Source organism: Secundilactobacillus sp. MJ173 (assembly GCF_059704265.1).
On record NZ_BAAKGN010000013.1, the window covers coordinates 1 to 57671 of the forward strand.

Annotated in this window: 55 protein-coding genes and 1 other annotated feature (1 of these 56 running past the window's edge); of the genes, 43 read left to right on the forward strand and 12 right to left on the reverse strand. The window is 44.5% G+C overall.

What is annotated here, in order from left to right; translation table 11 throughout:
* Positions 1–53: 53 nt before the first annotated feature.
* Positions 54–764, reverse strand: coding sequence for an HAD family hydrolase (locus tag AC6H04_RS01795; RefSeq protein ID WP_497570070.1), 711 nt, complete (start codon positions 762–764; stop codon positions 54–56).
* 235 nt (positions 765–999) lie between these two features.
* Here AC6H04_RS01795 and rpsB point away from each other — a divergent pair, with 235 nt between their 5' ends.
* The 24 genes from rpsB (at position 1000) to AC6H04_RS01915 (ending at position 28884) form a co-directional block, all read left to right on the forward strand.
* A complete protein-coding gene (gene rpsB / locus AC6H04_RS01800) occupies positions 1000–1761 on the forward strand; it encodes a 30S ribosomal protein S2 (protein WP_497570071.1) in 762 nt (253 codons plus the stop codon).
* 143 nt (positions 1762–1904) lie between these two features.
* A complete protein-coding gene (gene tsf, locus AC6H04_RS01805) occupies positions 1905–2789 on the forward strand; it encodes a translation elongation factor Ts (RefSeq protein ID WP_497570072.1) in 885 nt (294 codons plus the stop codon).
* Between the two features lie 126 nt (positions 2790–2915).
* Positions 2916–3638 carry a UMP kinase gene (gene pyrH, locus AC6H04_RS01810; protein WP_168924289.1) on the forward strand — a complete coding sequence of 241 codons (723 nt, stop codon included), beginning with the start codon at positions 2916–2918 and terminating at the stop codon, positions 3636–3638.
* A 38-nt stretch (positions 3639–3676) separates the two neighbouring features.
* Positions 3677–4198 carry a ribosome recycling factor gene (gene frr, locus AC6H04_RS01815; RefSeq protein WP_497570160.1) on the forward strand — a complete coding sequence of 174 codons (522 nt, stop codon included), beginning with the start codon at positions 3677–3679 and terminating at the stop codon, positions 4196–4198.
* Between the two features lie 27 nt (positions 4199–4225).
* Positions 4226–4636, forward strand: coding sequence for a hypothetical protein (locus AC6H04_RS01820; protein WP_497570073.1), 411 nt, complete (start codon positions 4226–4228; stop codon positions 4634–4636).
* Between the two features lie 141 nt (positions 4637–4777).
* Positions 4778–5518 carry an undecaprenyl pyrophosphate synthase gene (gene uppS / locus AC6H04_RS01825; protein WP_497570161.1) on the forward strand — a complete coding sequence of 247 codons (741 nt, stop codon included), beginning with the start codon at positions 4778–4780 and terminating at the stop codon, positions 5516–5518.
* Positions 5519–5541: 23 nt separating this feature from the next.
* A complete protein-coding gene (locus tag AC6H04_RS01830) occupies positions 5542–6330 on the forward strand; it encodes a phosphatidate cytidylyltransferase (RefSeq protein WP_497570074.1) in 789 nt (262 codons plus the stop codon).
* Between the two features lie 39 nt (positions 6331–6369).
* A complete protein-coding gene (rseP, locus tag AC6H04_RS01835; RefSeq protein WP_497570075.1) occupies positions 6370–7644 on the forward strand; it encodes an RIP metalloprotease RseP in 1275 nt (424 codons plus the stop codon).
* A 37-nt stretch (positions 7645–7681) separates the two neighbouring features.
* Positions 7682–9418: a proline--tRNA ligase gene (locus AC6H04_RS01840; protein ID WP_497570076.1), complete on the forward strand. Its 1737-nt coding sequence runs from the start codon at positions 7682–7684 to the stop codon at positions 9416–9418.
* 109 nt (positions 9419–9527) lie between these two features.
* On the forward strand, positions 9528–13856 hold the full coding sequence (locus tag AC6H04_RS01845; RefSeq protein WP_497570077.1) for a PolC-type DNA polymerase III: 4329 nt from the start codon (positions 9528–9530) through the stop codon (positions 13854–13856).
* Between the two features lie 149 nt (positions 13857–14005).
* The gene (gene rimP / locus AC6H04_RS01850) at positions 14006–14479 is read left to right on the forward strand and encodes a ribosome maturation factor RimP (RefSeq protein ID WP_098824929.1); all 474 of its coding nucleotides are present in this window, start codon (positions 14006–14008) and stop codon (positions 14477–14479) included.
* Between the two features lie 22 nt (positions 14480–14501).
* Positions 14502–15713 carry a transcription termination factor NusA gene (gene nusA, locus AC6H04_RS01855; RefSeq protein ID WP_497570078.1) on the forward strand — a complete coding sequence of 404 codons (1212 nt, stop codon included), beginning with the start codon at positions 14502–14504 and terminating at the stop codon, positions 15711–15713.
* A gap of 13 nt (positions 15714–15726) precedes the next feature.
* Positions 15727–16029 (forward strand): RNase P modulator RnpM, encoded by a 303-nt coding sequence (gene rnpM, locus AC6H04_RS01860; protein ID WP_497570079.1) that lies wholly within the window; start codon positions 15727–15729, stop codon positions 16027–16029.
* Positions 16016–16330: a L7Ae/L30e/S12e/Gadd45 family ribosomal protein gene (locus AC6H04_RS01865; RefSeq protein WP_497570080.1), complete on the forward strand. Its 315-nt coding sequence runs from the start codon at positions 16016–16018 to the stop codon at positions 16328–16330. Before rnpM ends, AC6H04_RS01865 begins: the two co-directional genes overlap by 14 nt.
* Positions 16331–16334: 4 nt before the next feature.
* Positions 16335–18845 carry a translation initiation factor IF-2 gene (gene infB, locus AC6H04_RS01870; protein WP_497570081.1) on the forward strand — a complete coding sequence of 837 codons (2511 nt, stop codon included), beginning with the start codon at positions 16335–16337 and terminating at the stop codon, positions 18843–18845.
* A gap of 23 nt (positions 18846–18868) precedes the next feature.
* Complete coding sequence (rbfA, locus tag AC6H04_RS01875; protein ID WP_497570082.1) at positions 18869–19228, forward strand: 30S ribosome-binding factor RbfA; 360 nt, start codon at positions 18869–18871, stop codon at positions 19226–19228.
* Between the two features lie 111 nt (positions 19229–19339).
* Complete coding sequence (gene truB / locus AC6H04_RS01880; protein WP_497570083.1) at positions 19340–20239, forward strand: tRNA pseudouridine(55) synthase TruB; 900 nt, start codon at positions 19340–19342, stop codon at positions 20237–20239.
* Positions 20240–20256: 17 nt separating this feature from the next.
* Positions 20257–21222, forward strand: a complete 966-nt coding sequence (gene ribF, locus AC6H04_RS01885; protein ID WP_497570084.1) for a riboflavin biosynthesis protein RibF — start codon at positions 20257–20259, stop codon at positions 21220–21222.
* 105 nt (positions 21223–21327) lie between these two features.
* On the forward strand, positions 21328–22371 hold the full coding sequence (gene hrcA, locus AC6H04_RS01890; protein ID WP_497570085.1) for a heat-inducible transcriptional repressor HrcA: 1044 nt from the start codon (positions 21328–21330) through the stop codon (positions 22369–22371).
* Positions 22372–22386: 15 nt separating this feature from the next.
* Complete coding sequence (grpE, locus tag AC6H04_RS01895) at positions 22387–23025, forward strand: nucleotide exchange factor GrpE (RefSeq protein ID WP_497570086.1); 639 nt, start codon at positions 22387–22389, stop codon at positions 23023–23025.
* Between the two features lie 48 nt (positions 23026–23073).
* Complete coding sequence (dnaK, locus tag AC6H04_RS01900; RefSeq protein WP_497570087.1) at positions 23074–24951, forward strand: molecular chaperone DnaK; 1878 nt, start codon at positions 23074–23076, stop codon at positions 24949–24951.
* 214 nt (positions 24952–25165) lie between these two features.
* Positions 25166–26323, forward strand: coding sequence for a molecular chaperone DnaJ (dnaJ, locus tag AC6H04_RS01905; protein WP_497570088.1), 1158 nt, complete (start codon positions 25166–25168; stop codon positions 26321–26323).
* A gap of 173 nt (positions 26324–26496) precedes the next feature.
* Entirely contained in the window at positions 26497–28335 is a 1839-nt protein-coding gene (gene lepA, locus AC6H04_RS01910; RefSeq protein ID WP_497570089.1) for a translation elongation factor 4, read from the forward strand.
* Positions 28336–28368: 33 nt separating this feature from the next.
* Positions 28369–28884 (forward strand): dihydrofolate reductase family protein, encoded by a 516-nt coding sequence (locus tag AC6H04_RS01915; RefSeq protein WP_497570090.1) that lies wholly within the window; start codon positions 28369–28371, stop codon positions 28882–28884.
* A 74-nt stretch (positions 28885–28958) separates the two neighbouring features.
* Here AC6H04_RS01915 and AC6H04_RS01920 read toward each other — a convergent pair whose 3' ends face one another.
* A complete protein-coding gene (locus tag AC6H04_RS01920; protein ID WP_497570091.1) occupies positions 28959–30164 on the reverse strand; it encodes a DNA/RNA non-specific endonuclease in 1206 nt (401 codons plus the stop codon).
* Positions 30165–30411: 247 nt separating this feature from the next.
* On the opposite strand from AC6H04_RS01920, the gene AC6H04_RS01925 reads away from it, so the two are divergent.
* Positions 30412–30735 carry a thioredoxin family protein gene (locus AC6H04_RS01925; RefSeq protein ID WP_497570092.1) on the forward strand — a complete coding sequence of 108 codons (324 nt, stop codon included), beginning with the start codon at positions 30412–30414 and terminating at the stop codon, positions 30733–30735.
* Positions 30736–30800: 65 nt separating this feature from the next.
* Here AC6H04_RS01925 and AC6H04_RS01930 read toward each other — a convergent pair whose 3' ends face one another.
* From AC6H04_RS01930 to AC6H04_RS01940, 3 genes are all read right to left on the reverse strand, one after another.
* Positions 30801–30989, reverse strand: coding sequence for a hypothetical protein (locus AC6H04_RS01930; RefSeq protein WP_497570093.1), 189 nt, complete (start codon positions 30987–30989; stop codon positions 30801–30803).
* 13 nt (positions 30990–31002) lie between these two features.
* A complete protein-coding gene (locus AC6H04_RS01935) occupies positions 31003–31884 on the reverse strand; it encodes a DegV family protein (protein WP_497570094.1) in 882 nt (293 codons plus the stop codon).
* A 96-nt stretch (positions 31885–31980) separates the two neighbouring features.
* On the reverse strand, positions 31981–32892 hold the full coding sequence (locus AC6H04_RS01940) for a magnesium transporter CorA family protein (RefSeq protein ID WP_497570095.1): 912 nt from the start codon (positions 32890–32892) through the stop codon (positions 31981–31983).
* 286 nt (positions 32893–33178) lie between these two features.
* Between AC6H04_RS01940 and AC6H04_RS01945 the strand changes: the two genes are divergently transcribed.
* The 8 genes from AC6H04_RS01945 to AC6H04_RS01980 all read left to right on the forward strand — a co-directional run bounded on the left by AC6H04_RS01945 (position 33179) and on the right by AC6H04_RS01980 (position 40715).
* The gene (locus AC6H04_RS01945; RefSeq protein ID WP_497570096.1) at positions 33179–33511 is read left to right on the forward strand and encodes a hypothetical protein; all 333 of its coding nucleotides are present in this window, start codon (positions 33179–33181) and stop codon (positions 33509–33511) included.
* A gap of 57 nt (positions 33512–33568) precedes the next feature.
* Complete coding sequence (gene prmA, locus AC6H04_RS01950) at positions 33569–34528, forward strand: 50S ribosomal protein L11 methyltransferase (RefSeq protein ID WP_497570097.1); 960 nt, start codon at positions 33569–33571, stop codon at positions 34526–34528.
* Complete coding sequence (locus AC6H04_RS01955; RefSeq protein WP_497570098.1) at positions 34528–35262, forward strand: 16S rRNA (uracil(1498)-N(3))-methyltransferase; 735 nt, start codon at positions 34528–34530, stop codon at positions 35260–35262. Before prmA ends, AC6H04_RS01955 begins: the two co-directional genes overlap by 1 nt.
* Before the next feature lie 71 nt (positions 35263–35333).
* Positions 35334–35660, forward strand: coding sequence for a hypothetical protein (locus AC6H04_RS01960; protein WP_497570099.1), 327 nt, complete (start codon positions 35334–35336; stop codon positions 35658–35660).
* A gap of 4 nt (positions 35661–35664) precedes the next feature.
* Positions 35665–37902, forward strand: a complete 2238-nt coding sequence (locus AC6H04_RS01965; RefSeq protein ID WP_497570100.1) for a RelA/SpoT family protein — start codon at positions 35665–35667, stop codon at positions 37900–37902.
* A 139-nt stretch (positions 37903–38041) separates the two neighbouring features.
* Positions 38042–38488, forward strand: a complete 447-nt coding sequence (gene dtd, locus AC6H04_RS01970) for a D-aminoacyl-tRNA deacylase (protein WP_497570101.1) — start codon at positions 38042–38044, stop codon at positions 38486–38488.
* Positions 38489–38740: 252 nt separating this feature from the next.
* Positions 38741–39919 (forward strand): RNA-guided endonuclease InsQ/TnpB family protein, encoded by a 1179-nt coding sequence (locus tag AC6H04_RS01975; protein WP_497570102.1) that lies wholly within the window; start codon positions 38741–38743, stop codon positions 39917–39919.
* A 151-nt stretch (positions 39920–40070) separates the two neighbouring features.
* The gene (locus tag AC6H04_RS01980; RefSeq protein ID WP_497570103.1) at positions 40071–40715 is read left to right on the forward strand and encodes an HAD-IA family hydrolase; all 645 of its coding nucleotides are present in this window, start codon (positions 40071–40073) and stop codon (positions 40713–40715) included.
* Here AC6H04_RS01980 and AC6H04_RS01985 read toward each other — a convergent pair.
* Both AC6H04_RS01985 and AC6H04_RS01990 read right to left on the reverse strand, forming a co-directional pair.
* Complete coding sequence (locus tag AC6H04_RS01985; protein WP_497570104.1) at positions 40709–41542, reverse strand: fructosamine kinase family protein; 834 nt, start codon at positions 41540–41542, stop codon at positions 40709–40711. The genes AC6H04_RS01980 and AC6H04_RS01985 overlap by 7 nt on opposite strands.
* Before the next feature lie 21 nt (positions 41543–41563).
* On the reverse strand, positions 41564–42412 hold the full coding sequence (locus AC6H04_RS01990) for an N-acetylmuramoyl-L-alanine amidase family protein (RefSeq protein ID WP_497570105.1): 849 nt from the start codon (positions 42410–42412) through the stop codon (positions 41564–41566).
* 366 nt (positions 42413–42778) lie between these two features.
* On the opposite strand from AC6H04_RS01990, the gene hisS reads away from it, so the two are divergent.
* Both hisS and aspS read left to right on the forward strand, forming a co-directional pair.
* Positions 42779–44065, forward strand: a complete 1287-nt coding sequence (gene hisS, locus AC6H04_RS01995; protein WP_497570106.1) for a histidine--tRNA ligase — start codon at positions 42779–42781, stop codon at positions 44063–44065.
* 12 nt (positions 44066–44077) lie between these two features.
* Positions 44078–45871, forward strand: coding sequence for an aspartate--tRNA ligase (gene aspS / locus AC6H04_RS02000; RefSeq protein WP_497570107.1), 1794 nt, complete (start codon positions 44078–44080; stop codon positions 45869–45871).
* Positions 45872–45943: 72 nt separating this feature from the next.
* Here aspS and AC6H04_RS02005 read toward each other — a convergent pair whose 3' ends face one another.
* Genes AC6H04_RS02005 through AC6H04_RS02015 form a run of 3 tightly spaced genes read right to left on the reverse strand, consistent with a single transcriptional unit; the run spans position 45944 to position 48903 of the window.
* Positions 45944–47236: an MFS transporter gene (locus AC6H04_RS02005; RefSeq protein WP_497570108.1), complete on the reverse strand. Its 1293-nt coding sequence runs from the start codon at positions 47234–47236 to the stop codon at positions 45944–45946.
* Between the two features lie 31 nt (positions 47237–47267).
* Positions 47268–48173, reverse strand: a complete 906-nt coding sequence (locus AC6H04_RS02010; RefSeq protein WP_497570109.1) for an isocitrate lyase/PEP mutase family protein — start codon at positions 48171–48173, stop codon at positions 47268–47270.
* Complete coding sequence (locus tag AC6H04_RS02015) at positions 48160–48903, reverse strand: isocitrate lyase/phosphoenolpyruvate mutase family protein (protein WP_497570110.1); 744 nt, start codon at positions 48901–48903, stop codon at positions 48160–48162. Before AC6H04_RS02015 ends, AC6H04_RS02010 begins: the two co-directional genes overlap by 14 nt.
* Positions 48904–48971: 68 nt before the next feature.
* Positions 48972–49204 (reverse strand) — a binding site (T-box leader).
* 158 nt (positions 49205–49362) lie between these two features.
* Between AC6H04_RS02015 and msrA the strand changes: the two genes are divergently transcribed.
* The 6 genes from msrA (at position 49363) to AC6H04_RS02045 (ending at position 55396) form a co-directional block, all read left to right on the forward strand.
* The gene (msrA, locus tag AC6H04_RS02020; RefSeq protein ID WP_497570111.1) at positions 49363–49911 is read left to right on the forward strand and encodes a peptide-methionine (S)-S-oxide reductase MsrA; all 549 of its coding nucleotides are present in this window, start codon (positions 49363–49365) and stop codon (positions 49909–49911) included.
* Positions 49912–50008: 97 nt separating this feature from the next.
* Complete coding sequence (locus AC6H04_RS02025; RefSeq protein WP_098824869.1) at positions 50009–50884, forward strand: YitT family protein; 876 nt, start codon at positions 50009–50011, stop codon at positions 50882–50884.
* A gap of 357 nt (positions 50885–51241) precedes the next feature.
* On the forward strand, positions 51242–52396 hold the full coding sequence (locus AC6H04_RS02030) for a CDP-glycerol glycerophosphotransferase family protein (RefSeq protein WP_497570112.1): 1155 nt from the start codon (positions 51242–51244) through the stop codon (positions 52394–52396).
* 23 nt (positions 52397–52419) lie between these two features.
* Complete coding sequence (locus AC6H04_RS02035; RefSeq protein WP_497570113.1) at positions 52420–53226, forward strand: ABC transporter permease; 807 nt, start codon at positions 52420–52422, stop codon at positions 53224–53226.
* Positions 53227–53249: 23 nt separating this feature from the next.
* Positions 53250–54476, forward strand: coding sequence for a CDP-glycerol glycerophosphotransferase family protein (locus tag AC6H04_RS02040; RefSeq protein ID WP_497570114.1), 1227 nt, complete (start codon positions 53250–53252; stop codon positions 54474–54476).
* Positions 54473–55396 carry a deoxyribonuclease IV gene (locus AC6H04_RS02045; RefSeq protein WP_497570115.1) on the forward strand — a complete coding sequence of 308 codons (924 nt, stop codon included), beginning with the start codon at positions 54473–54475 and terminating at the stop codon, positions 55394–55396. The genes AC6H04_RS02040 and AC6H04_RS02045 overlap by 4 nt, the downstream gene beginning before the upstream one ends.
* A gap of 72 nt (positions 55397–55468) precedes the next feature.
* Here the strand turns inward: AC6H04_RS02045 and AC6H04_RS02050 are convergent, their stop codons facing one another.
* Positions 55469–56308 carry a pyruvate, water dikinase regulatory protein gene (locus AC6H04_RS02050; protein WP_497570116.1) on the reverse strand — a complete coding sequence of 280 codons (840 nt, stop codon included), beginning with the start codon at positions 56306–56308 and terminating at the stop codon, positions 55469–55471.
* 207 nt (positions 56309–56515) lie between these two features.
* Here AC6H04_RS02050 and rpsU point away from each other — a divergent pair, with 207 nt between their 5' ends.
* Together rpsU and AC6H04_RS02060 are read left to right on the forward strand one after the other, a co-directional pair.
* Complete coding sequence (gene rpsU, locus AC6H04_RS02055; protein ID WP_497570117.1) at positions 56516–56701, forward strand: 30S ribosomal protein S21; 186 nt, start codon at positions 56516–56518, stop codon at positions 56699–56701.
* 79 nt (positions 56702–56780) lie between these two features.
* Positions 56781–57227 (forward strand): GatB/YqeY domain-containing protein, encoded by a 447-nt coding sequence (locus tag AC6H04_RS02060; RefSeq protein WP_497570118.1) that lies wholly within the window; start codon positions 56781–56783, stop codon positions 57225–57227.
* An 87-nt stretch (positions 57228–57314) separates the two neighbouring features.
* Here AC6H04_RS02060 and AC6H04_RS02065 read toward each other — a convergent pair whose 3' ends face one another.
* On the reverse strand, positions 57315–57671 hold the 3' portion of the coding sequence (locus tag AC6H04_RS02065; RefSeq protein WP_497570119.1) for a M20 family metallo-hydrolase. The gene runs 867 nt beyond the window's last position; 357 of the gene's 1224 nt are visible here — the last part of the coding sequence; its start codon lies off the right edge, out of view; its stop codon occupies positions 57315–57317.

Consider the following 57671-nt stretch of genomic DNA (forward strand, 5'->3'; position numbering starts at 1 on the left):
ACCAAATCAATGAGATTTGGTGGACTGCTTCGTTGACTAAGCTAGTTAATGAACTAGTAGTTGGTAACGGACATCGCTTGTAGCAGCTCTGCCAGTTCAGTGGGTGACTCAACCGTCTGATCAGGAATAAAGTCTGATTTTGGCATTTCTAAGTGCCGATGGTTAAACCAAAAGGCATGCCAACCAGCTTTTTTAGCGCCAACCATATCCTTTTCAAAATTATCACCAATGTAAACTACTTCATTCGCCTGCAAATTCAGCTGACGGCTAAAGTGGGTAAAAATTCTTGGATCTGGTTTTCGTAGGCCTACTTCATCAGAAATGACGACGTTTTCTTTCTTAACCCATTGCTGAAGATCAAGATGGGAAAACTTTTCAGATTGCGTGTTACCTTCACCGTTTGTGATCACACCTAATTCATAATGCTGTTTTAGGAGTGGCAGCTGTGCTTGAATATCTGAGAATATGGTAATCTTTTGGGCTTCTGCACGGTAACGGTCGCAAAAAGCCAGCCATACTGAATTTGTTAACGTTGGTAAATCATGTTGCGTTAGCACATCATTAAGACGACTAAAAACATGGTTCATAGTTAAGGTTTCTAACTTTGCGACTCGATCATTCATGTGTTTAAAGGCCTTGAAAAGGTCGGTTAACACGTGACCGGAAACCGCGGGGTCGTTCCAGACTGAAGCTAGCGCCTGCTGAAACGGTCGTTGTTGATCATAAAGTGTATCGTCAAGATCAAAAACGATAGCTTTGAGCATAATCGGTTCCTCCTCGAAGTTCTGCGAAGTGTAGTGTAACATGAATGTAACATTTAATTCAAATTTTTTTTACTTTTGACTGGCTAAGGGTTGCTATGAACGTTTAAAACGGGTATACTAATTTTCGGCTGATTGCCACAATTCACACTCTGAGTAATATATTAAGCAGTGCTCGCGAGAGTTCTTAGTATAGATGACCTCAGGGGAGGAAAAAAACTTTGATGGAGGCTATTTCATGGCTGTTATTACAATGAAACAATTACTTGAAGCAGGTGTCCACTTCGGTCACCAAACTCGTCGTTGGAACCCTAAGATGAAGGATTATATCTTCACTGAACGTAACGGGATCTACATTATTGACTTACAAAAGACGGTTAAGTTGATCGACACCGCCTACAACTTCGTTAAGGATGAAGCATCTAAGGGTGCTGTAGTGCTTTTCGTTGGTACTAAGAAGCAAGCCCAAGATTCTATTGAAGAAGAAGCTACCCGCGCTGGTCAATACTACGTTAACCACCGTTGGTTGGGTGGGACTTTAACCAACTGGAACACCATTCAAACTCGTATCAAGCGTTTGAAGGACCTTAAGAAGATGGCCGAAGATGGTACTTTTGATCGTTTGCCAAAGAAGGAAGTTTCTTTACTGAAGAAGCAAACTGATAAGTTGGAACGTTTCTTAGGCGGTATCGAAGATATGCCTAAGTTGCCTGACGTAATGTTTGTTGTTGATCCTCGTAAGGAACAAATTGCCGTTAAGGAAGCTCAAAAGCTGAACATTCCAATCGTCGCTATGGTTGATACTAACACCGACCCTGATGATATTGATGTTATCATTCCTTCTAACGATGATGCCATTCGTGCCGTTCGCTTGATTACAAGCAAGATGGCTGATGCCGTTATCGAAGGCCGTCAAGGTGAAGACGAAGCCGAAGCTGCTAAAGCAGAATCTAAAGATGCTGCTGACGGCAAGGATGCTTCAGAAAACGCTGCTGAATAGTTTACAACATTTAACATTTGTTAAAAGACCATCAGTGCTTAGGCTGGCTTGAAAATGTGGACCCGCGAGGCCTGATTATTTTCGGGCCAGCCTTTTGTGTTGGTGTTAAGTGACTCACTGCTATTTAATATTAAGGAGGCCATATGATGGCAAGCATTACTGCAAAAATGGTTAAAGAACTTCGTGATAAGACTAGCGTTGGTATGATGGACGCAAAGAAGGCGCTCGTTGCTACCGAAGGTGACATGGACAAGGCGGTTGATTTCCTTCGTGAAAAGGGAATTGCTAAAGCTGAAAAGAAGAGCGGCAACGTTGCTGCTAACGGTTTAGCTCATATTTCTGAAAATGGCAATGTTGCTGCAATCGTTGAAGTTAACTCTGAAACTGATTTCGTAGCTTCTAATGACCGGTTCAAGAACTTGGTTAAGACGATTACTGATTTAATCGCTGCTAACAAACCAGCTGATATGGACGCTGCTTTAGCTTTAAAGAACGATGATGGTCAAACGATCAAAGAAATGATCATTGAACAAACTCAAGTTACTTCAGAACATACAACTCTTCGTCGTTTCCAAGTTGTCGAAAAGAGCGACAGCGAAGTCTTTGGTGCTTACTTGCATAATGGCGGTCAAATTGGCTCATTAGTTGTTCTTGATGGTGCTGATGCTAGTGTTGCCAAGAACGTTGCAATGCATGTTGCAGCGGTTAACCCAGAGTTTACTTCACGTGAAGAAATCCCTGCAGAACGTTTGGATCACGAACGCGAAGTATTGAAGAAGGAAGCTTTGAACGAAGGCAAGCCTGAAAAGATCGTTGAAAAGATGGTCGAAGGTCGTTTACGTAAATTCTTGTCTGAAATCAGCCTTGCTGATCAAGAATTTGTTATGGATTCTGACCAAACTGTTAGTCAATACGTTGCCTCAAAGGGTGGCAAGTTGAAGAGCTTCGTTCGTTACGAAGTTGGTGAAGGTATCGAAGTTGAAACCAAGAACTTTGAAGATGAAGTAAATAGTCAAATTAACGGCTAAACTGACTTTAAAAGGGGGTGTACGTGTAGCGTACGCCCTTTTTTTATGGAATTAAACGGTGATACGACTGTTGGTTGATACCGGATTATGATAGAATTACAAAAGGAAACTAATAGGAGGCTCATGATGACGGATTTAAAGTATAAGCGTATCGTTTTGAAGCTGAGTGGTGAAGCCCTGGCTGGCGATCAAGGATTTGGTATCCACCCACCAGTAATCAAAACAGTGGCAAAAGAAGTTAAGGAAGTATTTGATTTGGGTCTTCAGATTGGGATCGTCGTTGGTGGCGGTAACATGTGGCGAGGCGAATCAGGTGCTCAGATGGGTATGGAACGAGCACAGGCCGATTATATCGGAATGCTTGCAACCATTATGAATGGGCTTGCTCTCCAAGATAACCTTGAAGACATTGGCGTACCCACACGAGTTCAAACTTCGATTGAAATGCGTGCCATTGCAGAGCCCTATATTCGGCGGAAAGCAATTCGTCATTTAGAGAAAGATCGCGTTGTTATTTTTGCCGGTGGAACTGGCAGTCCATACTTTTCAACCGATACGACCGCTGCTTTGAGAGCAGCTGAAATCAACGCTGACGCCATCTTAATGGCCAAAAACGGTGTGGACGGTGTGTACTCCGCTGACCCTAACGTTGATCAGAGCGCCGTTAAATTTGATCATTTGACCCACATGGATATTATTAATAAGGGTCTTCACGTGATGGATTCAACTGCTAGCACGTTGTCAATGGATAACGATATTCCATTGGTCGTGTTTAACTTGAATCATCCAGGAAACATTAAGAAGGTTGTTCTTGGTGAAAACATCGGGACAACGGTAAGGGGGAAATAATATTGGCAAACCCAATTATTGATGAAGCAAGAGATAAGATGAAAAAGGCTGAAGATGTCTTAAGCCGAGAATTTGGTACCATCCGTGCCGGTCGGGCTAACGCAAGTCTGTTAAGCCGTGTAACCGTCCAGTACTACGGTGTTGAGACACCTATCAATCAGGTGGCAGCAATCACCGTTCCAGAACCACGGGTGATCTTAGTAACACCCTTTGACAAGTCTTCACTTGAAGATGTTGAAAAGGGCATTTTGGAGTCAGACCTTGGTATTACGCCAGCTAATGATGGCTCGGCACTACGGTTAGTCGTTCCACAACTAACTGAAGAACGTCGTAAGGAATTGGCTAAACAGGTTAAGGCAGTTGCTGAACAGGGCAAAGTTGCTGTTCGTAATGTTCGTCGTGAAGCAATGGACGCTTTGAAAAAGGGACATAAGAACGGCGATTTCACTGATGATGATGTTCATGATCTTGAAAAACAAGTTCAAAAAGTGACCGACGAAGCTGTTAAGCAAATTGACAAGTTGACGGAAGACAAAGAACAAGAAATTATTTCTGGCTAGACTTGCTTAAACGAAAGGAAATTAAACATGGCAAATGACGATGAAACAGTTGAGATCACGCCTGGCACACCACAATTTGCCAAAATGGTTTTCAAACTGAACAATGCAGTTACCGATGAAAACTTAGCGGTACTCAATTATAACGGTAATGAGTTAACTCAAATTGACGAAGGTGTTTATGCACAACCAGCCTTCGTAAACGATGATTTTAATTTGTTCTTTGTAATCACTCAGTTGATTGAAGAAGATTGGATCGTTGCGTTCTCAAAGGCAACCATTGAAAACGAATCTGAGATCACCGATTTGAGTGAACCCATTCCAACGGGTGAAGGACTGAACATGCTTGGTGAAGTAAGCCCAGATGATGCCAACAATTTACTTCAGTATTTTAATACGTTATCTGATGCTAATCGTGGTGAATGGCGTTTACTTCAGTAGCTTATTTAGATTCTGTTAAATAATCGCTTTAAACAGAGTTGGGATAGTCGACAACTCTGTTTTTTGGTATGATTATAGTTTGAAAGCTAATTTGGAGGTGCCACTTTGTTTTCTTGGCTCAATAATAATAATCAGTCAGAGATGCCTGAAAAAATAGAACTGGATCCTAATAATATTCCCGCACATGTTGCCATTATTATGGATGGTAATGGCCGATGGGCGCAAAAACGTCATCTGCCGCGGATTGCTGGGCATAAGCAGGGGATGAATACGGTGAAGACCATCACTAAAGCTGCTAGTGATCTGGGGATTAAAGTGCTGACGCTTTACGCCTTTTCAACCGAAAATTGGAAACGGCCTACTGACGAAGTGAATTATCTCATGAAATTACCCGTGGACTTTTTTGATACGTTTGTGCCAGAATTGATTAGTAACAACGTGCGGGTCAACGTTATGGGGTACACGGACCAATTGCCTCAGAAGACGCAAAAGGCTGTTGCTGATGCTATCGAAGACACTAAAGATTGTGATGGCATGGTATTAAACTTTGCTTTGAATTATGGCAGTCGTGCTGAGATTACAACTGCCGTGCAAGAAATTGCGCAATCGGTTCAACAAGGACAGCTGAAGCCGGAAGATATTTCACCAGAAATGATCAGTGAACATTTGATGACAGCGTCGTTGGGTCAGTATCAGGATCCGGATGTGGTTATCAGAACCTCTGGCGAAGAACGGATTTCTAACTTTTTACTGTGGCAGATCGCGTATTCGGAGTTTGTCTTTATGGCACCGCACTGGCCTGAATTCACAGCCGAATTATTGACTCAAGCAGTTTATGAGTATCAGCATCGTAAACGTCGCTTTGGCGGATTAACGAAATAGGTGAGTTGAAAAGGAGTTTATAAATGAGACAAAGGGTTATTACAGCGGTAATTGCTTTAATTATCTTCATTCCGATTATTATCGCCGGGGGCGTTTGGGTCGATGTTGCGGCTTCCGTTCTTGGCTTGATTGCACTATCTGAAATATTGGTGATGCGGAAAAAATTAGTTGTTTCCTGGGAAGCAGTCTTATCTGGTATTACTGTGTTATTGATTGTTTTACCGGACTTTTGGCACAACCTTTTGCCAGGTAAGTTAGACCTAAGATTTGTCGTTTACTGCGTTGTCGTGTTACTTTTAATGTACACTGTTTTTTCGAAAAATCGTTTTTCTTTCGATGATGCTGCGGTGCTGACTACCGGTGCCATCTATATTGGGGTTGGTTTTCACTACTTTATTGTGGCGGATGTAGCCAGTTTAACGACGATTTTCTTCGCCTTGTTTACGGTTTGGATCACGGATAGCGGCGCGTATATGATTGGTCGAAAATTAGGTCGTCACAAACTGGCACCGCACATCAGTCCCAACAAAACCTGGGAAGGGTCAATCGGCGGGACGTTAGTTGCCACGATTGTAGTTGCAGTTTACGTTTATTTCTATCCACAAGGCGATTATAGTTGGCTAGTGACCGTATTGTTGACCGTTGTATTATCAGTTATTGGACAAATTGGTGATTTAGTCGAATCAGCACTAAAACGTTACTATGGTGTGAAAGATTCTGGCCGGATTCTACCTGGACACGGTGGTATCTTAGACCGTTTTGATAGTCTTTTGCTGGTGTTACCAGCTTTACATCTGTTAGGCTTTATTTAAACCAGCTGCAACTAGTCTATTACGAAAGGATCGACGTCTGTGATTACGACCATTATTACTTTCATCATCGTATTTGGCCTGATTGTTTTTATTCACGAATTTGGTCACTTTTTCTTCGCCAAACGGGCGGGAATCCTCGTGCGTGAATTTTCAATCGGAATGGGTCCCAAACTGTTTAATTATCGTACCACCGATACAACTTACACGATTCGGCTATTGCCAGTTGGCGGTTACGTTCGGATGGCAGGAGCTGAAGATGATGAAGACGAATTAAAACCCGGGACACCTGTGAGCCTGTATGTGGGTGATAATGATCGGGTGACCCGAATCAATACCAGTAAAAAATCAACCTTATTTAACGGAATTCCCATGGCGGTGACCGCCACTGATCTGGAAGATGAGCTTTGGATCGAAGGCTATGAAAACGGTGATGAGAGTGCGGTTAAACGTTACTACGTTGCCCATGATGCCACCATCATTGAAAGTGATGGCACTGAAGTGAGAATTGCACCGAAAGATGTTCAGTTCCAGTCTGCTAGTTTAGGCCATCGGTTGATGACTAACTTTGCTGGGCCAATGAATAACTTTATTTTGGCCATTATCGTTTATACGATTCTGACCTTTGTGGCCGGTGGTGTCACTAATAACAGTAACCGGGTGAGTCCTACCACTTCCGACGTCACGGTTGCTCGTTCAGCCGGGATCAAAAATGGCGATTATATTACGGAAGTGAACGGTAAAAAAGTCAACGATTGGAATCAAATCGCTGCTCAGATTCAAGATCGCGCACATAAACAGACGACGTTTAAGGTTAAGAGTGGCAATCAGACTAAAACCATCAAGATGGTGCCGGCCGCTAATAAGGCGAATAATAAAACCATTGGGGTTATTGGAATTACCCAGTATCATAATCATGATCTGGAGGCCATGCTGGTGTCGGGCTTTACCCAGACTTGGCAAATGACGGTACGCCTGTTAGCTGCAATCTGGTCAATGGTTTCCGGTCACTTTAGCCTGAATGATTTAGGTGGACCAGTGGCAATTTTCGCCACTACGTCAACTGCGGCTTCAGAGGGAGTTCTCGGAGTCCTCAGTTTTCTGGCCTTCTTATCATTGAACTTGGGAATTGTGAATTTATTGCCAATTCCAGCACTTGATGGTGGTAAAATATTACTTAATGTGATTGAAGGCATTCGGCGCAAACCGCTGTCAGAAAACGTTGAAACAGCAATTACCCTTGTTGGGGTAGTGTTCTTAGTTGTTTTAATGTTACTGGTAACGTGGAACGATATCGAACGCTACTTTATCAGATAAGTTAAATTAAATGGGTAAAAAAGGGGTTTAATTGAGTATGAAACAGTCAAAGTTACTGATTCCAACACTGAAAGAGGTGCCTAGTGATGCTGAAGCGCTAAGTCATCAAATGATGCTTAGAGCGGGTTACATTCGCCAGGTAACTGCAGGAATGTACGCTTATTTACCTTTGGCATTCCAAGTGCTGACGAATATTGAAACAATTATTCGCGAAGAAATGGAAAAAATCGATGCAGTTGAAATGGTTGTTCCAACTGTCTTGCCTGCACAACTTTGGAAGGATTCTGGCCGTTACGATACATACGGGCCAACGTTATTTAAGTTCAAGAATCGTCATGACACGGACTTTATCCTTGGACCAACGCATGAAGAAACCTTCACGACTCTCATTCGTGATAGCATCAAATCATATAAACGATTACCACTGACTTTGTACCAAATTCAAGCCAAGTATCGTGATGAAGAGCGTCCACGCTACGGTTTGTTACGTGGCCGGGAATTCATTATGAAGGATGCCTATTCATTTTCTACTAACTACGACGATTTAGACAAGGTTTACCGCCAAATGGAGGGTGCCTACAAGCGTGTCTTCGATCGAATCGGTTTGAAGTATCGAACCATTATCGGGGATGCTGGCGCCATGGGTGGTAAAGATTCTAAGGAATTCTCTGCCATCGCACCAATCGGTGAAGATACCATCGTCTACGTTGATGAGTCGGACTACGCCGCTAACATTGAAATGGCAACCAATTTATATACACCTAAAAAGTCACACGCTGCTCAAAAGGACCTGGAGAAGGTTGCTACGGGCGATGCTAAAACCATTGATGACGTGGCAGCTAAACTGGATCTTAATGCGGATGACTTAATTAAGAGCATGCTGTATATTGCTGATGAAAAGCCTGTAATGGCATTACTTCGCGGCGATGACGAATTAAACGAAACCAAGCTGAAAAACTTCTTGCACGCTGATTTCTTAGCACCAGCCACCAATGATGATGCTGAAAAGTACCTTGGTGCTTCGTTTGGCGCCTTAGGTCCAGTGGGTGTCGGTGAAGACGTGACCATTGTGGCTGACCGTTATGTTCAAGACATGGTCAATGCTGTGGTGGGTGCTGATGAAAATGGCTATCACTATGTTAACGCCAACGTTGATCGTGATTTCCGCGTGGATGAATTTACTGATATCCGCACTGTTAAAGAAGGCGACATCTCACCTGATGGCGCTGGTAAGCTGAAGTTTACTCGTGGTATTGAAATCGGGCATATCTTTAAGTTAGGTACTCGATATTCAGAATCTCTTGACGCCAAAGTGCTGGATGAAAATGGCCGTTCAGTACCCGTTATTATGGGTTCTTATGGGATTGGTGTTAGCCGTTTGCTATCAGCAATCAGTGAGCAGCAGTCTGACGAACATGGGTTGGTATGGCCACGCGCCATCGCGCCATACGACCTGCACGTGATTCCAGTTAACGTCAAGAATGACGATCAAGTTGAACTGGCTAATCAGTTAACGGATAGTTTGACCGAAGCGGGTTATCGGGTGCTGATCGACGACCGTAAAGAACGTGCTGGTGTTAAATTTGCCGATTCAGATTTAATTGGGTTACCAATTCGAATCACCGTTGGTAAAAAGGCCAGTGAAGGAATTGTGGAGATCAAGATTCGTAAAACCGGTGAAACAGTTGAAGTCAAAGCTGATGAAGTCGGCAATACGGTCGCAATTCTGTTAAAAGAAACTGAAACAGCAGATTCAGAATCTAACAACGATTAATAACTAGTGTGGGATGGGCTCGAGAAAACAAAACAACTTTTGTTTTGTCTCGAGCCCGTTTTACGTTAAAATAGTGGCACTAAGCAAAAAATGAAGGGGGCAGTTTGGTGTGGCCTTAGATCATCAGGCGTTATTTCAAAAACTATTACAGCAACTGCAATTATCAGATTTGGCAGGCCAGCCATTCTTTAAAGGGGCAGCACTGGAGAAACTCACCGTACATGAAAAATCCAAGCGGTGGCACTTTAACTTTAAACTACCAGCGATTTTACCTTTTGAAACATTCACCACGTTTCAGGGCCAGCTGGAAAAAGCGTTTCAGTCCATTGCCAAAGTTGATTTTGAGATTCATACCGATCAAACGGGGCTGGATAATCGGCTGATCGGCGACTATTGGAATTGGGTCGTTCAGCACAGTGGCGTAACGTCACCGTTAATCCAGGAACTTTGTCGCGACCAAGTACCAAAGGTTGAGGATGACCGGGTGATCTTCATGGCTGAAAACGAAGTCGTAAAGAACTTCCTGGTTGATCAAGCTTTAGGTCCAATTGAGGATAGCTACCAAGCAGTTGGCTTTCCTAAATTTGCTATCCATACCATGATTGATGAATCGGCTTCGCAGGCTAAAATTCAAGAATTTAAGCAGAAGAAAGCCCAATCAGATGCTGAACTGGCTCAAAAAGCGGTTGCCGCTATTAAAGTGGCCAATCAAAAGCGCGAAAAACAGGGTGTGGCTGCTGCTAGCGGGCCGGCTGTGATTGGTCGGAAAATCAAGATGGATGAAGAACCCATTCAGTTAGCATCGATTGAAGACGAAGAAAAGTCAGTGATCGTTCAAGGCTACGTCTTTAACAAGGAGATTCGTGACTTGCGTTCGGGACGTAAGTTAATGATTCTTGAAATCACCGATTACAGTTCTTCAATCGCGGTCAAGAAGTTCTCCCGTGACGAAAGTGACGAAGCCCAGTTTGAAGGCTTGAACGAAGGTGACTGGATCAGGGTTCGCGGTAGCGTTCAAGAAGATAACTTTATGCGTGATTTAGTGCTGAATGCCTATGATATCAACCAAGTGACGGTTCCTAGCCGGCAAGATAAGGCGCCTGAAGGTGAGAAGCGAGTGGAATTACACCTGCACACCAACATGAGTACCATGGACGCCACTAACTCAATCTCAGACTATGTTAAACAAGCCAAAAAATGGGGTCACAAAGCCATTGCTATTACTGATCATGCAGGGGTTCAAGGCTTTCCTGAGGCTTACCGTTCCGCTTCCGCCAACGATATTAAGATGATTTACGGTGTGGAGGCCAACCTGGTTGATGATGGTGTACCGATTGGTTATAACAGTGAGCACCGTGCTCTTGAAGGCGCGACGTATGTCATTTTTGACGTTGAAACTACTGGACTATCTGCAATCTATGATCGAGTGATTGAACTGTCTGCGGTTAAGATGCAGGGCAAAGAAGTCATCGATCAGTTTGAAGAGTTTATTGATCCGGGTTTTCATTTGTCAGACCAAACGACTAATCTGACCAGCATCACGGACGATATGGTCCATGGTTCCAAGTCAGAAAAAGAAGTTTTTGAATTATTTAGAGCCTTTTACGGCGACGCGATTATCGTCGGCCATAACGTGACTTTCGATATTGGATTTATGAACGCCGGTTATCAGCGTTACAACATGCCGGAAGTGACGAATCCAATCATTGATACATTAACCTTAGCAAGATTCTTGTATCCCACATTAAAGGGTTACCGGTTAAACACGCTTGCCAAAAAGTTCCACGTTTCGTTGGAACACCATCACCGGGCGATTTACGATGCGGAGTCAACTGGACATTTGAATTATCTCTTTTTGAAGGATGCTGAAGACCGCTATAATATTCAGTATCATGACCAGTTAAATGATCATATGAGTGAAAATGATGCGTATAAGCATGCCCGGCCGTCACACGCCATCATTTTGGCGAAAACTCAAGATGGACTGAAGAATTTGTTTAAATTAGTTTCCAAGTCTAACGTAGATTATTTTTATCGGGTACCGCGGATGCCAAGAAGTCAAATTGAGGCTTTACGAGACGGTTTACTGATTGGTTCCGCATGTGACTCCGGTGAAGTGTTCACTGCGATGATGCAAAAGGGGTATGCCGAAGCACGAAATAAAGCCAAGTTTTACGATTATTTGGAAGTTCAGCCATTGGCGGCGTATAAACCGTTGATTGATTCTGGCTTGATTCAAAACCGAAAGAACCTGGAAGAAATTTTGGCAAACATGGTCAAACTGGGTGAAGAATTAGATAAACCCGTTGTGGTTACTGGTGATGCCCACTACTTGAATCCAGAAGATGCCATTTACCGAAAAATTCTGATTAATTCGCAAGGTGGTGCCAATCCGCTAAACCGGCAAGAATTACCGGATGTTCATTTCCGGTCGACGGATGAGCTGCTGGATGATTACAGCTTTTTGGGTGAAGACAAGGCTAAAGAAATTGTGGTAACTAACACCAATGCCATTGCGGACGAAATTGATGATGTTCATCCGCTGAAAGACAAACTGTACACACCACGGATGGAAGGCGCCGAAGACGAAATCCGTGAACGGACCATGAACACGGCCCATGAGTGGTATGGTGATCCGTTGCCAGAATTAGTTCAGCACCGGCTTGATCGTGAGCTGAAAAGTATCATTGGTAACGGCTTCTCGGTGATCTATCTGATTGCTCAACGGCTGGTAGCTAAGAGTAACAAGGACGGTTATTTAGTTGGTTCCCGTGGTTCCGTTGGTTCTAGTTTGGTGGCCACCATGACGGGGATTACTGAAGTTAATCCGTTACCACCGCATTATCGTTGTCCCAACTGTCAGTATTCGAAGTTTTACACCAAGGGTGAATACAGTTCTGGGTTTGATTTACCGGAAAAGAACTGCCCGAAATGTGGCACTTTGATGATTGGCGACGGCCACAACATTCCCTTCGAAACTTTCTTAGGGTTTACTGGGAATAAAGTTCCTGATATTGATTTGAACTTCTCGGGTGACTATCAACCGATTGCCCATAACTACACCAAGGTTTTGTTTGGTGAGAAGAACGTATACCGGGCGGGGACGATTGGTACTGTGGCTGACAAGACGGCTTACGGTTACGTAAAGGCCTATGAGCGTGATAAGGAAGAACATTTCCGCAACGCTGAAATTGATCGGCTGGCAAAGGGTGCTACTGGGGTTAAACGGACTACTGGACAACATCCGGCTGGAATCATCGTTGTGCCGGATTATATGGATATTTACGATTTCACACCGATTCAATATCCAGCTGATGATCAAAACGCAGCTTGGCAGACCACCCACTTTGATTTCCACTCGATCCATGACAACATTTTAAAAATCGATATTTTGGGGCATGATGACCCAACCATGATCCGGACGCTGCAAGATTTAAGCGGAATCGATCCTAAGACTATTCCGATGGATGATCCTGGTGTCATGGCGCTGTTTTCGGGGACCGAATCCCTACACGTGACGCCTGAACAAATCCAGTCCAAAACTGGGACGCTGGGTGTGCCAGAATTTGGGACCCGGTTCGTCCGGGGAATGCTGGAAGAAACCCACCCTAAAAACTACTCAGAGCTGCTACAAATTTCTGGTTTGTCTCACGGAACAGACGTGTGGTTGGGCAACGCTGAGGAATTAATTAAAAACGGTACGGCAACCATTTCTAATGTGATTGGTTGTCGTGATAACATCATGACCGACTTGATCAACTGGGGAATGGATTCTGAAATTGCCTTTCAAATTATGGAACACGTTCGTAAAGGCCGTGGGATTCCTGATGAATGGCAAGACAAAATGAAAGAGGCAGATGTTCCAGACTGGTACATTGACTCTTGCTTGAAAATCAAGTATATGTTCCCCCGTGCCCATGCGGCAGCTTATGATTTGATGGCCTTGCGGGTGGCGTACTTCAAAGTGTACTTCCCGATGGTTTACTATTCCGCTTACTTCTCAGTGCGGGCAGACGACTTCGATGTTGTTGCCATGTCTCGCGGCAAGGATTCTGTGAAGGCCAAAATGAAGGAAATTAACGATGAGGGAATGGATGCTTCTGCGAAGGATAAGAACTTATTGACCGTCTTAGAATTAGCCAATGAAATGCTGGAACGTGGCTTTAAATTTAAGATGATCGATATCGACAAGTCGGCCGCCAGTGAATGGTTGATCGACGGTGATACCCTAATCGCACCGTTTGATGCCGCTCCCGGTTTAGGCCTGAACGTGGCGAAGCAAATCGTTGCCGCTCGTGAAGATAAGCCGTTCCTGTCAAAGGAAGACTTGGCTAAACGTGGTAAAGTTTCTAAAACGTTGATTGAATTCATGACGGATAATGGTGTTCTTGATGGACTGCCAGACGAAAATCAGTTGAGTCTATTTGATATGATGTAACCAAATGACGCTGAGTCGGCATAGCAGCGCGCTTTCAAGTTTGCTATTAATGTAGCTTTGTGATATTATATGTGTTGTAGATATTTCGGAAAGGAGTGAGCAGCGATGCTCGCTCTTTTTATTGGAAAAATGGTATTGGAGGTAAAAGATTGGATAACGTCGTAGACATTGTTTCGGCTCTAGCGAAGCCAATTGTGGATGCCCATCATTTTGAACTGGTGGACGTTGAGTTTGTTCGCGAGGGTAAAAGTTGGTATTTACGGCTTTACATCGACAAACCTGGTGGCATTACGATTGATGAATGCGCATTAGTAAGTGATGAGTTAAGCGAAAAACTGGATAATATCGATCCCGATCCAATTCCCCAAGCGTATTTCTTGGAGGTATCCTCACCGGGTGCAGAACGGCCGCTGAAAAAAGAAGCTGACTATGAACGGGCGGTTGGTCACTACGTTCACCTTTCGTTCTATCAAAAAGTGAATGGCGAAAAAGCATACGAAGGAACACTGACCTCTGTTAATGATGATGAATTAGGCTTGAAGGTTAATCTAAAGGGTCGCATGAAAGATTTGGTCATTCCAAGAAAAAACGTTGCCAAAGCACGATTAGCAATTAAGTTTTAACAGCTAAAGGAGACTATACGTAATGAGTAAAGAATTAGTAGGTGCCCTTGACACACTGGAAAAAGAGAAGGGTATCAAAAAAGAAATTGTGATCGATGCGCTTGAAGCTGCATTGACTTCTGCTTATAAGCGGAACTACGGCCAAGCACAAAACGTTGAAGTGGATTTTGACCAGAAAAAGGGTGACGTTCACGTTTATGCAGTTAAGAAAGTCGTTGATCAAGTTTATGATTCCCGTTTGGAAGTTAGCTTAGACGATGCCTTACAGGTGAGTCGTGGCTATGAATTAGGCGACGATATTAAATTTGAAGTGACTCCTAAAAACTTCGGTCGAATTGCAGCGCAAACGGCTAAGCAGGTTATCATGCAGCGGGTTCGTGAAGCTGAACGGTCATTAATTTTCGACCAATACAGCCAGTACGAAAACGAGATTATCACTGGTGAGGTTGAACGCCAGGATAACCGGTTTGTTTATGTTAACCTAGGAAACGTGGAAGCCGTTATGAGTCGTCAGGATCAGATGCCTAACGAAACTTACCGGATGCACGATCGCATCAAAGTGTACGTTACCAGAGTTGAAAACGCCGCTAAGGGTCCTCAGGTGTTTGTTAGCCGGACTGATTCGGGCTTGCTTAAGCGGTTATTTGAAGAAGAAATTCCGGAAATCTACGATGGAACTGTTGAAATCATGTCAATCGCTCGTGAAGCGGGTGACCGTGCTAAAGTAGCCGTTCGTTCAAATAATCCTGATGTTGATCCAGTTGGGACTTCTGTTGGCCCTCGTGGTCAGCGGGTTCAAGCCATCGTGTCAGAGCTTGATGGCGAAAACATGGATATCGTTGAATGGACCGATGACGAAGCTAAGTTCATTGCTAACGCTTTGAATCCAGCCGAAGTGATCGACGTCATTTTTGACGAAAACAACGAACGGGCATGTACCGTTATCGTGCCAGATTATCAATTATCATTGGCCATTGGTAAGCGGGGACAAAACGCCCGGTTAGCAGCCAAATTGACGGGTTATAAGATCGATATCAAGTCTGAGACCGAAGCTGAATCCATTTTTGGCAAGACTGATAGTGATGACAGTGATGCGTCACAGGCTGAAGCGCCAAGTGATGAAGCAGCTGAAGAACCGGTTGATCAAACTACGGATGATGTAGTTGATTCAGCCACAGATTCAGAGCCGGATGAGGCCCCAGAAACTGCTGAAGATGACGGTACTGAAGACTAGGAGGTAAGCGTACATGAAGAAACGTAAGGTACCAATGAGAAAAGACATTGTGACCGGTGAAATGGCGCCGAAAAAAGACTTGGTCCGCATCGTTCGCGACAAGGATAACAACGTGTCGGTTGATCCAACGGGGAAGAAATCAGGCCGTGGGGCTTATATTTCACTAAACGTTGAGATTGCTAAACGGGCTCAAAAAGAACGTACCTTTGATAAGGTTTTTGAAACAAAGGTCGATGCGCAATTTTACGATGACTTGGTGGCTTACGTGGACCATCAACAAGCTCGTCGTGAATTATTTGAAAATGGAAAAGCCTAGCCCATTTTTACAGCTTTTAGGACTCGTTCGTCGGGCTAATCAGTTAGTGACCGGCGAAGGATTTGTTTTGAAAGCGATTCGGAACCAGAGTATTTCAGTGGTGATTTTAGCCAGTGACGCTGGTCCCAGTAGCATGAAAAAGTTAAGTGATAAAGCCGCGTTTTACCACGTTGACTTAATTACCGCGTTTACAAAGGAACAACTGAGCCAAGCGACAGGCATGAACCGGTCAGCTTACGGCGTTAAAGATCCTGGATTTGCTAGGAAGCTAAGTGAACTAGTTAATACCAAAGGAGAGTGAAGATATGGGCAAAAAGCGAATTTACGAATTAGCTAAAGAACTCAACGTATCAAGTAAAGCCATTCTTGACAAGGCTCAAGAAAAGGGCTTCGACGTTAAAAATCATATGTCAACATTAGGAAGCAACGAGGAACGACAATTGCGAGAAACCTTCTCAAACAAAGGTAAGACCACCAATAAGAGTCAATCGAGTCAGGCTAAGCCAGCTCAGTCTGCAAAACCTGCTCAAAACCATCAAAGTACGAGCAGTAGCCAAAATGGTCATAGTAACGGACAATCAAACAATCAAAGTTCGCATACTCGTAGCCAGTCGAACAACGGTAGCCATTCAAACGGCCAAAATCGTTCGACAAGTAATCGCAGTCAGTCAACGAACCATAATCAATCGACTAACCGCAGTCAGTCGAATAACCGTAGCCAATCGACCACTAATCATGGACAGTCGAATAATCGGCCACAATCAAGTAACAACAACCGTCCACAGTCGAGCAATAACAACCGCAGTCAAAGCAGCAACCACTCACAAAGTAATGGCAGCAACAATGCCAATCATGGTGGGTCAGGTCGCTTTGGCGGCAGTTTGAACAGTGGTAACGGCCGTAGTAATAGCAACAACAGTAACAGCCGGAACGGTCGTAATAACCGGAATAACAATCGTCGCCGCAACAACTTTACTAAGAAGTACAGCAAGAAGAACCAACGAATCAAAGAAACCAATCACCAAAAGGGTGCGCCTGAACGTAAGAACAAGGCGTTACCAGAAACTTTGGTCTATCAAGTTGGGATGAACGCGCAGGATCTGGGTAAGATTCTTCACCGTGAACCATCTGAAATCGTCAAGAAGTTATTCATGCTTGGCGTAATGGCTAACCAAAACCAATCATTGGATAAGGATACCATTGAGATTTTAGCGGCTGATTATGGCATTGGCGCTGAAGAAAAGGTTCAAGTCGATGTTGCTGATATTGATAAAACCTTTGAAGAAGAATCCAATAACACGGACCACCTTGAAACTCGGCCACCAGTTGTGACGATCATGGGGCACGTTGACCATGGTAAGACCACTTTGCTGGATCATTTACGTCATTCTCATATTACAGCTGGCGAAGCTGGTGGGATCACGCAAGCCATTGGTGCTTATCAATTGAAGCATCAAGGCAAGACCATTACCTTCTTGGATACTCCAGGACACGCGGCCTTCACCGAAATGCGGGCGCGTGGTGCTGATATCACCGACATCACTGTTTTGGTGGTTGCTGCCGATGATGGTGTGATGCCTCAAACCATTGAAGCAATTCACCATGCCCAGGCTGCTAAGACGCCAATTATTGTGGCGGTTAACAAGATTGACAAGCCAGGTGCTAACCCTAACCACGTCATGGAACAATTGACCGAATACGGTTTGATTCCTGAAGACTGGGGTGGCGACACGATCTTCGTTCAGATTTCAGCTAAGTTCGGCAAGAACATTGATGAACTGCTGGACATGATCCTGTTACAATCTGAAGTGATGGAATTAAAGGCTAATCCACAACAAAACGCTGCTGGATCAGTTATTGAAGCTAAGTTGGATCAAGGTAAAGGTTCTGTTGCAACCTTGCTGATTCAACAAGGGACCATGCATACTGGTGACCCAATCGTGGTTGGTAATACTTTCGGTCGGGTTCGGACAATGGAAAACGAACGCGGTAAGGAAATCAAGAAAGCCTTGCCATCGACACCAGTTGAAATTACTGGTTTAAGTGACGTGCCAGAAGCCGGTGATCGCTTCGTTGTCTTCGATGACGAAAAGACCGCTCGTGCAGCTGGTGAGGAACGGGCTAAGAACGCGTTGATGGAAGAACGTCGCTCTAAGAACACGGTGACCCTTGATAACCTCTTCGATACCATGAAAGAAGGGGAAATGAAGGAAGTCGATGTCATTATTAAAGCTGACGTTCAAGGTTCCGTAGAAGCACTGGCTAACAGTCTGAAGAAGATTGAAGTTGAGGGTGTTCGTGTGAACATCATTCATACCGCCGTTGGTGCGATCAATGAAAGTGATGTGACGCTGGCTGAAGCAAGTAGCGCCATCATCATTGGCTTCAACGTTCGACCAACACCGCAAGCTAAGTCACAAGCTGACCAAGACAACGTGGATATTCGTTTGCACCGAGTTATCTATAACGCTATCGATGAAATCGAACACGCTATGAAGGGTAAACTTGAACCAACTTATAAAGAAGAAGTCATTGGTGAAGTTGAAGTCAGAGATATCTTCAAGGCTTCTAAAGTTGGGACGATTGCCGGTGGAATGGTGACTGATGGTCATATTTCAAGTACCAGCGATGTTCGCTTGATCCGTGACTCAGTGGTTGTTTACGAAGGTAAGCTAGGCAGTTTGAAGCGCTTTAAGGATGACGTTAACGATGTTAAGCAGGGTCATGAATTAGGATTGACCATCGAAAACTACAACGACATTAAAGTCGGCGATGTTATCGAAGCTTATGTCATGAAGGAAGTTCCAATAGAATAGAGAGCTAACGAGGTGTTAGATAAATGGCACATTATCGTGTAGGACGGCTTGAACAAGAAATTCAGCGAGAAGTCAATGATATCTTACTGAAACGGGTTCGCGATCCACGAGTACAAGACATTACCGTTACAGGTGTTGTCGTCACCGGCGATTATCAGCAAGCAACAATTTACTACAGTATTTTGTCTGAAAAAGCTTCTGATGGTGAAAAGGCGGCTCAAGGATTAACCAAAGCGACCGGCCTGATTCGTAGCGAATTAAGTTCCCGCTTGAATATTTTCAAGGTACCGGAACTCACATTCGAGCGAGATGAATCCGTCCAATATGGGAGTCATATCGATCAGTTACTCAACAAGTTACATCGAGAAGATTCCAATCTGTAATTAAAAAGTCGTCCGTGGAAACTCTGCGGACGGCTTTTTTCGTGTCGGTATCGTCACTTCACGTGATATAATAACAAAGTTAGACAGTTTATAGGAAACGGAGCGGTTATAATGGATGGCATTATTCCACTATATAAAGAGCGCGGCATGACAAGTCATGACTGTGTGAATCACGTACGTCAAATTCTTCACATGAAAAAAGTTGGTCATTCTGGTACGCTGGATCCCAATGTAGATGGCGTCTTACCGATTTGTGTGGGTAGCGCGACAAAAGTTGTCGATTATTTAATGACGCATAAAAAGGTTTACCAGGGTAGCGTAACGTTGGGGCTTGCTACCGAAACAGAAGATTTGGATGGCGCTGAGGTCAAGCGGGTGACCATGACTGACCCGGTCTCTGATGAAAAAATCGATGCCATTATGGCGGGGATGGTGGGAGAGCTCTCTCAGGTGCCACCCATGTATTCAGCTGTAAAAGTGAATGGACGAAAGCTGTATGAATATGCCCGTGCTGGTCAAAGTGTCGAACGCCCCGTAAGAACCGTGACGATTAAGTCATTCAAGCGGACTAGTGATAGCCAGTTCGATGCTGCAACAGGCACCCAGCGTTTTGATTTTGAAGTGACCTGCTCCAAGGGGACTTACGTGCGGACTTTAGCTGTCCAAATTGGTACTGAACTGGGATTACCAGCTGTGATGTCTTCGCTAACACGAGTTGAAAGTGGTGGCTTTACCATTAGTGAAACGGTATCGTTGGCAGATCTCAGACAGCAAGTCGCTGACGATGCAGTTGATTTTCTCTACCCGATTGATCGGGTGCTGACGCAGTATCCGACGGTTGAAATTACTGATGAAACGTGGGCCGTTGTCAAAAATGGCGTCTGGCTTTTACCAGATGAGGTCGACTCTGATGCACCAGTGATATCACTGAAGTATCAAGGACAGATCAAGTGTCTGTATCAGCGGGTTAACAACCGTTATAAGCCGTTAAAAATGTTTAGTACTAAGTAGAAAGTTGGGACAATAATATGCGAGTAATTAAAATTCATCATCCATTAGCAGCCGCTGACGTCGTTGACGAGCCGGTTGTTTTGGCAATGGGCTTCTTTGATGGTGTTCATCTTGGTCATCAGGCGGTGATCAATCGTGCTCGCAGCATTGCAGATGAACGGGGGGTGGCATTAGCCGTTTTGACTTATGATCACCATCCAGCATTGGTTTATCAAAAATTAAGTCCAGAACGAAATCGCTATTTGACCGTTGATGATCGAAAGATGGCGTTATTTGAGCAACTCGGTGTCGACATTGTTTATCAGATTAACTTTGCCAGCCAGTATGCCGCTCAAACACCGCAGGAATTTGTGGACCATTATCTGATTGCCTTTCATGCCCAGGTCGTGGTGGCGGGTTATGACCATACCTATGGACCGAAAGAAATTGCAACCATGGCACGACTGCCAGAGTATGCGAAGGGTCGTTTTGAAATCGTCACGGTGGGTGAAAAGGAACTTCAAGCACAAAAAATTGGTTCCTCACGAATTCGTCACAACCTGGATCAGGGAGATATCAAAACGGTGAATAGTCTGTTAGGTTATCGCTATCAAACCGTTGGCACAGTGATGCACGGTGAAGCGCGGGGAAGAACCCTGGGCTTTCCGACCGCTAATGTCAGTCATGATGCCAAATACTGGCTGCCGGGTATCGGGGTTTACGTCACTCGTGTCAAAGTTAACGGTCAGTGGCATCCTGCTATGACGTCTATCGGTCGCAACGTCACTTTTGGTGAGGGTCGTCCGGTGACGGTTGAAGCATACTTACTCGATTTTCATGAAGCCATTTATGGTGAAATCGTGACCGTAGAATGGGACTATCGTTTGCGTGGTGAAGTTAAATTTGATTCCGTTGAAGGGTTAGTTCACCAACTAAATCAGGATGCGGAAGACACCAAAAGCTATTTTAAGGCACATCCCATCACCAAATTAGCACTCGAATGAATTAATTGCTAAAAATGTTAGCTGAATGCTTGACTTAAAAAACAGCGTTTGATACATTATATATGTGTCTTAGCACTTGGGTAACCTGAGTGCTAAAAAGAGGTGATGATCACGTTAACGGACAGACAGAATATGATTTTAAAAGCGATTGTTCGCGATTATACGAGCAGTGGCGTTCCTGTGGGTTCTAAGGCGCTAGCAGCACAGCTACCGATGCATGTCAGCTCAGCAACCGTGCGTAACGAAATGGCCGCTTTGGAAGAACTAGGGTTGATTGCGAAGACCCATTCCTCATCCGGTCGAATTCCTTCAGTAAAGGGATATCGTTATTACGTGGATCATTTGGTTCAGCCGGATCCGATCAAAGCCAATGACATTGATATCATTAAGTCTTCACTCGAAGGTCAGTTTTTAAAAATTGACGAGATCATTGAAACATCGGCAAAAATTTTATCCAATTTGACGTCGTATACCGCTTTTTCACTTAAGCCGGAGCATAAACAAAGCCGGCTAAGCGGTTTTAGGCTGGTACCGTTGGGAAAACGACAAGTCATGGCCGTTTTGGTCACTGATAACGGTGATGTTGAATCACAAACGTTTAACATTACCACGAAGATCACCGGTGACCAGCTTGAAGCTGTTGTTCGTCTGATCAATGATCAGTTGATCGGTAAGCCGTTAGACGAGGTGCTGGAGGCATTGAAGTCTGACATTCCTATGCAAGTTGCCAACTATTTACAGCAACCTGAAGGCTTCTTAAAGGTATTTGGCGATGTCTTAACCAAGGCCGCTCAAGAGCGGTTTTACGTTGGTGGTCGTCTTAACTTGTTAAGCTTTTCCGACAATAATGACGTGGATGAATTGAAATCGTTGTACACCTTGATGGATCACAGTGATGATATGGCAGATGTTTTAGGTCAGCCATCTGATCACATTCAGGTGAAGATTGGCAGTGAAATGACCAATGATATCTTAAAGGATTATAGTTTGATTACGGCAACCTATGAGGCCGGTGATCATGGTAAAGGCGTGATTGCCTTATTGGGACCAACGCGGATGCCATATTCACGGATGATTGGTTTAGTCGGTGCTTTCCGGCAGGAGCTAGCGCAACGACTCATTGATTATTATCGCTATTTTGATCAGTAGTAAAGGGGTGTTATAGTGGCTGAAGATAAGGAAAACCAAGCAGCAAACAACAAGACGGACGAGCAAAAAGACACACAGCAGCCCGCCGACAATGCAAAGGGTAACGAGCAACAGCCAAAGACCGATGCAGCTGAGTCAGCAGACAAAGCTACTTCGGCAGAGGATAAGAAGCCTGCGACTGACGATGCTTTAGCAAAAGCGCTGGCACAAGTCGATAGCTTACAAAAGCAGCTTGATAAGACTTCTGATCAATACTTGCGTGCTGAAGCTGAGATTCAAAATATTCAGAATCGCAATAAAAAGGATCAGGCAGCTTTGATCAAGTATGATGGTCAGCAATTAGCACATGATATTTTGCCGGCACTGGATAATCTGGAACGTGCACTGAGTACGCCAGTTGAAGGTGAACAGGCTGAATCCTTTAAAAAGGGAATTGAAATGGTTCAAAAGCACTTGATGGATGCGTTAACCAGTAATGGTGTCACTGAAATCAAGGCTGAAGGTGAGAAGTTCGATCCTAATATTCACCAAGCTGTTCAGACGGTTCCAGCAGAGTCAGATGATCAAAAAGATCACGTTACCAAGGTTCTGCAAAAAGGTTATCGTTTGAAGGATCGGGTTCTTCGTCCAGCAATGGTCATGGTCGCGCAATAATAACGCAATCGCTTGAATCAAACTTAAAACAAAGAGGGTAAATTATTCATGGCAAGTAATAAAATTATTGGTATTGACTTAGGGACTACAAACTCAGCAGTCGCTGTTCTTGAAGGTAAAGAACCTAAAATTATTCCTAATCCAGAAGGTGGCCGTACGACTCCTTCAGTTGTAGCGTTCAAAGATGGCAAACCATCCGTTGGTGCCGTAGCTAAGCGTCAAGCAATCACTAACCCCAACACGGTTTCTTCAATTAAGAGTCACATGGGTGAAGCCGGCTACAAAGTTAACATTGAAGGTAAGGACTACACACCAGAACAAATCTCTGCTTACATTTTGCAGTACATCAAAGACTTTGCTGAAGATTATATTGGCGACAAGGTAACCCAAGCGGTTATCACTGTACCAGCTTACTTTAACGATTCTCAGCGTCAGGCCACTAAGGATGCCGGTAAGATTGCTGGCTTGGAAGTTAAGCGAATCATCAACGAACCAACCGCTTCTTCATTAGCCTATGGGCTTGATAAGCAGGATGCTGATGAAAAGATCTTGGTTTACGACCTTGGTGGTGGTACCTTTGATGTTTCCATCCTTGATTTAGGTGACGGTGTGTTCGATGTTCTTTCTACTAATGGTGATACTCACCTTGGTGGTGATGACTTCGATAAGCGTGTCATGAACTGGTTGATCGAACAATTCAAAGCTGATAACGGCATTGATCTTTCTAAGGATAAGATGGCGATGCAACGTCTGAAGGAAGCTTCAGAAAAGGCTAAGATGGATTTGTCAGGTGTGACTGAAACTCAAATCAGCCTGCCATTTATCTCTGCTGGCGATAACGGCCCTCTTCACTTGGAGACCACGTTGACGCGTGCTAAGTTCAACGAATTAACGTCTGACTTAGTTGAAAAGACTCGAATCCCCGTTGAAAACGCCTTGAAGGACGCTAAGTTATCTGCTGACGACCTTGACGTTGTCATCTTAAACGGTGGTTCTACTCGGATTCCAGCTGTTCAAGAAGCTGTTAAGAAGTGGACTGGCAAGGAACCTAACCACTCAATCAACCCTGACGAAGCCGTTGCTTTAGGTGCCGCTGTTCAAGGTGGTGTCTTAACTGGTGATGTTAAGGACGTTGTTTTGCTTGATGTTACGCCACTTTCACTTGGTATTGAAACCATGGGCGGTGTCTTCACTAAGTTGATCGACCGTAATACAACGATTCCAACCAGCAAGTCACAAGTCTTCAGTACTGCCGCTGACAACCAACCAGCCGTTGATATTCACGTGCTGCAAGGTGAACGGCCAATGGCTGCTGACAACAAGACCTTGGGTAATTTCCAACTGACTGACATTCCAGCTGCACCTCGTGGTGTTCCTCAGATCGAAGTTACCTTTGACATTGACCGGAACGGTATCGTTAACGTTTCAGCCAAGGATAAGGGTACTGGTAAGGAACAAAAGATTACCATCAAGAGTTCCGGTGGTCTGTCAGACGAAGAAGTCGACAAGATGATGAAGGAAGCTCAAGAAAACGAAGAAGCCGACAAGAAGCGTAAGGAAGAGGCTGACTTGAAGAACGAAGTTGACCAATTACTCTTCACGGTTGATAAGACTTTGGACGAAGTTAAGGGCAAAGTTTCAGACGACGAAATTCAAAAAGCCAAGGATGCACGTGATGCACTTAAGAAGGCTCAAGATGATAACAACGTCGAAGAAATGAAGACTAAGAAGGATGACTTGAACAAGATCGTCCAAGACCTTTCAGTTAAACTTTATCAACAAGCTCAAGACCAAAAGGGTGCTGCTGACGGCACTGATGGTGCCCAAGCAAGTGGCGACCAATCAGGTAAAACTGATGATGGCAAGGGCGACGGTAAGACCTTTGACGGTGACTTCTCAGAAGTTAATGATGACGATAAAAAGTAATGATTAACGAGATAGCAGACAGGAAGTCAAGGCTCAAACGCGGGCTTTGGCTTTTTGTTTTGTAGGAAATATGCTATTCTACTTGAGTGAACGATTATTGGTTTAAATGATCATATGTGACTTAAGACGGTCATTTCAATAGGCCAAATGTGTTGTCATAAACTAGCAATTGGATGATTGCGGTGGACACAATGCTTACTTTTAGGAGGTTAACATGGCTGGTAAAGATTATTATGAAGTGCTTGGAATCTCAAAAGATGCATCCCAAGCTGAAATTAAAAAGGCCTACCGCCAATTATCAAAGAAGTACCATCCGGATATTAACAAAGCGCCTGGTGCTGAAGAGAAATTCAAGGAAGTCACTGAAGCTTATGAAGTTTTAAGTGACGAGCAAAAACGTGCGAACTACGATCAATATGGTTCAGCTGATGGGCCTCAAGGTTTCGGCGGCGGTGCTGGCGGAGCTGGTGGCTTCGGTGGTTTCGGCGATGCTGGTGGCTTTGGTGGCGGCGGCTTCGAAGATATTTTCAATTCGTTCTTCGGCGGTGGCGCCGGTGGCGGTCGTCGTAACCCCAACGCACCACAACCAGGTCGTGATCTGCAGTATGAGATGACGCTGAAGTTTGAAGAAGCAATCTTCGGTAAGAAGACGAAGATTAAGTATAACCGGCAAGCACAATGCCATACTTGTCATGGTAGCGGTGCAAAGCCCGGGACTAGTCCTGAGACTTGCTCTAACTGTAGTGGCTCTGGCTACGTGACAACTGAGACCAACACACCATTGGGTCGGATGCGCAGTCAGCAAGTTTGCCCGGTATGCCATGGTACTGGTAAAGAAATTAAGGAAAAGTGCCCAACTTGTGGCGGTTCAGGTCACGAAGAAGAACGGCACGAAGTTGAAGTTAACGTCCCTGCTGGGGTGGATGACGGTCAACAAATGCGACTTCAAGGACAGGGTGAAGCAGGTGAGAACGGTGGTCCTTACGGCGATCTGTTCATTTTGTTCCGTGTGACGCCAAGTAAGGTCTTTAAGCGTGATGGTGCCGATATCTACTTGGATAAAGACATCAGTTTCACGCAAGCAGCCCTTGGTGACGAAATTAAGGTTCAAACTGTTCACGGTGACGTTAAGTTGAAGATTCCAGCTGGCACACAAACTGGTTCGGTCTTCCGCTTAAAGGGTAAAGGTGCTCCCCGTCTTCGTGGCAATGGCAGCGGCGATCAAAAGGTAACGGTCAAGATTGTGACGCCTAAGAACCTTAATAAGCAGCAAAAAGTGGCTTTGAAGGCTTATGCTGAAGCTAGCGGTGAGAAAGTTGGCAACGGCAAAGGTAATTTTTTTGACAAGATGAAAGATGCATTCGATAATTAGTTCAGCGGAGCGATGACCATTTACTCTAACGGACATTAAAAAGCCGCATGGTTGATCATTGACCAGGCGACTTTTTGCTGTTTCGGTGTGAATTTTAACCGGTATAGGTGATAACGTCCTGTATCTGGTATAATAACTAGTATGTTTGAAACTAAAAGGTAGGAGAAATGCACATGGATCTTGAACAAATGAAGGCGCACCAACGAGATATCCGGAATTTTTCAATTGTCGCTCATATCGATCACGGGAAGTCGACGCTAGCTGACCGCATTTTGGAAATGACGGATACCGTTGCCAAGCGTGATATGCAAGACCAAATCCTCGATAATATGGACCTGGAACGAGAACGCGGGATTACGATTAAACTGAATGCTGTTGAACTCACGTATGACGCTAAAGACGGTCATACGTACGAGTTTCACTTGATTGATACCCCTGGGCACGTGGACTTTTCTTATGAAGTGTCACGTAGTTTGGCGGCCTGCGAAGGCGCTGTGTTAGTGGTGGACGCTGCTCAAGGCGTGGAAGCCCAAACACTGGCCAACGTTTATTTGGCAATCGATGATAATTTGGAAATTCTACCGGTGATCAATAAAATTGATTTACCTTCAGCAGAACCTGAAAGAGTCCGTAAAGAAGTTGAAGACGTGATTGGGATCGATGCTTCTGATGCTGTGATGGCTAGTGCCAAAAAAGGGATCGGGATTGAAGATTTATTGGAACAGATCGTGCATAAAGTGCCTGCGCCAGATGGTGACCTTGAAGCACCGCTGCGGGCGTTGATCTTTGATTCCATTTACGATGATTACCGTGGTGTTGTGCTTAGTGTTCGGCTGTTTGAAGGCACTGTTAAGCCGGGTGATAAGATTCGGCTAATGAATTCTGGTGCTGAATATGATGTCACCGAAGTTGGGGTCAACTCGCCGAAGCCACTGAAGCGGGATCAATTGATTGCCGGTGAAGTTGGCTATATTACGGCTAGCATCAAAGATATCGAGGACACGCGAGTTGGTGATACAGTGACTAACGCTGCTAATCCAGCAGAAAAAGCGTTGCCTGGCTACCGGGAAATGGCACCAATGGTATACGCTGGACTATATCCAACTGATAATGCGAAATACCAAGATCTTCGTGAAGCACTGGAAAAGCTGAAGTTAAATGACGCAGCGCTTGAATTCGAACCCGAAACCTCGCAGGCTCTGGGCTTTGGTTTTCGTTGCGGTTTCTTAGGGATGCTGCACATGGACGTGATTCAGGAACGGTTGGAACGTGAATTCAACCTTGACTTGATTACTACTGCACCTTCCGTGACGTACCATGCTAATTTGGCTGATGGCACGGTCAAAGAAGTGGAAAATCCTTCAGAGATGCCGGACGTTGCTGCCATTAAAACCATTGAGGAACCCTACGTTAAAGCAACCATTATGACGCCTAATGACTACGTTGGGGCAGTCATGGAACTCTGCCAACGGAAGCGTGGCCAGTTCGTTACGATGGAATATTTGGATGATTATCGGGTGAATGTGATCTATAAGATGCCACTTTCGGAAATTATCTTCGATTTCTTTGATAAATTGAAGTCTTCTACTAAAGGCTATGCTTCATTGGATTATGAATTGGATGGTTACCGTGAGAGTGATCTGGTTAAGATCGATATCTTACTGAACGGTGATAAGGTGGATGCGCTGAGTTTCATTTCTCACCGTCAGTTTGCCGAAAAGCGTGGCCGTGATATTGCGGTTAAACTGAAGAACATTATTCCGCGGCAAAACTTTGAAATTCCGATTCAAGCGGCTATCGGTGCCAAGATTATTGCTCGGACGACAATCAAGGCTTACCGTAAAGATGTTACCGCGAGAATCCATACCGGTGATCCTGACCGGCGTGCGAAGTTGCTGGAGAAGCAAAAGCGTGGTAAAGAACGCATGAAGTCAGTGGGAACAGTGGATATCCCCCAGGCCGCTTTTATGGCGGTACTGCAAACGGACGAGGAAGAGAATAATCCGAAGTGATCTTGCGGAACAGGTGCAATTAAGGAGAAAAAGATGACGCTTTACTTTTATGGCTGCGTGACGATGGACGGCTATCTTGCGGACGAAAATGGTGGGCTGAACTGGCTTTATCAAAGTGGCTCCATAGCAGATACTGGCTACGATGAGTTTTACTCAAAAATAGATGTGACGCTCATGGGCAAAAAGACCTTTGATGAAGTTGCTAAAATAGATCATGCTGATGGTGTCTATCCGACCTCGACAAATTACGTATTTACACATGATAAGGTTTTGCCAGTTGCTGGGTATACTCCCGTTGCTGGAGATGTGACAGATTTTGTCAAACAGCTGGATCAGAATGCAACTATTTGGGTGATTGGCGGTCATCAGATTCTGGCACCGTTACTTGACCATGATTTAATCGATACCATGATCATTCAGATTGCACCAGTGCTTTTAGGCAAGGGTATTCCATTATTCACTCAGGAAAAAGGACTAAAGCAGTTTTCTTTGGAAAAAATGAATCAATTTGGTCAGATTGCTGAATTAGTTTATCAAAAGAAAGCTTAACCTGTTAAATTCAAAGAAGGCTCATTCCGAGTGGAATGAGCCTTCTTTGCATGCAGTTTGTGTTCTCTAGGTTTTTAAGGTTGTGCATATTCATTCCCACGAATAGCTTCGGTCGCACCGTCACTTTGGGCCTTTGCCTTGGATTCGTAGGTGTAATTACCGGGATTAGTCACCCGTGTATAAAATTTATTACTTTGAGAGACAAAGACATACCCAGATTTGGCTATATGCCATTTACCAGAAGTAGTAGTTGAGTTAGAGGGTGAAGATGGCGTTGATCTGGTTTCAGCGGGTCGTTTATACGTCGTTGAATTGGCGCGATGGTACGGTTTAGCATTATTAGCACCGGTATTGTAGTTGATCTTGATGCCTTCCGCGTCGTTGATCACGGCAATTTCAGTGTTGATAGCACCATCTGAAGACTTAATGTCGACCACTGAACCACGTGGAAGACTTTCATTGCCCTGATAAATGGGTGTGGTCTGGTATTCAACGATTTGGTGAGTACCAGGATGGCTTGACCAGTAATTTTCTACCGTTTCTTCACCGTAACGCATGCCGCCATCTTGATCAGCACCCACGTTTTGAGGTCGGGTACCCGTGGTAAAGTTATTGGCTGAAGTGTATGATTTAGCACCGAGTAAGCTATCGCCGATGGAGTGACTGCGATTCCATAGATAACCATGATAAGTCCGGCCAGTGGCAGCATAGGAAATTGCCACGATTGGGTTCTGACTTGGCCAAGCATAAGGTTCAAGTGGCTCACCTTGACGGCCACCTTTTGAGGAAGCATATTCTTGATAGGTGAGTTTTGCGCGAGCTGTGGCAGGCCGTTGCTGTGAATCGGCCGAGAAGCGAGCCTGTCCATTAGCTAGACTACCAAAGCCTGTTAAATGTGCTTTGCCAACGCGCCAATAGTAATTACCAGTTGGTCCGGCTGATTCCTTGTTAGTGTAACTCACCAGCTTATTTAGGACACTTGCGCTGCTGTGAGTTTCTGATTGGCGCGCCTGAGGTTTAGTACCCTGATGAGTGGTTTTAGTAGCATGGCTGGATGATGAGCTGGAAGACTTTAATTCAGCCCGACTGCTTGATTGCTCGTTAGTCGATTTGTTAGCCGAATGATCGTCAGTAGGACTTGCAATGACTACGCCCAAGATTAATAAGATCAAGGCGCTCCAGCCCAGCCGTTTTCTGGACTGATGCTTAAAAAGCCGGACGCCCCAATACACAAATAAAATGATGCTAATAAGCACCATGATGGTTCCAAGTGAAGACATATTCGGTATCCTCCCAAATTAGATATATTAGAATAAGTAGTGAATGATTACTATTCCAATATAGCAAGTAAGTGAGACCTTTACCAATATAAACTCATATCATCTTATGTATTGCGTGGAAAAGGGTGGGTGGAAGTTAAGCATTGTAAATTTAAGGCTTATTCAGTTGATTGATTAGGGCGGAAACTGAAATGACGACGGTTAAAGCGAATCGAGATATAATAAATCCAAAAGGAGACGAATACGGATGGCAGCAATCAAACCAATTCAAGATACCACGTATGCAGCAGAGACCCACGATGGGTTAGTCCTTATTGATTTTCGCTCGGATTGGTGTCCACCGTGTACGGCAGTAGATCGGGCACTAACTCATTTGGCGAGTCAGACTGAGCTGGCTCAGCAAGTTAAATTCATCTCGTTGACGGTTAATCGCCAACCGCTGATTGCGCGGGCTTTGGGGGTTCAAAGTACGCCGACCATTATTTTGAAAAAGAACGGTCAAATCGTGGATGCGGTGATTGGACCGCGCTCCGTGACGGAATTGGAAACGCTGATTAAGAAACATGTATAAAGTTGCAGAAAAAAGAAGCTAGCTGCCAAAATTGGCACGCTAGCTTCTTTTTGAATTTGAATGGTTTAGATACGCGGTAAAATCTGTTTTTTAATAAAGCCTAATAATTGCTGATATTCTGCCTGATTTTTGGGTGTTGGCAGCTGTGAAAAGTCGAAGTCTGGGTGATTCAGATCCTGGTTGAGATGGGCAATAAAATCGTGCCGGGAAATGTAGTCCGTGTCACCTTTGCTGCCGATAGAGAAAAAATTCATTTGCAAACCTTCCTTACTTAGTGGTTGAATCCGGCCATTGTTCCCAGTCATAATCCCATAATAGCGCCATGGTACCAGCACCAACGTGGACACCGAGAACGGGGCCGATTTCACTGTGAGCGATTTTTAAGTTTGGAAACTGCTGAGCCAAATCAGCTGACCATTCCTGCTGCAACTCGTCATTATTTGCATCGATCACGGTGAGACGTAAGGGATAATCGACCTGTTCAGACACCTCTTGAAATTTCTGCTTGATTCGCTGATAGGCGCGTCGCATGGTCCGTTCTTTTTCAATAGCAACGATTTGAGCTTGGTCATTAAAGGTTAAGATTGGTTTGATTCGAAGCAAGCTGCCAACGAAACTGGAAGCATTGGACAAGCGGCCAGTTCTGACAAGGTGAGAAAGATCATCCACTACGAAGTAGGCGTCAATCGTGTCTCGCAGTTTGGTCAGTGCCTGAATAATTTCCTCGGGAGAACGGCCTTCTCGAACCAACTTAGCGGCTAGCATGACGAGGTCGGCCTCACCAGCTGAAGCAATGCGAGAATCAAATGGATAGACCTTGATATTGGTAACGTTAGGTAGGTAATTGACCAAATTACTGTAGAAGGTCGTGATTCCAGATGACAGGTGGATACTGATGACTGCATCATAGTCTTCGTCAGCTAGCTGATCATACATGGTCTGCATTTGGCCCAGTGTAACTTGAGTCGTCGTTGGCATCTGCGGATCAGTTTTTAAGCGTCGGTAAAATTCACTGGTGGTGATTTCAACGTTATCCAGATACGTCTGATGACCGAAAATGACGGTGATGGGTACCACGTGAATATCGTTGTTTTTAACCTGTTCCGGTGTTAAATAACTGGCTGAGTCAGTCACAACGGCAATTTTCATAAAGTAAACTCCTTCAAAGTTTTACACAATTGATTAGTTATGAGGATATCAAAGACTTGTCAAGTTATCAATTGTATTAGAGATGATTTAAAGAAACTATAACCGATGGTGCATCTTGAAGATTAACAATAGCCAAGCAATCAAACCAATCGACAAGCCAATCACAAGCAACCAAGAACCATCAAAGTGTGCCAGCGGTAGCTTCACGTTCATGCCAAAAAAGCCGGTGACAATGGTTGGAACGGCCATGGTTAACGACCAGATCGTTAAGAATTTCATGGTATCATTTAAATTGTTATTAATGATACTATCAAAGGTATCCGTGATCCGGTTGACCACTTGCTCTTCGTTTTCAATCATGTGTAAAACCTGGTCAGATTCAATAGAAACGTCTTCAAGTAAATCGTTTGCCATGCTATCGTTATTCACACCAAAGTAAGTGCGGGGGATTCGGGCAAATAAATCATTGTTGGATTCAACACCGCTGTTGAAGAAGGTCAGCGTTTGACCTAAGTATGACAGTGCCATTAAGTTAGTGTTTTTAGCCTCTTTATTCAGCATTTTATCCAACTGATTACGCTGTTTCGTCACATACTTAACGATGGGAATGTAACTGTCTACTAAATCGAACATTGACTCCAAAATAAAGGCAGAAGTGGTGTTGATATCTGTGTCATCAGCTGATTTTTGAAAAGCTTGGTCAACAAAGTTTAAGCGGCTCTCGTTGAAGGTGAACAACACGCCTTGGTGAATCAAAAAGCCAACGGGTCGCGTGATGTAGCGTGGCATTTGCGTATTTTTAAGTTGGTAGGGTACCAAAACAATCATGAGCTGTTGATTATTTGCGGGATCATAAACGTAATTTGCTGTTTCATCTTTATCAGTGACGTAGGTGATGATATCGTCGGTAATGCCGTACTCGGCCATTAGCGTTTGCTGTTCGGCTTCTGTTAAGGCCGTTGTTTCAACCCAATCAAAGCCATTCAAATGTTTGGTTGGTTTAATCATGAATAAACTTCCCCTTTAATTTAAGTCTGACTTTTAAGCGTTCATGGTTCAAGAATACTATTTCCATCCGTAAAAGCAAGCACGAACAGTATGCGGACTAGGTATGATGAAAATATCTGGAGTATTCTATGAGAATTATTTAATAACTCGGTTGACTTTTATGCCAAAATCCAGTAATATGTTCTTTTTAAAGAGCGGAATAACCCTGTTATCTGTTGCTTACAAGTGAAATATGATATGATGTACTCAATAGTAACTTAGCGGGTTATAAAAAAATCGTTGGGAGGTGATTACCGTGCTAAATCAAACCAAACAGTACTTAAAGAGCCGAAACTATCAGTATGAGAAGTCTTATATTCGGCCACTGATGACTCCTGAAAGTGTTTATGTTTTTAAGTTTGGTCGGGAGGCGTTGAATAATCGGGTAATCATCCGGTACAGTCATACGTGGACTGGTCGTCGAAAGATCAATGAAATTGATCTGAGATTGCATAAACAAAAGCATCCACGGATTTTCCGAACCGAAAAAGAATTATTAGACTATCTTGAATCTCGCTTACCGCAACGGGAACAAAAAGAAGAACAGGAACATCAGACTGATGAGGAGAACGCTAAGTAACTTTGGCGTTCTTTTTTTGAAATTTTTACCAGACTAGAAAAGAGAGGTAATGACAATATGGATTGGACTGCAGTAACCGTAACAACAACTAATGAGGCAGTAGAAGCAGTTAGTAACCTTTTAATGGAACAGGGTGCTTCCGGGGTGCAAATTGATGACGAAAAGGACTATGAGCAGCTTGAACAAACGGATTGGGCAAAAAAAGGTGAAATTTTAAACGTAGATGAGATTCCACACGTTCAAAGTGGCGCTCAGGTAACGGCTTATTTTCCAGCCACGATTTACGTCCCTGAAATTGTGCCGGAAATTAAACGGCGAGTGGACGAACTCACAACGTTTGGTTTAGACGTTGCACCCGCAGAAGTAACCACGGCTAAAGTTGACGAGTCTAACTGGGCAACTGAGTGGCAAAAATACTATCACCCCGTACAAGTGACCCGCTTTTTGACGGTGGTGCCTAGTTGGGAAGAATATCAACCTCAAAGCCAAGACGAACGGATCATTAAGCTTGATCCAGGAATGGCGTTTGGTACAGGGACCCATCCAACGACTAAACTATCCATGCAAGCGCTAGAAATGGTGGTTCATGGTGGCGAACGTCTGATCGATGTGGGTACGGGTTCTGGCGTTTTGAGCATCACGGCTAAACAGCTGGGTGCTGGTGAGATCCGGGCTTACGATCTCGATGAAGTTGCGGTGGATTCTGCTAAAAAGAACCTGGCACTGAATCCCGTTGCGGCGGATGTGACCGTTGCGGCAAATAATTTACTTCAAGGCGTTACGGGTGAAGCGGATATCATTGTAGCTAACATTTTAGCTGAGGTGATCATCCCGTTGATTCCACAGGCATGGCAGTTACTGCCAGTACACGGTTACTTTGTGACATCAGGTATCATTTCAGAAAAGGTTGACCAAATTCTTGATGCGCAGCGTAAGCAGGGCTTCAAAATTCGACAAACATTAAAAATGGGCGATTGGTATGGTGTGATTGCTCAAAAGCCAGGGGACGATGAATAATGCAACGCTATTTTATCAAGCCAACTTTAAAAACAGACGATCACTTTGAATTAGATGCCACGGTGTCAAAGCATTGGCTGCAGGTAATGCGTGGTGTTCCAGGCGATCAGGCAGAATTCGTTGATGGTCAGGAGAATCTCTATTTAGGCCAGCTTAACGAAGATCATTCAGTAACCGTGGTCAAAGCGTTGGAAACAGACGTAGAACTGCCTGTTAAAGTGACGATTCTGTCGGGCTTGCCCAAGCAGGATAAGGCCGAGTGGATCGTTCAAAAAGCCACGGAAATGGGTGCCAACACGATTTGCTTTTTTGGTGCTGACTGGTCAGTAGCAAAGTGGCAGCCAAACAAATTGAGTAAGAAGTTGACCCGCCTGCAAAAAATTGCCCAGGGAGCTGCCGAACAGGCTCATCGGACCCATGTTCCAACGGTGCGCTACTTTGAGACCTTGAAACGGGCTATCGCTGAGCTGGAGTATGATCATTTGCTGGTAGCCTACGAAGAAGCTGCCAAGCAGGGTGAGCAGGCGCAGTTGGTTAAATTACTGAATCGCATCCAATCAGGGCAGCAGCTGATGGCTGTTTTTGGTCCGGAAGGCGGTATCTCGCCGGCAGAAATGCAGCTTCTGCAACAAAAACAAGCCACAGTGGCAGGATTGGGACCACGTATTTTACGAACTGAAACCGCCCCGCTGTACTTTTTAGCAGCAGTGTCAACCATGTTAGAATTACAATGATTGAATGCTATCCATTGGTGTAAAATAATGCTAAAATATAAACCATTCATTAAATAAGAGAGTGAGTTAACATGACAGTTATAAAACGCATTGGCTGGCCTTATTGGGTACTCAGCATCATATTAGGAATCGCCGTGCCGGTTCTTTTAGATAACGTTTCAATTGGCGGCCTCTGGCGTTCGGGCGTTATTTACGGTTTGATTTACGCCGTTGTCGCTGGATTGATTGGTCATTTTGTGAAACGTCGCGGTGACGGCTGGTGGCTGATTTTTCTGCTACCCGTATTATTTGCCTTGGGGATTCAGTTATCAGGACCGAAGTACGCGTTATATTTCGTGCCAGTTTATCTGTGTATCAGTTATTTAGCTTATGGCCTAAGCGCCACAGAGGGGATGTGATCGGATGTCGAGAGAGCAAACTTGGACAGCTCAAAGCGTTATCGATGCCGTATCAGCTTATATGAATAAGGATCATGTGGCAATCGTTGAACGTGCTTATAAGTTCGCGGCAGTTGCCCATAAGGATCAAATTCGTCAATCGGGCGAACCATACATTATGCACCCGATACAAGTTGCGGGTATTCTAGCTAATCTGAAGATGGATCCAACGACCATTGCGTCGGGTTTTCTGCATGATATCGTTGAGGATACCGGCGTCACCCTAGATGACGTTCGGGAGCTGTTCGGCGACGATGTTGCCATGATCGTTGACGGCGTCACTAAACTTGGAAAAATTAAGTATAAGTCTAATAAACAACGGTTGGCTGAAAACCACCGGAAGCTGCTGTTAGCCATGTCTAAAGACATTCGGGTCATGATCGTCAAGTTAGCTGACCGGCTGCATAATATGCGCACCCTTCAGCATTTGCGGCCAGATAAGCAACGTCGGATTGCTAACGAAACGTTGGAAATCTACGCGCCACTGGCTGACCGACTTGGTATTAGTGCTATTAAGTGGGAACTGGAAGATATTTCGTTACGGTATTTGAACCCACAGCAGTATTACCGCATCGTTCACCTGATGAACTCTCGTCGTGATCAACGGGAAAGCTACATTGCAGAAGCTATTCAAGATATTAAGCATGCGATTGATGATCTGCATATCGATCCCGAAATTTATGGACGGCCAAAGCACATTTATTCCATTTACCGGAAAATGCGTGATCAGCATAAACAGTTCAGCCAGATTTATGATCTGTTAGCCATTCGGGTGATTGTAGACAACATTCGGGATTGCTACGCTGTTTTAGGTGCCATTCACACTAAGTGGAAACCAATGCCTGGGCGCTTTAAGGATTACATTGCAATGCCTAAAGCCAACATGTACCAATCTTTACATACCACGGTAATTGGTCCTGAAGGCCGACCATTGGAAGTTCAAATCCGGACTGAAGAAATGCACCGGGTGGCTGAATTTGGTGTGGCTGCTCACTGGGCGTACAAGGAAGGTAAAACGGATAAGGTTCAGACCACTAATACTGGCAACAAACTCAACTGGTTTAAACAGATCATTGAACTGCAAGAAGACACCGATGACGCGTCTGATTTTATGGATAGTGTTAAGGGTGAATTATTTGGTGATCACGTTTACGCCTTTACACCAAAGGGTGACGTGTTGGAATTGCCAAAGGGTGCCGGTCCGTTGGATATGGCTTACCAGATCCACACCGAGGTCGGCAATCACACAACAGGTGCGACGGTTAACGGTAAAATCGTTCCGCTGGATTATGAGGTCAAAAACGGTGATATTGTCGATATTAAAACCTCGTCTAACTCAGCAGGACCTAACCGTGACTGGATGAAACTGGTTTCGACGCGTCGTGCTCGTAATAAGATCAAACAATTTTTCCGGCAAAAAGACCGGGAGAAAAATATTGAAACGGGTCGTCAGATTATTGAACAGCAGCTGCGGGACTTTAAATTTGATCCCAAAGAACTGATGACTAAGGACAAACTGCAAAAGGTTGTCGATAAATTACATTATCAGCATATTGATGATTTGTTTGCGGCCGTTGGTTTTGGTGACCTTCAGCCAGTAGGTGTGGCTAATCGATTGACAGAAGATGTTCGTCATGAACGCGAAGAGCAGCGACAGCGTCAAGAAGAGCGTGAATTGCTGGAAGAGCACCAGACCATTGATAACACCGAATCAGAGACTGATTCACAGCGGAAACGGAAGCTAAAGCCGTCTGAAGGGGTCATCATTGAAGGTGTCGATAATCTGCTTGTCCGGCTAAGTCACTGCTGTGCGCCAGTTCCCGGGGATAAGATCGTCGGCTACATTACTAAAGGACGTGGAGTTTCCGTTCACCGTTTGGACTGTCCCAACGTGGCTCACGCTGAGGCTAATGGCGAAAGGATCGTTGAAGTGTACTGGGATAATCCTAGCGAAACCACAACTATGTATAACGCGGATCTTGAGATTCAGGGCTATAATCGCGATGGTTTGCTTAACGATGTGTTGCGGATCGTCAACGGTACCACTAAGCAGCTTAACGTTGTGAATGGCCGGGTCGATCATAATAAGATGGTGACCATTTCCATTTCACTCGGCATTCGTAACGCTGAACAATTGGAACGATTGATGGATAACCTGAAAAACGTTCAGGATGTTTATGTTGTTAAACGGCCATTTAGATAATGAGTCGAAGGGGCTGTGACAAAAGTCGATAGCTATAAGTGTTTCAGTTAAGGCAAATGATTCCTGTCCTGATATAAAAATCATCAGAACGAGAATGATTTGTCTTAATTTTTGAAATTATTCATAAGGGGGATTTATTTTGCGAATTGTATTGCAACGGGTGACCTCAGCACAAGTCGCCATTGAAGACCAAGTCGTTGGTCAAATTAAACAGGGATACTTGTTATTATTTGGGGCAGCGGACACAGATGGTGAAGACGAAATTGATTACTACGTTCATAAGATTGCTAAATTACGGGTGTTTTCCGATGACGCTGGCAAAATGAACCTGTCGATTCAAGACATCGGTGGTGCCATTCTTTCCGTTTCACAATTCACCTTGTATGCGGACACCAAAAAGGGCAACCGGCCGAGTTTTACTAAGGCGGGTGCTCCGGATCATGCTAAACAAATTTACGAACGGTTCAACCAAAAGCTGCGTAACGCTGGCATTCACGTGGAAACGGGTGAATTCGGCGCGGATATGCAGGTTAGTCTAGTCAATGATGGGCCAGTGACAATCATTTTTGACAGTGCGGTTCTATAATGAGGAATGAACAGTAACTGTTTTGCTGTAAAAGGATATCAATCTTTGTAAAGTGGTGTTTCTATACTATTCTGTGCCTGGTAGAAGATATAACCAGGTTAAAGTTAGGTGTTTAATTTTCTGTATTAGCTGATAGCTTATATGTAGTGATTTGTATGAATTTCATTAAAAGGCTTTTTGGGCTAAATCCATCCCGTATAATATGAGGGACACCTCACCTTGGTGATTAAATTCCATAAGGCGGAACCACTGATGTTACTCACTTATAAAGTCGAAATTAAACCGACTGAAAAACAAGCCTGGCAGATTGATTGCCATATTGGTGGCAGTCGTTGGGCCTACAACCTGTTTTTGGATATCAATCAGCAACGCTACGAAATGGGTTATTGCTACTTAAACGCATACGCTTTTAGTAAGTGGTTTAACCATGAGTATCTAAAAGCTAACCCTGATGATCTATGGATCAAGGATTTATATGCTAAATCGGTTAAACAGGCCTTTATCGATGCTGACACAGCTATGAAACGGTTCTTTAAGAAACTGAGTGGCTTCCCACATTGGCGGTCGTTTAAACGCGGTCAGGGCAGTTATTACTTTGTTAAGAACGGTAAAACGCAAATCTTTCCTTGTCAGCGTCACCGGATCAAGTTACCGAAGCTTGGCTGGGTACGTTTGAAAGAGTTTGGCTACATTCCTACAGACTCAGAACACTTCGTTATTAAACAAGGTCGGATTAAATTCAAAGCTGGTCGTTATTACTTGACTTGTTTAGTGGAACAGACCGAACTGCCAAAGTTAGAACAGACCGGCGAACCTATCGGCATTGACCTTGGTTTAAAAGAGTTTGCCATTTTAAACGATGGCACTTTGTATCACAATCAGAATAAAAGTAGTCGGATAAGACGCATCAGAAAACGTCTGCGCAGACTGCAAAGAAAATTGTCCCGTCAGTATCAAGCACTGAAAGCTAGAAGACAGAAAGAAGGGAAATCTGCTACTGATTTTAATCTAGCTAAAACTCAGCGGAAAGTGCAACGCTTGTATCAACGATTAACCAATATTCAGTTGGATTATCAAAATAAGATTATTGCTGCTGTGGTGAGAACCAAACCGCAGTGGGTAGCCTTAGAAGACTTGAATGTTAAGGGTATGATGAAAAATCGGCATTTAGCTAAAGCCGTTAGTTACCAAGGATTCTACAACTTTAGAATCAAATTAGCTTCTAAATGCCAGCAGTTAGGTATTCCAGTACACTTAACCAACCGTTTTGAACCGACTTCTAAAGTGTGTCACCATTGTGGTCATAAAAAAGTTGATTTAAAGCTAAGTGAGCGAACCTATCAATGTCCTAAATGTAGTTATACCGTAGATCGTGATATTAATGCGGCCCTGAATATCAGGGATACTGAAAACTTTGAATTAGCCTACTAACACGGGCTTCAAAGCATGTACCGGTGGCTAGCCGGAAATTAACGCTTGTGGACTATCATATCAACTGTATTAGCGAGTTTCATGCGAGACAGGATAGGAAGAAGCAAGAATAATCTATAACTTTTTATAAGTTATCAGTAGCAGAGTATGCATGAAATACCAAGCTTTTTTCTGGGACTTTGACGGCACCATATTTGATACGTACCCCATCATGGTGCAGGCATTTATGACGGCTTTGACTCAGCAGCAGGTTTCTGAAATTGAACTAGATGAGCAAGACATCTACGAAACCATGCGGCAGCATTCGTTAGGGACGGCTTTGCAAAAATTTAGTGCTGAATTCAGTATTCAAGCCGATCAGTTAGAACGTGACTACCGGCAAAATGAACGAGGACGGATTGCGCAGGCCAAACCGTTTGATGGGATGGTGGGCTTACTTCAGCAGCTAGCGGATGCGGGTGGCAAGCATTATTTATTGACCCATCGCAACCAAAGCGCCATGCAATTGCTACAAGCTGCAGGCATCAAAAAACTGTTCACTGATGAAGTCACCAGTGAACAGCCTTTTCCACGGAAACCGAATCCGGCTTCGTTGAATGCTTTAATTAAACGTCATGAAGTTCAAAAGGCTTCAGCCATAATGATTGGCGATCGAACCTTGGACGTTGATGCGGGGCATAATGCCGGCATCGCGGGCGCCTTGTTTGACCCCGGTCGTCTCATCGATGGTGGTCCTAGTCATCCTGAGATCAACGTGACCAACGTCATTGGCTTAAGGGATGCATTGCTTCAATAATTGCTGAGGATCCGGTCAACTGAGCCGCCATAGCTTTCACCAAATAAATTCAGGTGAGCCATGAGGTAGTAGAGTTGATACCAAGGTAATCGCTGCTGGAAGCCGGGCCGCAATGGATAAGTATCATTGTAGCCTTGGTAGAACCGGTCATCAAAACCACCGAAAACCGTGGTCATGGCTAAATCAAATTCACGGTCACCGTAAAGCACATCAGGATCGATTAAAGCTGGTTTGCCGTCAGCAGTGAACATAACGTTGCCAAACCAAAGATCGCCGTGCAATAAACTGGGAACCGATTCGTGAACTTGATCATCACCTAGAATAATCTGGCAGAGCCGCTGAAGGTGGTCCTGCCTTTTTTGATTCCAAAGGCCGTGCTCAGATGCCCGTTTAGCCAGTACTTCCAGTCGTTGGTGAACGTAGAAATCGCCCCAACTAGCTTGCCAAGTATTGATTTTGGGTAATTTACCGTCAACATCGTGATCGAAGCCAAACTGGTCGTTGTGAATTTGGTGGACGTGCGCAACCAGCTGGCCCAAATCATACTGGTCACCGGTGCCGGCTTCCAACCACGATAAGATCAAGTAGGCATCATTATTGATTCGACCAGAGGCGACGACTTCCGGAACCAGAGCGGCTTGACCCAGTAATTTGAGCCCCTCGATTTCGTGTTGATAGAACGATTGTTCACGGTTTGGCTGTACCAATAAGAAATAGGGTCCGGTCGCTGTATCTAAACGATAAGCTTGATTGATATCGCCACCTGAAATTGGTGTGACGCCTTTAATTTCTTTAATCGGTAGTTGTTCAAACCACTTGTTATCCATAATAAGCCATCCTTTCGTCAATTATTTGGTTTCGAAGTAAGCACTCAAACCGTTTGTTACGTCTTTAGCGACCTTGTTTTGATAGGTTGGGCTTTCAATTGCTTTGAAATCCTTGTCAGTATTAATGTAACCCATCTCTAATAGTAGCGCAGGACGGAGATTGTCGCGAATCACTTCAAAGTTACCCACTTCAACACCTTTATTCTCAATGGGCAAACCAACGAGGTGTTGGTTAATGGTTCGGGCTAACTTAAGGGAAGTATTTGCATGATAGTAGTATGTTGTGAATCCTGATCCTAGATTATTGCCAGGGCTGGAGTCGTAATGAAAGCTGATGAAGGCGTCAGCGTGGTTATCCGTCGCCATTTCAGGTCGCGCACCCAGTGAAACGTCCTGGTCACCGGTACGAGTCATGATCACGTGGGCGCCGCGAGCAGTGAGCTGATGACGCACTTTCTTGGCTAACTGCAGCGTGTAGGTTTTTTCATCGTGCTTTTGATCAATTGACAGTGCGCCGGAGTCGCTGCCACCGTGACCAGGATCTAAGACAATGGTGGCTTCAGAAAGGTTAGTCGCTGTTTGGATTTTACCGGATTGATTGATCAGCCAGCTGGCTACCCAGCCGAATTGATGATCGTCGTAGCGCACCTTATACCAGTTGTCTTTTTTCTGAACAATGTAAACGGCCTGTCCCTTTTTCAGGATAGTCTTCGTTTGATAATTAATATTAGGGCCTGTGCGTACGTTAATGTTTGCAATCGGTGTGGTTAAGCGGTCTTGACGGACAGTTTGAAAGACGGCGATACCGAGAGTCAGTAGGAGTACAAATGAAATAACGATTTGCTGCCAATGTTGTTTAAGGTAGTTCAAATTGAGTTCCTCGATTAGTTTTCCTATAATTATAGGATATTTTCAGTTAAAGATACAGCCTCCGGTTAAATCGTCCTTGACTTTTAGTGGGTAACTGAGTAGTCTTATTGGTAGTTAAATAAATGAAACACCGATGAAAAAGATGAGTAAATAACCCGTGACTTTCAGAAAGTATCTGGTTGATGAAAAGATACAGCAGGCGGGAAGTTGAAGACACTTTTGAGGTGAATAAGCGATTATTCGTGTCCAACGTTATGGATGAGTTAATTTAAGGTGGTACCGTGCGAAGCACCCTTGTGAAAACAAGGGTGCTTTTTATTTTTTTCGGCACCTTTAACTTCAGCGAAAATCGGAAAGGAAGATACTATGCGTTATCAGCGACCAAAAGGCACTGCGGACATTTTGCCTGGTGAGAGTCAGCACTGGCAGTATGTTGAGACAGTTGCGCGTCAAGTATTCAAGAAGTATCGGTTCGAAGAAATTCGAACACCGTTATTTGAAAATTTTGAAGTATTTTCCAGAACTTCTGGGGACACTTCAGACATTGTCACTAAAGAAATGTACGACTTTAAGGACAAGGGTGATCGACACATTAGCTTGCGTCCAGAAGGCACAGCTGGTGTTGTTCGGGCTTTCGTAGAAAACAAGCTTTATGGGCCAGAAGTTCAAAAACCGTTTAAGACTTACTACATGGGTCAGATGTACCGTTATGAACGGCCGCAATCAGGTCGGCAACGGGAATTCCATCAAATCGGGGTGGAGGCGTTTGGCTCCGATGAACCCGCGTTAGACGTGGAAGTTATTGCCATGGGTCGTGACTTGTTCAAGCACTTTGGCATCGATAATCTGCGGTTAGCCATTAATACGCTAGGCGATAAGGAGTCTCGTGATAGTTATCGTCAAGCTTTGATTGATTATTTGGAACCGCACTATGATGAATTGAGTGAAGATTCTCAAGTTCGGCTGCACAAGAACCCGCTGCGGGTATTGGATAGCAAGGATGAAAAGGACAAGAAGTTTGTGGCGGATGCGCCATCCATTTTGGATTACCTGACGCCTGCTGCCCAAGCTCATTTTGATCAAGTCAAAAGTCTTTTGACTGCTTTAGGTATCGACTACGTGGTGGATTCAACCATGGTTCGTGGCCTGGATTATTACAACCACACCATCTTTGAATTCATGGTTGATTCTAAAGCGCTGGGTCACGGCTATACCACGGTTTGCGCCGGTGGCCGTTACAACGGTTTGGTTGAAGAATTAGGCGGCCCAGAAGTTTCTGGTGTCGGTTTCGGCCTAGGAATGGAACGGCTGATTCTTTTGATGGAGGCTGAAGGCGTTCAGTTCCCTGAAGAACATCACTTAGATGCTTACGTTGTCGGTATTGGTGATGAAGCCAACGCCACCACGCTGCAAGTGGTTCAATCATTGCGTTCACAAGATTATTCAGCTGATCGCGACTACTTGGCCCGCAAGCCGAAAGCGCAGTTTAAAACGGCTGATCGCTTAAGCGCAGCCTACACGCTGACCGTTGGTGAGGCTGAATTAGCTGCTAAAACGATTCACGTGAAAAACATGACTTCTGGTAACGAAGTGACAGCGCCGTTGGCTGATGTCATGACTCATTTTGCTGACGTTATATCAAATATTGATTAAGAGGAGAATAAGATGAAGCGAACAACATACGCCGGTCTGGTGGACGAAAAATATCTTGATCAAGATGTCGTCTTAAAGGGCTGGGTTCAAAAGCGCCGCGATTTAGGCGGTTTGATTTTTATTGATTTACGGGATCGTGAAGGAATCGTTCAATTAGTATTCAGTGAAGAATTCGATAAGGACGCGCTGGCCGTTGCTGACCAGTTACGGAACGAATACGTGATCGAAGTGAAGGGTCACGTGGTCCCTCGTGCTGAACATGAAGTTAACGACAAGATGCGCACTGGTAAGATCGAAGTCCGGGTCTCAGAAATTAACTTGTTGAATAAGGCTAAAAACCCACCATTTTACATTCAAGATAATATCAACGTGTCTGATGATCTGCGGTTGAAGTACCGTTACTTAGACTTGCGTCGGCCAGAAATGCAACGTGGGTTGATGATTCGTAATCGAATCACCCAATCAGTCCACAGCTACTTTGACTCACAAGGCTTCATTGACATTGAAACCCCTGATTTGACCAAGTCAACACCAGAAGGGGCCCGGGACTACCTGGTACCTTCACGGGTTTACCCAGGCCATTTCTACGCTTTGCCACAATCACCACAACTGTTTAAGCAGTTATTGATGGGTGCTGGCTTTGACCGTTACTACCAAATCGCTCGTTGTTTCCGTGACGAAGATTTACGTGGTGACCGTCAACCTGAATTTACCCAAATCGATATGGAAACTTCTTTCTTGGATGCCGAAGAAATTCAGGATCTGACTGAAGGCTTGATTGCTAAGGTCATGAAAGAAACCTTGGATATTGATGTTAAATTGCCATTTGATCGCTTAGATTGGGACGAATCAATGGCCCGGTTTGGGACTGACCAGCCAGATGTCCGGTTTGGTATGGAATTAAAAGACTTGGGTGACTTAGTTGATGACCTAGGCTTTAACGTCTTCAACAACGTCCTCAAAGATGGCGGCCAAGTTAAGGCAATTGCCGTTCCTGGTGGGGCTGACAAGTATTCCCGTAAGGATATCGACAAGTTCGTTGAACATATTGACCGCTTTGGCGCCAAGGGCTTGCCTTGGTTGAAGGTCACTGAAGACAACTTCACTGGTCCAATCGCCAAGTTCTTTAAGGATAACGCAGAATTATACAAGGCGATTACTGAACGGACTGGTGCCAAGCCTGGCGACCTGCTGTTGTTCGCTTGTGATTCCAGCCGTGTAGTTGCCCAAACCTTGGATTACCTACGTCGGACCATTGCTAAAGAATTAGATCTGATCGACGAATCGAAGTTTGCGTTCCTCTGGGTCGTTAACTGGCCACTGTTTGACTACGATGTTGACTTGAAACGTTGGGTACCAGCCCATCACCCATTCACCATGCCAAAGGCTGGCGACGAGCATTACTTGGACGAAGGCGAAGATCCTCACAAAGCTTACGCTCAAAGTTACGACATCATCTTAAACGGTCTGGAGTTGGGTGGCGGTTCAATCCGTATCCACACTCGTGACCTGCAAATGAAGATGTTCAAAGCACTAGGCTTCACTAAAGAACGAGCAGAAGACCAATTTGGTTACCTGCTAAATGCTTTGGATTATGGTTTTCCGCCTCATGGTGGTCTGGCTATCGGCTTGGATCGCTTTGCCCGCTTGTTAGCTAAGCGTGGTAACATTCGAGACGTGATTGCCTTCCCTAAGAACTCGAAGGCTGTTGAACCATTAACAGCTGCACCAACCACGGTTTCTGACAAACAACTGCAAGATTTGAGCTTGTTTGTCACTAAATCAGATGACGATGAAGACAAGTAAATTATTAATTTGAATTAAAAAAGCTGCCTTTCCGGTTGACGGAAAGGTAGCTTTTTTAGGTCTTATTCAACCTTATTTAATCGCTTTTTGATCTGTTTCAGGACCAAAGGCCGCGATGATGATGGCTGCAGCAACAGCAATTGCTGCAATCCCGTAGTACAAGAACGATGGTGAGGCACTGGTGATGATGATAGCAACCACTGTTGGCATCAAAACGTTCAATAATTTTGAAATTCCGTTGGCAATGCCGGCACCACGGAACCGGTGGCTAGTTTCAAATAATTCGTTGGTATAGATACTAACAACGGTGGCAACCAGGATGTAAAGGGTAACCGTTAGTAAGAAGCCGTTGATGATAATGCCTAAAGTGGTAGTTTCATAAGCGTAAGCGATACCTAGCAGTGCTACGGCAATGAAACCGGGGATGATAACTTTTTTCCGGCCAGCACGGTCAACCAAGCCAGCACCGATAGCTGAACCGATTGGGGCACCGATCATCATGATGGCTGAGAAACCAATTGAACTCACGATACTGATGCCTCGTTTGAGCAGCAGCGTTGGTACCCAAGTGGTGAATGTGTATTGGCAAAGCAGGGTAGCACTAACGGCGATGATAGCAATAAACAATCCTTTTGCAAAACTAATGTGGCTGATGGTTTCGTTTTTGTCTTGAAGTTCGCCTTCTTCGTATAAACCGCGAGTAGTGAGTTGTTTGATAATAGCGTTAGCTTCTTCAGTGCGACCTTTAGAGAGTAACCAACGTGGTGATTCTGGGAAATGGCGACGGGCGAACCACAGGGCCAAGGCAAGAATACCGATCAATAAGAACATCGAGCGCCAGCCAAACTTTGGAATCATGAAGGTGGCGATCAACAGGGTAATGGGTGCGCCACTGTTAGCAACGATGGCGGTCATCCCTGACCAGTGACCACGGCGCTTGATTGGGGCAAATTCATTCACGATGGCGTAGCTGGTAACAATTTCTGCACCCAGACCAGTTGCGGCTAGAAAACGGAAAATGGTCAGGATAATGATATTTGGTGCAAAAGTTGAAAGGAGGGTAAAGACCCCGAATAAGAGTAGGTTATATTGATAGGACTTCTTCCGGCCGTAAAAGTCACCGATGTAACCAGCCAGCAGGGATCCTAGGAAGAGACCTAGAAAGCCGCTTGAGAGAAACATTGAGCCTTGCTGAATACTCGCAAAGCCTGAGCTGGTGATGGCGCCGTTAATCGCGCCTGCTATGTAAACGTCGGCGGCATCTAACATGATACCGGCACCCGCTAAGCCGAAAACTTTGTAGAATAGTGGGGTTTCTTTTGCTGAGTTGAGTTGAGTTTCTAGATTCATTGCAGATGCTTCCATTGGCGTTGCCTCCTATTATTGTGAATACTTGTTAGTCAGTCATAAATTGAGCCATTTTTTCTGGTGCGTACATGGCGTCTCTGGCATTGACTTTATCTAAGCCAACAAACTCGTTGAATTTGGGGAAAGTGATCATGTGATCCTTGTACGCTTTAGTGGTGTCCTCTCGTTGAAGTGTTTTGACCAATTGTTCTTCTGCGTAAGTTTGTGTGTAAGTCATCGCGGTGGGATGAACGACAATGTTGAAGCCTAGCCGTTCCAGGTCTTCTGTCTTTGTTAGCGGTGTCTTGCCATCCTCGATCATATTGGCCATCATTGGCGTATCGGGAAAGGCTTCGTGGATTTTTTCCAATTCCTCACTGCTTTGTGGGGCTTCAATAAAGATTAGGTCCGCGCCAGCTGCCTTGTAGCGCCTGCTACGTTCAATAGCGTCATCTAAACCGTAAACGGCTCGAGCATCCGTTCGTGACATAATGAGGAAGTCGTCATGCTTGCGGGCTGCTTTAGCTGCTTTGATCTTCGCTTCAAGGACTTCAGTCGGTTCAACCTTTTTACCATCCATGTGACCACAGCGTTTTGGCCAAACTTGGTCTTCAATGAAGATGCCGGCAGCACCAATGGCTTCGTAGCATTCCACGGTTCGTTTGACGTTGTCTAAATCACCGTAGCCGGTGTCTGCGTCGGCAAAAACGGGAATGTCGACGGCGTTAATAATTTCCCGGCAACGTTCAAGGGCGAGGCCAAAATCGCTGATACCACGATCTGGCATGGCTAAGGCGGAAGCGCTGGTGGCGTAACCGGCGCTAAAGACGGCTTTTGCACCACAAGATTGAGCAATTTTAGCGGCTAGAGCATCTGGCGCAACCATCATTCGGACAATGTGGCCGCTCATAACATCGGTTTTAAATTGATGACGCATGCGATCATTTTTCAGCATATGCGATCGCTCCTTTCTTTAATTCAGTGAGTGCTTGTTGGCGAGCTTGTTGGGCTTGACGTGCCAGATAGCCGGTATCTAACCAAGCTGTAATGCCGGAGTTATGTGGGGTGTTCGGTGTCCAAGTGGCGATGATGGGTAACTCTGGTGTTGCGGCAATAATGGTATTTAATTGATCATCGGTGTAGTGGTCGATGATGATGGCGTCAGCACCAATGTTAGCCAGATAATGGATACGCTGTAGAATACCCTTGGTACCGTAATCCCAGATGCCCTCTAACTTGATCCATAACTCGGTAGCGTCGTTTTCCAAACCATCTTGAGCTGCTTTGGCTTTCCCAAGTAAATCAGCAGGAGTGGTAGTGGTGGGCTGGTTAAGTGAATGTGAAGGATAAGTTTGATCATTTAAAATGATGGTATCCGCACCTGAACGTTCCAGCTCTTGCGCTGCGTAGTAAGTATTCAATGGATTGCCAAAGCCGGATTGCAGATCATAGATGAGCGATGATGTTTTCTTGAGGTGCATGTCGCGGCAAAACTTGGCGTATTCCGATAGGGTCAGGAGCCCCTGATTGTTTTCGGCCAATAGTGCCTGGGTGGTTAAAGTGCCATCCAAGAAAATTGCGGGAAAGGTGGATTGACTTAATAAAGTCATGGTTTGGCCATCGCCAGCCGCCGGAATAATGGGTTGGTCCATGGAAGTGAGTGTGTGAATCAAAGATGCTGTCATATAACATTCCTCCTGATCAGATAGTAAATTAAAATAAAATGAGAAAAGCGCCCTTCGAAGTTAAATCTTCGAAGGGCGCTTTACAATGCGCGGTACCACCTTGTCTTCGTTACATAAGTAACCTTAACGAGCACGATTAAATCGTATTCGCTGGCCTTGATAACGGGGGCACCCAGTAGACACTCAAACATCGCATCTACAGCTCAGAGCCTACTTTCAACTTGTCTCACTATCTGCTTGCACCAAACGCAGACTCTCTAAAAATGAGGAAAAGTTTACTCTTGCTCGTCATTGCTTTAATCATTTTTTAATTTAAGAGTATCTTACCCGTTATTTTATTATTTGTAAAGCACTTATTTTAAATTAGTTTTGGGTCTGCTAACTTGATAGTGTGCGATTTACTTGTTTCCTACTACTAAGTGCATTATACTTATTTCATTAAATTTAGAGGTGAAATAAATGAGTGAACAGACGAAACATTTTGAGATAGCAATTTTTGCCGGTGGCTGTTTTTGGTGTATGGTGAAGCCATTCGACACCCAGCCAGGCATCGAAAAAGTGGTTTCTGGTTATACTGGCGGTCACGTAGCCAATCCCACGTATGAACAGGTAAAAAGCCACACCACAGGGCATACCGAAGCCGTCAAAATTACCTTTGATCCTGAAGTGATGTCATATGAAAAACTGGTCCAAATTTACTGGCAGCAGACTGACCCAACGGATGCTATGGGGCAGTTCCAAGACCGCGGGGATAACTACCGGCCGGTGATTTTCGTTAAAGATGAAAAGCAACGTCAGATTGCTGAGAAATCTCGCCAAGCTTTGATTGATAGTAATCAGTTTGATGAACCCATCGTGACTCAGATCGAGGATGCTAAACTTTTTTATGAAGCCGAGGAAGAACATCAGGACTTCTACCGTAAAAATCCTGAACGGTTCGCTATGGAAGAAGCGGGTGGACGGGAAAAATTTGTCGAACAGCATTGGCAAGAATCAGAAACTAAATGAGTTAGGCTTAGAAATCAAAAAGAATGCTGTGCAGTAGGAAAAGGTATGCTATGCTAAGATACTGATAGTAACCTACAATTGGATAAGAGGGTTTGTTATGGATGATGTACAGCGGTTAGTCAAACGCCATCAATCAATTGGAAAGATTTCTACTGCATTTATATATGGTATTTTAGTTTCGATAGCCATGAACTTTTTCTGGACACCCGGACACATTTATTCGTCTGGGATCACTGGGCTGGCTCAAATTGTGACCACGCTGACAGAACGGCACTTAACGTTTGTGATTTCAACGGCGGTGGGCCTGTTTTTACTGAACGTGCCACTGTTTGTGCTCGCTTGGCGGCAAATCAGTCATAACTTCACCATGTACACGGTGATCACGGTTTTTCTAGCCAGTTTGATGATCAAGATGTTGCATCCTGTTCATCTAACGACTGATCCGATTATTTGTGCTCTGTTTGGTGGGGCAGTCAACGGCTTTGGGACGGGTTTAGCTCTGAAAAACGGGATCTCAACTGGTGGACTGGATATTTTAGGCATTGTGATTCGCCGTAAGACAGGGCGTTCCATTGGTACCATTAACATTGCCTTTAATTCACTGATTATTTTAGCTGCCGGGTTCCTATACGGCTGGCCTCACGCGTTTTATTCCGCGATTGGGTTAGTGGTCAACGCCAGAGTCATGGACATGACCTATACGCGTCAGCAGTTGATGCAAGTCATGATTATTACTGATCGACCAAAAACGGTGATCGATTCGATTCAAAATCATATCCGGCGCGGAATCACGATTGTCCATGATGCGGAAGGTGCGTACCACCACGATACGAAAACCATCCTGTTCACCGTTATCTCACGTTACGAAATGTCTGATTTGGAGGAAGCCATGGATGAAGCTGATTCCAGTGCCTTCGTCAGTGTTTCGGAAATTTATAAGGTTTTGGGGCATTTTTATGAGCCAAAACTGTGAGTGAGTGTGACACAACTCGGTAGATTCCAGAATTTAAGGTGAATAATGCCTATTTCCAGCGAACTTTGCGGGGAATAGGCATTATTTGCGTCAAATGGTCGGAATCTGAGTTGTGGCATCGGATTAGGCGATATTGAAGTGTTGAGCTAGGACAGACTTTAACTGTCCTGAATTTAAGAAACTAGTGGCAAATCACGTCAAAGAAGACTGATGTCATACCCGTTATTGGACAAATTCTTAAATTCTCATAAAAGCCAGCTACTTAAAATATGAATGTGGTATAATACCATGTTGTGCGTTGCGACACCGGTTGTTTGGTGGCGTAACACAGGAGAAAAATAGAATTGGTGGTCTGCTGTGAAAGTCATTTATATTTGGCTGGTCCGGTTGATATCTGCGCTGAACTTTTTTAAGCGAGGCAAGGTTCATTCAGTTATTTACCTGATGAGTTTCGGCAATAATTTGAAGTTTATACTAGCTCTGGCTGATAAACTACCTGAGGGTCAGCAGTTGGTCGTATTTTACCGACCCGACGTTGAGGTAGAAGCTACACAACTCGCAGCTTATGGCGTGAAAGTGATTCCGTTTCTTGATAACCTGCATTTTGTCTTTACGGGAATCCCAGTGATCATGTCTTCACGGTTGATTTTCTGCGATAATTATTACGCGTTTTTAGGTGGGTTATTGCATCCGCGGCATGCTAAGATTGTTCAGCTTTGGCATGCTAACGGTGCTATTAAGCAATTCGGTTGGGGAGATCCAACAACGAGTCACCGGTCCAAAGCTGATCAGCGTCGTTTCCAGCGCGTGTATGATCAGTTTGATGATTACGTGGTGGCTTCTGATGCCATGGGCAACGTTTTTCAGGATAGTTATCGTGTGCCGCGTTCACGGATGAAACTCATGGGTTACCCGCGGTCTGACCGGTTCTTCTCGGCTAAGTGGCAACAAGGAGCACTGAATCGAATCAATCGGTTAGCTCCAGGACTAACGAAACACCGAGTGATTTTATATGCACCAACGTACCGGGATTCGATGACTTTTGAACTGACACCGGAGTTAAAAGATGCACTGGTGGCGGATCCGAATGCGGTGGTGGTAATCAAGCTTCACCCGTTGCTGCAGAAGTACGAACAGCGATTTAGTCAATCAATGACGCATCAAGTCCGTTTTTATCCGCAACTGTCAACCACAGATCTGCTGATGGTAACGGAGACTTTGATCACTGACTATTCGTCCATCGCTTTCGATTATAGTTTACTGCCAAACGCTCATAGCTTGCTTTTCTATATGTCTGATTTAGAAGAGTACCAGCAAAATCCTGGCATTCAACCCCACTTTTTAAAGTGGTTACCGTCAGCACCTTTGCGGACGCCATCTGAGCTGCAGACAGCTATTTTAGCTGATAGTCAAACTGATTTTGACAAGTTTAACCATCATTGGAATACTTATAACGATGGTCATGCGACCCAACGGGTTGTGGAATATTACTGTCACTATTTAGCAAAATAAGTGACGTAAAGGAGTGTTAACCTTTGAAAGAGGTCGTAACCTTATTTAAGGAACAATTTGAGAGTTTAGGGATGATTTTCCGGATTTCAAAATACGAAGATCGTGCCAGTTATCAAAGCCATTATTTAGGCTTAGTTTGGGAGTATTTATACCCGCTGATTCAAATCAGTATTTACTGGCTGGTGTTCGGTGTCGGCCTTAAACACGGTCAAAGCAGCGGTGTCGATTACTTGCCATGGATGGTCATCGGGATCACCCCTTGGTTCTTCATGAACCGGGCGACGTTGGACGCTTCTAAGAGTATTTATCAACGTGTCAGCATGGTTTCTAAGATGAAGTTCCCAGTATCTGCTTTACCATCGATTAAGATCGTGTCGAATTTAAGTTCTTTTTGGACGATGTTAGTGGTGTCAATCGTGGTTGGACTGATCTACGGTATCCGCCCGAGTATTTACTGGATTGAATGGATCTACTACTTTTTCTGTATGATCATGTTCTTGGTTGCCTTTGGGATTTTTAATTCCGCTGTTTCAATCTTGATTCGTGATTATCATGTATTATTGCAATCAATGATGCGGATGCTGTTTTATATTTCTGGTGTGCTGTTCAACTTTGAAACCGGCAGTTTCCCACCAGTTGCTACCCGCCTGTTACAGTTGAACCCGTTCTTCTACGTGGTTTCTGGTTTCCGTGAAGCCATGCTGGGACAAGGCTGGTTCTGGCAGCGACCAACGTTGACCATTGAGTTTTGGCTGATTGTTTTATTCTTCTTATTAGTCGGCTCACACTTGCACTACAAGTTCCGTTCACGTTTCGTTGACTTAATTTAGTAAATAAACAAGGAGGAATTACGATGAAAGTGGCTGGACTTAAAAACCAAGTCATCAAAGGTCTAAAAATCGTGATTCGCTATGGGCTCATCGTTTTAAACGATGGGTTTATTTGTATCCCGGCTAAAAAAGATCTGATCATGTTTGAAAGTTTTAATGGTAACGATGTTAATGACAATCCGGCAGCAATTTATCACCAGTTAGTTGCAGATCGTCCGGCGCTTAAAAAGACCGCCTATTTTGGGGTTAAACCGCGTCGTTATCGTTCGTTACACGCAAAATACCCAGATATTCAGTTAGTGAAACGGTTTTCGCTTAAGTGGGTTTGGCTCATGGCCCATGCTGGTTTTTGGGTCTTGAATTCCAGATTGCCAAACTGGTGGCGCAAGAATAAGGGGACAGTGTACATTCAGACTTGGCACGGCACGCCGTTGAAACATCTGGGTGTTGACATTGAACACGTTGCGATTCCGGGAACGAAAACGGCGGATTATTACCGTCAATTTACTCGTGAAGCCGCACGTTGGGATTACCTGATTGCACCAAATGACTATTCCAAGCAAATTTTTCGGTCGGCTTTCCAGTTTCACAATCAGTTTTTAGACATTGGTTATCCAAGAAACGATGTGCTGTACCGGCAAAATACATCAGCAACGATTCAACAGTTGAAGCAGCGACTAGTGGGGGATGCCAACGCAACTGTCATTACCTACGCACCAACTTGGCGGGATGATGACGCCATCCAAACTGGTCAGTATCACTTCGAACTGCCGTTTAGCTTGCAACGCTTTTTTGAACAGGTTGATGATAATACGGTGCTGGTGTTAAGACCACACTATTTAGTGAAGGATCATATTGATATTAAAGGGTTTGAAGACCGGGTGAAAATCATTGCGGATGAGGATATTGCCAATCTTTATTTGATCACTGATTTGATGATTACCGATTATTCCTCAGTGATGTTTGATTTTGCTAACCTTAACCGGCCCATGCTATTTTATGCCTATGATTTAGAGCATTACCGCGATCAGTTACGGGGATTTTATTTTAACTACCAAGCTGAGATTCCCGGGCCACTGGCCACCACTGAGGCAGATTTTGATGGTTACGTGAAGCAGTTTGCTTCAGACGGGGACTTCGGTGATTACCGTTCTCAGTTAGCTGGTTTCAACCAGAAGTATTGTGAGTGGGAAGACGGGGCAGCTTCGCAGAAAGTTGCTGAAGTGATTTTAGGGGGAATTAATAAATGACGTTATTGATTGGTTCACACGTGAGTATGAAGGGCAAAGAGATGTTGCTCGGTTCAGCTAAGGAAGCGGCTAGTTACGGTGAAAATGTGTTCATGGTTTACACCGGAGCACCACAAAATACGCGTCGCAAGCCCATTGACGAGCTGAACATTGAAGCTGGTCACGCCTTTATGAAAGATCATGGGCTACAGCAAATCGTCGTTCATGCGCCATACGTTGTTAATTTAGGAAATACCGTTAAACCTGAAAATTATCCCTTTGCTGTTCAATTTCTGCGAGAAGAAGTTAAACGGGCGGAAGCTATTGGTGCAACTCAAATCGTTCTCCATCCTGGCGCTCACGTTGGCGCGGGTCCGGAAGCGGCCATTGCACAAATCGCTAAGGGTTTAAATGAAATTATTGAACCGGATCAAAAGGTCAAAATCGCGCTGGAAACCATGGCCGGCAAGGGGACTGAAGTGGGTATCACCTTCGAACAGCTGGCATCGATTATTGACCAGGTGGCCGATAACGATAAGCTCTCTGTTTGTTTCGATACATGCCACACCAGCGATGCGGGGTACGCTATCAAAACTGACTTTGATGGCGTGCTGAAACAGTTCGATGATGTCATCGGTCTGGAACGTCTACAGGTCATTCATTTGAATGATTCAAAGAATCCTCAGGGCAGTCACAAAGACCGGCATGAATTATTGGGTAAAGGAACTATCGGCTTTGATGCGTTAAACGCTGTGGCACATCATCCAAGCTTGGAGAATGTGCCAAAGGTGATGGAAACGCCTTGGGTGGCTGTTGATAAGAAACATAAATTCGCTCCGTATGGTTACGAGGTTGAGATGTTGAAACGACAGGTCTTTAATCCAAATATTGAAGCGGATGTGTTGGCTCAAAAGCCGTTTGACACGGGTTTTGATGATTAATGACAAAGAAACGCTACCTCGATTTTCCTCGAGATAGCGTTTCTTTATTCAGTGCTGTAGATTAGAGAGCAGTTAATCTTTAATCGTATCCACTTCGGCAGGTTCAAGATTCAAATTTTCTAGGATCAGGGTTGCGGTTTCTTCGATGGACTTGTTTGACACATTGATCACGAGGCAGCCGATCTTCTTATAAATTTCGTCAGCGTATTTAAGCTCTGCCTTGATTTTTTCCGTATCTGAATAGGCGCTTTCGGCTGGCAAGCCGTAAGAGATCATCCGTTGCTGGCGGATGCGCCGTAAGACTTTGGGACTGTTAGTCAAGCCAATGATCTTAGCTGGATCAACTTGCCATAATTCATCGGGCAGCTGTGAGGTTGGTGATAGTGGTAAATTGGCCACTTTAATCCCACGATTTGCCAGGAAAAGTGAAAGTGGTGTTTTGGAAGTCCGCGAAACGCCAAGAATGACAATGTCAGCTTTCAGGAGACCAGTGGGATCTTTACCGTCATCATAAGCCACGGCAAATTCCATGGCCCCAATACGGTCAAAGTAAGTATCAGTCAAGCTGTGGTTGATGCTTGGAATAGATGCAGGTTTCACGCCAGTTCTTTCAGTTAAAGCTTTGATGGCGGGTTGAAGGCAATCAAAGGCTTGCAGGTGGTTCTCCTCCGTAAAGTGCTGAATTTGTTCACTTAAAGTCGGTGTAACTAATGTATAGTAAATGACGGCATTTTTACGCGCAGCCATTTTCAAGATGCCGGTTAGAATCGACTCAGTTTGAATGAAGGGAAAACGTTGATACTTAACTTGGATGTCAGGAAATTGTGCCACGGCTGTTTGCGCAACAGTTAACGCCGTTTCACCGGACGAATCTGAGATAATGAAGATATCGATATCTGAATTTTCAGCCATAATGAAGCCCCCGTTATTTTCGATTTAGTCTAATTCTAGCACAGGTGAGAACTTGCGGGCGATATTTGAATTTCTGCGATAAAACTTAATTGAAATGATTGACGTGCGGGCATTAGGTAGGTATAATTAAAAGGAACTATTGGAAAGGGCTTCTTTTGTTGTTCATTTTCAATCGGTTACTACTAGAGCTCGGAGGGAGGGATTTACATGACAAAGACAATCGTTCGCAAAAACGAGTCTCTTGACGATGCTCTTCGGCGCTTCAAACGAACCGTTTCAAAAAGCGGTACCTTACAAGAATACCGTAAACGTGAGTTTTATGAAAAGCCAAGCGTTAAAAAGAAATTAAAATCAGAAGCAGCAAGAAAACGCAAGAACAAGAAGCGTTTCTAAGTTGCAACGGGGCTCCTGTATGACAGGAGTCTTTTTTTGAGGATTTGGACCAATTAATGACCATTAGGAGGTTTTGCACATGTCATTATCAGACACGCTTACAGAAGATTTAAAAACAGCTATGAAGGCTCGCGACAAGGTTGCTTTGAGCGTTATTCGGATGATCAAGGCAGCTTTAACCAACGAACGGGTTAAGCTGGGTCACGATTTAAGCGATGACGAGGAATTAACGGTACTTTCCCGTGAGCTTAAGCAACGCAAGGAATCACGTCAAGAATTTGCTGACGCAGGTCGCCAGGATTTAGTTGACGGTTTGGATGCTGAGATTAAGTTGGTGGAGAAGTATGCGCCAAAGCAACTGAGCGAGGACGAAGTTAAGCAGATTGTCACCGATACGGTGAGTGAAGTTGGCGCCAGTTCAATGGCTGACTTCGGTAAAGTGATGGGTGCTGTTATGCCTAAGCTTAAGGGTAAAGCTGATGGTAGTCTTGTTAACAAGACCGTAAAGTCTCTGTTAAGCAAATAATTCAATTTTAACCCCAAAAGGGACCGAGTAGCTGCGTTTAGACGGCTACTCGGTCCCTTTTTAATTAATCGGAAAGTGTTTTAATCACTAGTATGCCTGGGCGTGCAGACTAGCCATTAGTAATTTAATGCCGGCCTTCAGATCGGCTGGCTGAGTCAATTCATTGGGTGCGTGACTGATCCCGCCTTCACTGGGGACGAAAATCATCGTAGTGGGTGACACTTGATTCATCACGTAACTATCATGACCAGCACCGGAAGTCATGACCCGTGACGTGAGTCCTAATTGCTGTGCAATCAGCTCATTTTGTGAAAGCAGGTTTCTGTCAAACGTTGCCGGTGAATCTTTGACGTAACGCTTGAGGCTAACGTTGATTTGTGGATCTGTTAACTGATGTTGGCTGTTGTCGATGAACTGCTCGAATGCATCCAACACACGATCATC

Coding starts and splice junctions, on each gene's coding strand:
- AC6H04_RS01795 (WP_497570070.1), bottom strand. CDS start 764: ATGCTCAAAGCTATCGTTTTTGATCTTGACGATACACTTTATGATCAA.
- rpsB (WP_497570071.1), top strand. CDS start 1,000: ATGGCTGTTATTACAATGAAACAATTACTTGAAGCAGGTGTCCACTTC.
- tsf (WP_497570072.1), top strand. CDS start 1,905: ATGATGGCAAGCATTACTGCAAAAATGGTTAAAGAACTTCGTGATAAG.
- pyrH (WP_168924289.1), top strand. CDS start 2,916: ATGACGGATTTAAAGTATAAGCGTATCGTTTTGAAGCTGAGTGGTGAA.
- frr (WP_497570160.1), top strand. CDS start 3,677: ATGAAAAAGGCTGAAGATGTCTTAAGCCGAGAATTTGGTACCATCCGT.
- AC6H04_RS01820 (WP_497570073.1), top strand. CDS start 4,226: ATGGCAAATGACGATGAAACAGTTGAGATCACGCCTGGCACACCACAA.
- uppS (WP_497570161.1), top strand. CDS start 4,778: ATGCCTGAAAAAATAGAACTGGATCCTAATAATATTCCCGCACATGTT.
- AC6H04_RS01830 (WP_497570074.1), top strand. CDS start 5,542: ATGAGACAAAGGGTTATTACAGCGGTAATTGCTTTAATTATCTTCATT.
- AC6H04_RS01840 (WP_497570076.1), top strand. CDS start 7,682: ATGAAACAGTCAAAGTTACTGATTCCAACACTGAAAGAGGTGCCTAGT.
- nusA (WP_497570078.1), top strand. CDS start 14,502: ATGAGTAAAGAATTAGTAGGTGCCCTTGACACACTGGAAAAAGAGAAG.
- rnpM (WP_497570079.1), top strand. CDS start 15,727: ATGAAGAAACGTAAGGTACCAATGAGAAAAGACATTGTGACCGGTGAA.
- AC6H04_RS01865 (WP_497570080.1), top strand. CDS start 16,016: ATGGAAAAGCCTAGCCCATTTTTACAGCTTTTAGGACTCGTTCGTCGG.
- infB (WP_497570081.1), top strand. CDS start 16,335: ATGGGCAAAAAGCGAATTTACGAATTAGCTAAAGAACTCAACGTATCA.
- rbfA (WP_497570082.1), top strand. CDS start 18,869: ATGGCACATTATCGTGTAGGACGGCTTGAACAAGAAATTCAGCGAGAA.
- truB (WP_497570083.1), top strand. CDS start 19,340: ATGGATGGCATTATTCCACTATATAAAGAGCGCGGCATGACAAGTCAT.
- ribF (WP_497570084.1), top strand. CDS start 20,257: ATGCGAGTAATTAAAATTCATCATCCATTAGCAGCCGCTGACGTCGTT.
- hrcA (WP_497570085.1), top strand. CDS start 21,328: ATGATCACGTTAACGGACAGACAGAATATGATTTTAAAAGCGATTGTT.
- dnaK (WP_497570087.1), top strand. CDS start 23,074: ATGGCAAGTAATAAAATTATTGGTATTGACTTAGGGACTACAAACTCA.
- dnaJ (WP_497570088.1), top strand. CDS start 25,166: ATGGCTGGTAAAGATTATTATGAAGTGCTTGGAATCTCAAAAGATGCA.
- lepA (WP_497570089.1), top strand. CDS start 26,497: ATGGATCTTGAACAAATGAAGGCGCACCAACGAGATATCCGGAATTTT.
- AC6H04_RS01915 (WP_497570090.1), top strand. CDS start 28,369: ATGACGCTTTACTTTTATGGCTGCGTGACGATGGACGGCTATCTTGCG.
- AC6H04_RS01920 (WP_497570091.1), bottom strand. CDS start 30,164: ATGTCTTCACTTGGAACCATCATGGTGCTTATTAGCATCATTTTATTT.
- AC6H04_RS01925 (WP_497570092.1), top strand. CDS start 30,412: ATGGCAGCAATCAAACCAATTCAAGATACCACGTATGCAGCAGAGACC.
- AC6H04_RS01930 (WP_497570093.1), bottom strand. CDS start 30,989: ATGAATTTTTTCTCTATCGGCAGCAAAGGTGACACGGACTACATTTCC.
- AC6H04_RS01935 (WP_497570094.1), bottom strand. CDS start 31,884: ATGAAAATTGCCGTTGTGACTGACTCAGCCAGTTATTTAACACCGGAA.
- AC6H04_RS01940 (WP_497570095.1), bottom strand. CDS start 32,892: ATGATTAAACCAACCAAACATTTGAATGGCTTTGATTGGGTTGAAACA.
- prmA (WP_497570097.1), top strand. CDS start 33,569: ATGGATTGGACTGCAGTAACCGTAACAACAACTAATGAGGCAGTAGAA.
- AC6H04_RS01955 (WP_497570098.1), top strand. CDS start 34,528: ATGCAACGCTATTTTATCAAGCCAACTTTAAAAACAGACGATCACTTT.
- AC6H04_RS01960 (WP_497570099.1), top strand. CDS start 35,334: ATGACAGTTATAAAACGCATTGGCTGGCCTTATTGGGTACTCAGCATC.
- AC6H04_RS01965 (WP_497570100.1), top strand. CDS start 35,665: ATGTCGAGAGAGCAAACTTGGACAGCTCAAAGCGTTATCGATGCCGTA.
- AC6H04_RS01975 (WP_497570102.1), top strand. CDS start 38,741: ATGTTACTCACTTATAAAGTCGAAATTAAACCGACTGAAAAACAAGCC.
- AC6H04_RS01980 (WP_497570103.1), top strand. CDS start 40,071: ATGAAATACCAAGCTTTTTTCTGGGACTTTGACGGCACCATATTTGAT.
- AC6H04_RS01985 (WP_497570104.1), bottom strand. CDS start 41,542: ATGGATAACAAGTGGTTTGAACAACTACCGATTAAAGAAATTAAAGGC.
- hisS (WP_497570106.1), top strand. CDS start 42,779: ATGCGTTATCAGCGACCAAAAGGCACTGCGGACATTTTGCCTGGTGAG.
- aspS (WP_497570107.1), top strand. CDS start 44,078: ATGAAGCGAACAACATACGCCGGTCTGGTGGACGAAAAATATCTTGAT.
- AC6H04_RS02005 (WP_497570108.1), bottom strand. CDS start 47,236: ATGGAAGCATCTGCAATGAATCTAGAAACTCAACTCAACTCAGCAAAA.
- AC6H04_RS02010 (WP_497570109.1), bottom strand. CDS start 48,173: ATGCTGAAAAATGATCGCATGCGTCATCAATTTAAAACCGATGTTATG.
- AC6H04_RS02015 (WP_497570110.1), bottom strand. CDS start 48,903: ATGACAGCATCTTTGATTCACACACTCACTTCCATGGACCAACCCATT.
- msrA (WP_497570111.1), top strand. CDS start 49,363: ATGAGTGAACAGACGAAACATTTTGAGATAGCAATTTTTGCCGGTGGC.
- AC6H04_RS02025 (WP_098824869.1), top strand. CDS start 50,009: ATGGATGATGTACAGCGGTTAGTCAAACGCCATCAATCAATTGGAAAG.
- AC6H04_RS02040 (WP_497570114.1), top strand. CDS start 53,250: ATGAAAGTGGCTGGACTTAAAAACCAAGTCATCAAAGGTCTAAAAATC.
- AC6H04_RS02045 (WP_497570115.1), top strand. CDS start 54,473: ATGACGTTATTGATTGGTTCACACGTGAGTATGAAGGGCAAAGAGATG.
- AC6H04_RS02050 (WP_497570116.1), bottom strand. CDS start 56,308: ATGGCTGAAAATTCAGATATCGATATCTTCATTATCTCAGATTCGTCC.
- rpsU (WP_497570117.1), top strand. CDS start 56,516: ATGACAAAGACAATCGTTCGCAAAAACGAGTCTCTTGACGATGCTCTT.
- AC6H04_RS02060 (WP_497570118.1), top strand. CDS start 56,781: ATGTCATTATCAGACACGCTTACAGAAGATTTAAAAACAGCTATGAAG.